Consider the following 49147-nt stretch of genomic DNA (forward strand, 5'->3'; position numbering starts at 1 on the left):
CTCGACGTCGCCGGCCCGCAGCACCGGCGGGGTGACCGGCGTGGCGCGCCTGGCGAGCGCCCGCACCCTGGCGACGAGCTCGTCGAACGCGAAGGGCTTGGCGAGGTAGTCGTCGGCGCCGAGGGACAGCCCCTCGACGCGGTCGGCGACCGAACCGCTGGCGGTCAGCATGATGACCCTGGTCAGCTGGCCGGAAGCGACGATCTCGCGGCACAGCTCGTCCCCGGACATGCCAGGCAGGTCCCGGTCGAGCACCACCACGTCGTAACGCGTGACACTCGCCTTCTCGTGGCCCTCGTCGCCGTCCAGGGCGACGTCCACGGCCATGCCCTCACGACGCAGCCCTCTTGCGATGGCGTCGGCCAGGGGTTCTTCGTCCTCGACGATCAGAATCCGCACCCTACAACGGTGCCACAACCCGGGACGGCCGTGCGGTCAACCCCATGTCACTCTGAGCGGGCCGCCGGCGTCTGGACTGACGAGCACGCAGGCACCCGCGCGACGAAGGAGCCCGGGGGCCTGCGCGCGCAGGAGGGAAGACGCCGGGTAAAGGCCCGCGAACGCCGAGCGGAGCGAGGCAGTCCTACTCCGTCAAGCCTGGGTCGCCCAGTGCGATCTTGCCCGCGTAGGTGAGCGTGCTCTCCGGGGTGAACGGGTGGAAGGTGCCGGCGCGAACGTCGCGGTAGGCGCGTTCCATGCCCGACTTCCGGAAGAACGACCGGCCGCCCATGAGGTCCATGGCCAGGTCGACCACCTCGATCGCGGACAGCACCGCCTGCCGCTTGGCCAGCATGACCGTCGAGACCGTGTGCGGGTCGGCGACGTAGTCCTCACCAAGATCGGTGACGGCGCCCGTCAGCGACCACCAGGAGGTGCGGAGCTTCGCGTCCATGAGCCCGACCTGACGGTGCACCCGGTCAAGCGCCGCCAACGGCCGCGGCCCCCGGCTGCCAGCCATCGCCGCGGCGACGGCCCGTTCCGCGGCACCGGCGGCGATGCCGTGATAGGTGGCGCCGACGACCGGCGCGAAGTGCAGCACCGCGGCCATGAGCGGCGCGCCGAACTCGCCGTAGGGCCGTCTTCCGGTGATCTTGTCGGCGGGCACGAACACGTCCTCCAGCACCACGTCGTGGCTGGCGGTGCCGCGCATGCCCAGGGTGTCCCAGGTTTCCTCCAGGCGGACGCCCGGGGCGGCGAGGGGCACGCTGAAGTGCAGGACCTCAGCGTCGCCAAGCACCGCACTCGTGGCGACGACGGTCGCGCCGGGCGACTGGCTGCAGAACACCTTGCGGCCGCTGACAAAGAAGCCGTTGTCCGTGGGCACGGCCGTCGTGGTGGGCCAGAGCCAGTCGGAGCCGCCGCTGGTCGCGATCACCATGCCCTCGGCGGCCACGCGGCGAAGCACGGCCTCGGCGTCGGGCGCGCCCTTGCGGTGCCGGTAGACCTGCATGAGCGTCAGGTACAGGTGCATGGCGACGGCGAGCGCGGTGGCGCCGTCGTGACGGGCGAGCGCGGCCTGCGCGTGGCAGACCTGCCGCATGGTCGCGCCGAGCCCACCCATCTCGATGGGCACGGCCAGTGCGAGGTAGCCGTGCTCACGCATGGCGGCGTAGGCCTCGGTGACGAACGTGGCGTCCCGGTCGTGCTCGGCGGCGTGCGCGGCGGCCACCGCGCCGATCCGCTCGGCAAGCTCGACGAAGCGGGTGTCTGTGGCATCAAGTGTGCTGGTCATGGAGCTGACGCTAGAAACGCGCGGCATGCCCGAGTAGTGCAGAAACTGAACTGCCCGTAACGGCTCTCGCATGGAGGCGAGTACAGGACATGAGGACGTATGGCCAGTACTGCCCCATCGTGCGGGCCGTCGAGGTACTCGGCGACCGGTGGACACTGCTGATCGTGCGGGACATGCTGGTCGGCGCCACCCGGTTCAACGAGCTGTCCCGCGGCCTGCCCGGCCTCTCCAGGGCACTGCTGTCGCGCCGCCTCCGGCAACTGGTCCACGCGGGCCTGATCGTCCGCACCGACGACGGCTACGCACTGACCCGCGCCGGCGAGGACCTGCGCCCACTGGTGTTCGGCCTGGCCGACTGGGGCGCCAGACACGCGTTCGGCGACCCGAAACCCGAGGAGCTGGACCCGGAAGTGCTGATGTGGTGGATGCACGGCCGGATCGACACCAGCGCACTGGACAAGCGCACGGTGATCCAGGTCGAGATCGCGGACCGCATCCGCAAGTACTGGCTGGTCCTGGAACCGGGCGACGCGTCCGTCTGCTACACCGACCCAGGCTTCGACATCGACGCCGTACTGGCCGCCGACCTGGCCACCCTGTACCGAATGTGGGTAGGCGAGATCGAACTACTGGACGCGGTACGCGCGGGCCTCATCGACCTCACCGGTGTGCGCTGGGTCGTCCGCGGCCTACCGAACTGGCTACGCCTGAGCCCGGTGGCCCCATCCGTCCGCGCGGCCCAAGAACCCGCGAGACACTGAGCCCCCGACCTGCGGAAGGTGCTCCTTGGGGCGATGCCCCGAAAGACGCTTTCCTGTCGTTGAACGTCATCAGCGCGGCTTTCGAGACATCGACGATGCTCCGAACGCGCCCTTCGAGACTCGCACCCAGCGGGTGCGATGGGCCGATGGGCCGCGGTGTCGGACGTCTCCTGGTTCTGAGCCGTCAGGGCAGTTCGGCCGGGGTCGGGGTCACGTCCGTGCGGGTGGCGATCCACTCCGTGATGCGGCGGGACACGTTCTGCGCGGTGATGCCCAGCTGGACGAGCACCTCCGGGCGTGTGCCCTGCACGTGGAACTCCTGTGGCAGACCGACGTCCCGCAGTGGCACGTCCACGTCCGCGTCTCGGAGTGCGGCGGCCAGTGCCCAGCCGAAGCCGCCGTGGCGGCCGTTGTCCTCGACCGTGACGACCAGGCGGTGCTCGGCCGCGAGTGTGACCAGTTCGGCGGGGACCGGGGTCACCCAGCGCGGGTCGACGACCGTCACGCCGATGCCCTGGTCGGACAGCCGGTCGGCGGCCGCCATGCCCAGTTCGGCCAGTGCGCCGACGGTCACCAGCAGCACGTCGCTCTGCTCGTGGGGGGCCGGGCGGCGGAGCACGTCCACGCCACCGAGCCGTTCCAGGGCCGCGACCTCGCCGCCGACCGAGGCCTTCGGGAAGCGCAGCACGGTCGGGCCGTCCTTCACGGCGACCGCCTCGTTCAGCTCCTCGCGCAACGTCACCGCGTCGCGGGGTGCCGCGACGCGGATGCCCGGCACGACACCGAGAAGTGAGAGGTCCCACATGCCGTGGTGGCTCGCGCCGTCGGGACCGGTGATGCCGGCGCGGTCCAGGACGACGGTGACCGGCAGGTTGTGCAGCGCGACGTCCATCAGCAGCTGGTCGAACGCCCGGTTGAGGAACGTCGAGTAGATCGCCACCACCGGGTGCAGGCCGGCCATCGCCATGCCGGCCGCCGACGTGACCGCGTGCTGTTCGGCGATGCCGACGTCGAACCAGCGGTCCGGGTGGGTCTCGGCGAACTTCGCGAGCCCGGTCGACCGCAGCATGGCCGCGGTGATCGCCACGATGTCCGGCCGCTCGTCGCCGATGCGGGCCAGCTCGTCGGCGAACACGGAGGTCCACGACGCGGCGCCCTTTGCCGTGGTGAGCTTGCCGGTGACCGGGTCGATCGGGTCGGTCTGGTGCATCTGGTCGACCTCGTCGTTCTCGGCGAGGGGGTAGCCACGACCCTTGCACGTGGCGACGTGCACGATCACCGGCCCGCCGAACTCCTTCGCCCGGCGCAGGGCGGCGTCCAGCGCGGCGTGGTCGTGCCCGTCGACCGGCCCGAAGTACTTGAGGCCCAGGTCCTCGAACATCATCTGCGGGGACAGCGCGTCCTTGATGCCGCGCTTGGCCGCGTGCAGGGCCGCGTACAGCGGCTTTCCGACGACCGGGGTGCCCTGCAGCATGCGCTTGCCGGCCTCGAGCGAACGTTCGTAGCCGGGCGAGAGCCGCAGCGACGCGAGATGGTCGGCCAGCCCACCGATGGTCGGCGAGTAGGACCGGCCGTTGTCGTTCACGACGACCACCATCGGCCGGTTCCGGCCAGCGGCGATGTTGTTGAGCGCCTCCCAGCACATACCGCCGGTCAACGCGCCGTCACCGACCACCACGACCACGTGCCGCCGCTCGCCACGCAGCTCGAACGCCTTCGCGAGCCCGTCGGCGTAGGAGAGGCCGGAGGAGGCGTGGCTGCTCTCGACGAAGTCGTGCTCGCTCTCGGCACGGCTCGGGTAGCCGGACAGCCCGCCGCGCTTCCGCAGCCGGTCGAAGCCCTCCTGCCGCCCGGTGAGGATCTTGTGCACGTAGGCCTGGTGGCCGACGTCGAAGATCACCGGGTCGTCCGGTGAGTCGAAGACCCGGTGGATCGCCATGGTCAACTCGACCACCCCGAGGTTCGGCCCCAGGTGACCGCCCGTGGTCGTGACCTTGTCGACGAGGAACTCACGGATCTCGGCCGCCAGCCGCGGTAGTTGTTCCACGGGAAGCCTTTTCAGGTCCGCCGGGCCGTGCACAGAGCCGAGCAGGGAGTCCTGGTCGGTCACCGCTGGTCACCTCAGTTCTCAGTCGCGGGACGTCGTGCCGGTTCCCGCCAGTCTACGACCGGCTCAGATCACTCCTCGCGGGCTCCGAGCGACCTTCACGCTGTCGCCTCGCTCCGCGGTTGCTCCGGTCAGACCAGGGCGGCCCTACACTCAGGCGGGTGCCAGTCGCATTCGACACCACCGGCATGGAACGACACGACGAGCGAACCTGGTTCGATCCGCGAACCGGGGACCAAGTCAGTCTGACCTACATCGGTCTGGTGCCCGACATCCCCGCGCCCTTGGACGACCTGCCGCTGCTGCGCAGAAGACTGGCGGAGGAGACGGCCGAGACGGGCTCGATCATCGAGGCACACGTGGTGTCCCTCGACGGCGAACCGACCCTCTTCCAGCTGATCAAGCTGCCGATCCCCGGCCAGGACACCGGCCTGGCGTTCATCGCCGCGTTCACCGTGCCGCGCGACCGGTGCAGCGCCGTGCTGCGCGTCCAGTGTGCCGAGGTGCACATGACCGGCCAGCGTGAGTCGACCGTCGCCGCCCAGGTCGGCTTCGAGAACTGCTTCCCACCGCACCCGTACGCCCCGGACGTGCACGGCCAGCTCCCGTACAACGTCGCGGACGAGGCCATGTGGGACCCGCAGTTCCCCGACCACCCGCTGACCAGAGCACGCGTGTGGGCCCAACGGACCCTCGCCACCGCCCGCCTGGACCCCCGGTTCAAGGCGCTGCCCGCGTTCCAGGTTCCCGCGATGCCAGAACCCGAGGCCAGGCACGCCTCTCCGGCCGAGCCACTCCCCACGCCTGCCCCGGAAGCGTCGCCGCACGAGCCAGCGGCGACCGACATCGAGCCACCGCTTCCCCACGCCGCGACCTTCGAGCCAGCCGCGCCCACGTACGAGCCACCATCCGACGTCGAGCTGGCCACACCCGCGCACGAGACGCGGCCGCCGGCCCACGCGGCACCACCCCGGCCCACCTCACACGAGACACCCGCCCACGACGCGCCAAACGACTTCGAGCTGGCCACACCCGCGCACCAGGCGCAGCCGCCAGCCCACACCGCGCCGCCAAGCGACCTCTCCGCATCGCGCGAGGCACCTGCCCACGCCGGGCCGTCCCAACCCTCGCCGTACTTCGAGCCAGCCGCGCCCGCATACGAGCCGCCAGCGGACTTCGAGCTGGCCACACCCGCATACGACATGCGGCCGCCGGTACCCGCCACCGACTTCGCCGCACCACACGAACCCCCGGACCCGATCGAACCAACCGCACCGGCGCCCCAACCCCTGCCGGCACGGCCCTCGCCCAGATCAAGAGCTGACTTCGCCGAACCGTACGAATCGCGATTCGCTCACCACGAACCAACAGCACCCCCGCTTCCCGAGCCAGCGCACAGCACACCGAGCGACTTCGAGCTAGCGGCCCCCGCACTCCCAGCGCCGCCGCCACGTCTCGCCGAGCCACCCCGGCCCACACCCAACCTCGCCGAGCCACCGCCGGGAGCACACGCCGCACCAAGCGACGTCGAACCGCCCGCCCCCCAAGCACCGCGGCCACACCTCGCTCAACCCTCGACCAACCTGGCCGAGCCACCACCAGGAACACACGCCGCACCAGCGACGCCCCCGGGCACCTACGAACCACCGCCACCGGCACCAACCGAACCAACGACCGCCCACACACCACCAACCGACTTCGAACTGCCCGCCCCCGCCTCCCAAGCACTGCCACCATTCGTCGTGCCCCCACCGGGAACACACGCCGCACCAGCAACACCCCCAGGCACCTACGAATCGTCGACATCGGCGCGAGCTGAGCCAACGACCACTCACACCACACCGAGTGACCTGGAACGTCCAGCACCGCAGCCACACCTCGCAGCACAACCCCAACCCACGCCCAACCTGACCGAGCCACCACCAGCAGCCCACGCCGCACCGGCGACACCTCCGAGCATCTTCGAACCACCGGCCACGGCACCAGCCGAACCAACGACCGCCCACACACCACCAACCGACTTCGAACTGCCCGCCCCCCAAGGACCGCAGCCACAACTCGCTCAACCCTCGACCAACCTCGCCGCGCCACCACCGGGAGCACACGCCGCACCAGCGTCGCCCCCGCACACCTTCGAACCATCGACATCAGCGCCAACCGAGCCAAACACCGTCGAGCCGGCGAACACCGCGCCAGCCGTTGCCGAGCCAGCGGCAGCCGAGCCAACGGCAGCCGAGCCAGCAGTCGCTCAGCCAACAACCGCCCAGCCAACAACCGCCCAGCCAGCAGTCGCCGAGTCCCCGGTCCCGTTCACCTCGTCAGCCGATCCAGCCTCCGCGCCCCCAGCCGAACCTGAGCCAGCCAGCCGTGCCGAGGAGCAGCCGCCGGTCGAGGTGGGGGACATGCTGCAAACCGTGCTGGTCGGGTTGCCGCTCGCCGGGTACCTGCCGCTGTGGCTGGAGAGCGGTGTCACCTTCTGGCGGATGAAGGACCCGGACGCGGTGCGAGCGCGGCTCGGCGCCGGTTTGGAGACGCGGTCGGAGATCGACACGCATCGTTACCGTGAAGCGGCGATGTTCAGCCCGTCGAGGGGGACGTTGTTCCTCATGGACCGGTTCCGTGACGAGTCCGGGCACCTCGGCGGCACCAGCACGCAGCTGGAACCGGCCACGGAAGACGAGGCGTACGCGGCCGTCGACGACAAGGCGATCTCGGAGCTGTACGTCTGGCTCGGCGAGGTGGTGCTGGAGTCGGTGCGGCGTGGCGAGTTCGTCGCGGTGGAGACGGGTGGCTGGGAGGTGCCGATGCGTCCCGTGGTGCTGATGATGCTGCGGACCGACGGACGGGAGTGGCACTCGGTGGTGGAGACGTCGCCGGTGCCGGTCGGCGCGCCCGTGTGGCGGGACCAGCAACCGGTCGACGGGACCACCCAGGTGCTCGCCTCGCCGGCCACGGACCAGACGGTCCGGGCGTCGGGGTTGCTGACCAGGTTCGCCGTGGCCACCTGGGGGATGCACCCGTTCCAGCTTGGACTGTCGTTCGGGCCAAACCCAACTCTGTGATTCGGTAGGGTCAAAGCTCACTATCGGCACATAGAGGGTGGGGACCAGCAGTGACCGAGCCGCAGCCGGTGATGGCGCAGGCGGAGCAGGACCAGCTGACGAGGCAGGTGGGCCGCGCGTTGCTGACCGTGGCGGGGGCTGATTGGCAGCAGGTCAGAGCCGAGTACCGGTCCGCGGGGCGGCACATCGAGGTGGACGTGTTCGTCAAGGGCGCCGACGGTGTCGAGCGCCAGGCACGGCCACCGCAGGAGGTCGTCGACGGGTTCGGCCGGCTGCGGCAGGGCATGTACCGGCCGGGGCGCGGCACGTGGCTGTCGGCGCTGTACGTGCTGGACCCGCCGAGCTCGTTCAGCGCGGAGTTCGAGCCGGACGTCGAGCCCCGCTGGCGCCGCGTCCCACCGCCGATCGGCTTCGCGGACGAGCTGCGGTTCTTCCCCCGGGAGGACGACCACATCCCGGACTGGCTGCGCCAGCGTGCCGGCCTGCCCCCGCTGCAGGAGGCGGAAGCACCGGCGCGACCGGGCATGCCGGGCGGACAGCGGCCGCCCCGACCGCAGGGTCCACCGACCCCGCCGCCGGGCATGCCGACACCGCACGGCGGCGTGCCCGCGAGCCCGCCGCGCGGCTTCACCGCCCCGGGCCGACAGGGCGAACCCACGCCGCAGTACGGCATCCCAGCCGGTCCCCACACCGACCGAGGCGCCCCACCGCCGCAGCACGGCATGCCGACGCCCCCGCCGGGCCCGTACACGAGCCAGGCCACGCCACCGCGAGGCGAACGCGTCCCTCACCAGGGGGCACCCAGCGACCACCGCCCACCACCGCCACGTGGTGAGCAGGCGCCGGGGCCGTTCAACCCGACGCCGCCTGGCATCAGCATCCCGGCAGGCCCCTTCACCGGTCCCGCTCAACCGCCCGCCGGCGGTACGGAACCGGCGCACACCCCACCCCGCGGCGCCGAGGAGCCGGCCAACCACGACAACAACTGGGGACCCCGTTAGCGCGCAGCCGCTCCCGCACTGCGCCGGCCGGAAGGGGCGTCAGCGGGTCAGCAGTGCCACGCACTCGATGTGGTGCGTCATCGGGAACGCGTCGAACGCCCGTAGCGCCGCCAGCGAGTACCCGTGGCCGGCGAACGTGGCGACGTCTCTCGCCAGGGCCGCCGGGTCGCAGGCGATGTACACCACGCGTCGCGGGTCGCGGGCGGCGATGATGTCCACCACCTCGCGGCCCGCGCCCTTGCGGGGCGGGTCCAGGACCACCACGTCCGGATCCGGGCCTTCGCCGGCGCGCAGCACCGACTCCGTCCGGCCCGCGAACACCCGCACCTGGGGCAGGTCGGCCAGGTTGTCGGCGGCCTCCACCGCCGCCGGGTGGAACGACTCCACCGCCATCACCTGGCCGGACGGGCCCACCTGCGCCGCCAGCACCGACGCGAACAGGCCAGCGCCCGCGTACAGGTCCCACGCCGACTCGCCCGGCCGCAGATCCGACCAGGTCGCCACCACCTCGGCGTACAGGTCCGCCGCGTCCGGGTGGGCCTGCCAGAAACCGTCGGCGGACACGCGCCACTCGCGTCGCGCCGCGCGTTCGACCGCGGTGGGAGCGTCGGCGCCGTCGACCGTCACGTGTGTGTCGGCGTTCGCGTCGACCGTCACCGCCAGCGTCGCGCCCGGCGGCCAGGACCGGCCCACCACCTCGTCGACCGTGCCGTAGGCGGAGATCGGGCAGTCCGCGATCGGCACGACCCGGTGGCTGCGGTGTGCGCGGAAGCCGGCGCGGCCGTCGTCGTCGACCGTGAGCCGCACCCTCGTCCGCCACCGCAGAGGGCCGCCCGGCAACTCCTCCACCTCCACCGGCATCGAGACGCCCGCGAGGCGGCGCAGCTGCTCGGAGACCACCTCGGCCTTCAGCGCGCGCTGCGACTCCCATGTCGCGTGCTGCCAGTCGCAGCCGCCGCAGCCGCCGGGCACCGCCACCGGGCAGGGCGGCGTCACGCGGTCCGGGGACGCCGACAGCACCTCCACGGCGTCGGCGCGGCAGAACGAGCCGCTGCGGTCCTCGGTCACCTCGGCGATCACCCGTTCGCCCGGCAGCGTGTGCCGGACGAACACCACGCGGCCCTCGTGGCGGGCGACGCAGTGGCCGCCGTGTGCGACCGGGCCGATGGTCACCTCGAAGCGGCGGCCGTACCAGGACGCGGTCACTTCTTGTCCGACAGACCGCGCCGGACCGCGCCAGGAGACGCCTCCGGACCGTCGCCGTACCGGTAGCGGCGCCTCTCCGAGGACGCCAGCTGCCACGGCACGCTCGTGACCATCACGCCCGGCTGGAACAGCAGCCGGCCCTTGAGCCGCAGCGCGCTCTGGTTGTGCAACAGCTGCTCCCACCACCGGCCGACCACGTACTCCGGGATGTACACCGTCACCACGTCACGCGGGTTGGCGGTCCTGACCCGCTTCACGTACTCCAGCACCGGCTTGGTGATCTCCCGGTACGGCGACTCGACGACCTTCAGCGGCACGGAGAAGTCCTCCTTCTCCCACTGCGCCACCAGTTCCCTGGTGTCGGTGTCGTCGACGTTCACGGTGACCGCCTCCAACACGTCCGGGCGGGTGGCCCGAGCGTAGGCCAGTGCCCGGCGAGTCGGCAGGTGCAGCTTCGACACGAGCACGATCGCGTGGTTGCGGGACGGCAGGGTGACCGTGTCCTGCGCCAGCTCCGCCTCCCGCAGCTCGGCGGCGACCCGGTCGTAGTGCCGGCGGATCGCGGTCATCATCAGGTAGAACACCGCCATCGCGGCGATCGCGATCCACGCGCCCCTGGTGAACTTCGTGATCAGCACGATCACCAGCACGGTGGCGGTCATGGTGAGGCCGAACGCGTTGACCGTGCGCGAACGTTTCATCCGCGCGGCCGCGGCCGGTTCCGGCCCGGCGCGCAGCAGCCGGTTCCAGTGTCGGATCATGCCGCTCTGGCTCAGCACGAACGACACGAACACACCCACGATGTACAGCTGGATGAGTCTGGTCACCTCGGCGTCGAACGCCACCACCAGCACGATCGCGAACGCGGCCAGTCCCACGATGCCGTTGGAGAACGCGAGCCGGTCACCCCGGGTGTGCAGCTGCCGTGGCAGGTAGCGGTCCTGCGCGAGGATCGAGCCGAGTACCGGGAAGCCGTTGAACGCGGTGTTCGCGGCCAGCACCAGGATCAGGCCGGTGAAGAACACGACGTACCAGATGGCCGGGTCGAAACCGCCGAACACGGCGTTCGCGAGCTGAGCGATCAGTGTCTTCTGCTCGTAGCCGGCCGGCGCGTCGACCAGCTGGTGGGCGGGGTCCTCGGCGATCTTCGCGCGGGTCACCGAGGCCAGCATGACAAGGCCGAGGAACATGATGATCGCGAACACGCCCATCAGCAGCAGCGTGGTCGCCGCGTTCTTCGACTTGGGCTTGCGGAACGCCGGCACACCGTTGCTGATCGCCTCGACACCGGTCAGCGCCGCGCTGCCGGAGGAGAACGCCCGCAGCACCAGGAACACCAGCGCGAAGCCGGTGAGGTGGTCGCCCTCCTCGACCAACCCGAAGTTCGCGCTCTCCGCCGGGATGTCCTGGCCGAGCACGTACGCCCTGGTGACACCCCAGATGACCATGGCGAGAATGCCGACCACGAACGCGTAGGTCGGGATCGCGAACACCGTGCCCGACTCGCGGATGCCGCGCAGGTTCAGCGCGGTGAGCACGATGATCGCGCCGACCGCGAACTCCACCTTGTGGGTGGCGACGTAGGGCACCACCGAGCCGATGTTGGCCGCCGCCGACGCGATCGACACCGACACCGTCAGCACGTAGTCGACGAGCAGCGCGCTCGCCACCACCAGTCCCCATCTCGGCCCGTGGTTGACGGTCGCGACCTCGTAGTCACCGCCGCCGGACGGGTAGGCGTGCACGTTCTGGCGGTAGGAGGCGACCACGGCGAGCATCAGCGCGACGACCGTGAGCGCGATCCACGGGCTGTAGGCGTAGCCCGCGACACCGGCGACGGACAGCGTGAGCAGGATCTCCTCCGGCGCGTACGCCACGCTGGACATCGCGTCGGAGGCGAACACCGGCAGCGCGATGCGTTTCGGCAGGAGAGTATGTGCGAGGCGGTCGGTGCGGAACGGACGTCCGACGACCAGCCGCTTCAGCACGGTGGCGAGCTTGGGCACGATTCGAGAGCCTAGGCGGTCCCGTCACCGGGATGGAGCAACCACCGGTAGGTTTGGCCCAACATCGGACTGACCAATCGTCGACCGTGAGTTCAACACCTAGGAGGGCCAGGTCGTGCACGTGGTGATCATGGGCTGCGGCCGTGTCGGCTCGTCACTCGCGGCCGCGGTGGAACGCCTCAGCCACACGGTAGCTGTGATCGACAAGGACGCCCACGCGTTCCGTCGGCTCGGCAGCGACTTCCACGGCCAGCAGGTCGTCGGCGGCGGTTTCGACCGCAAGGTGCTCATCGAGGCGGGTATCGAGCGGGCCGGTGCGTTCGCGGCGGTGTCCAGCGGCGACAACTCCAACATCATCTCCGCCCGGGTGGCGCGCGAGACGTTCGGCGTCGAGCACGTCGTCGCGCGGATCTACGACGCGAAGCGGGCCGAGGTGTACGAGCGGCTCGGCATCCCGACCGTGGCGACCGTGCCGTGGACCACCGACCGGTTGATGCGGACCCTGCTCCCGGACGGGGTCGCCTCGGCGTGGCGCGACCCGACCGGCAAGGTCGCGATCGTGCAGCTGCCCCTCCAGGACGGCTGGGTGGGGCACACGGTCGCCGAGCTCGAATCGGCGACCGGCGCACGGGTCGCGTTCGTCATGCGGTTCGGCTCCGGAGTGCTGCCGGGACCGAAATCCGTTGTGCAGCACGGCGACCAGGTCTACGTGGCGGCACTGTCAGGCACGGTCAGCGACGTCACCAACGCCGCCGCCCAGCCGCCCGAGGAGGGGTCGTAATGCGCGTGGCCATCGCGGGCGCGGGTGCGGTGGGCCGGTCCATCGCAGCCGAGCTGATCGCCGCCGAGCATCAGGTGATGCTCATCGAGCGGCAGGAGAGCCAGTACGAGCCGCAGACCGTCGAGCAGGCCGAGTGGGTGCTCGCGGACGCGTGTGAGCTGGCCTCGCTGGAGGACGCCGGCATGCAGCTGTGCGACGTGGTCATCGCGGCCACCGGCGACGACAAGGTCAACCTGGTCGTCGCCCTGCTCGCGAAGACCGTGTTCGCCGTGCGTCGCGTGGTGGCGCGGGTGAACGATCCCGCGAACGAGTGGCTGTTCAACGACGCGTGGGGCGTCGACGTCGCGGTGTCCACGCCACGCATGCTGGCCGCCATGGTCGAGGAGGCCGTGTCGGTCGGCGACCTCGTGCGGTTACTCACGCTGCGGCAGGGGCAGGCCAACCTGGTCGAACTGACCCTGCCGGAGGACACCCCGCTCGCGGGCCGCCCGGTGCGCGAGGTCCACCTGCCGAGGGACGCCGCACTGGTCGTGATCCTCCGCGGCGGCCGGGTGATCGTCCCGCAGCCGGACGACCCCCTGGAAGCGGGCGACGAGCTGCTGTTCGTGGCATCGGCCAACGTGGAGGACGAGATCAGGAAGGCGCTCGGGTACTGAGCCCGGCGTCGGTCAGCGTGCGCATCAGCTTGGTCGCTCCCCGCTCGGTGAGGAACAGGCTGGCGTCCGAGTCGCTACCGATCCGAAGCTCGACGTCGCCGTGCTCGCCGACCACACAGGTCATGGCGGTGTCGCCGTGGATGCTGATCGTGGCCGTGACCTGAACCGACCCAACGCCTATGTACATCTGTAGCCTCCTTTGCCTGGCCAGGAGGCTACAGATATATATCCCGCGTCGCCGACCTCGATCGGGTGAATCTAGATGCCCGAGGAGTGGTCGCGTGAGCACAATGTCGTCATGCCAACCTCTGCCGTGGTCGCCGCCTGGGAACTCGGACTGCGGCTGCGGGAGCGCCGCGAGCACCTCTCCCTGTCCGTGGGCGGCGCGGCCAAGGCCGTGAAGATGCAGCAGCCGAACCTGTCCGCCGTCGAGGCCGGCAAGAAGAAGCTCACCGCGGCCAACCTGACCAAGCTCGCCAAGCTGTACGAGATCGAGCCGGACGAGCGCGAGGCCCTGGAGGCCCTACGCATCGGCGCCGACCAACGCGACTGGTACCACCAGTACTCCTGGCTGTTCGGCGAGGACTTCCTGCGCTACCTCGGCCTGGAACACGGTGCCGACCACCTGCACACGTACCAGAGCGCAATCGTGCCGGGACCGCTCCAAACCGCTGACTACGCTGCCGAGATCATCAGGGGCGGCTCGCCGTATGTGCGGTTGACCGAATTCGAACCGCGGATGGAGGTTCGGCAGGTGCGGCAACATCGCCTCATCGGCCAAGAGCCGATGAGGATCACCGCGCTCCTCGCGGAAGCCGCCCTCCGGCAACGGGTCGGTGGCACCGAGGTCATGCGCATCCAACTCGATCATCTGGCAACCATCGCCACTGAGCACCAGCACATCGAGATCAGGGTGATCCCGTTCAGTGCTGGCGCGCATGCCGCACTCGGCGCGCCATTCGATGTCCTGTCCTTCGCATCGCCACGACTACCGGACTTGGTGTGGCAGGAGACGCTTGCCACCTTTGCGATCATCGACAAGCCGGTGCATGCGCGGGAGTATGCTGTGGTGCTGGCCGAGGCCACGCAGAAAGCATTGGACGCCAAGGCTTCCATCGCTTTAATCCGGCAGATCAGCAAGGACTTCTAATGATCAACCGGCTCCCCACCTGGCGTAAGAGCAGCTACAGCCACAACGCCGCAGGCTGCGTCGAGCTGGCGATTCTCGATCACGCGAGTTGGCGCAAGGCAAGCCACAGCGACAACGCCGCCGGGTGCGTCGAGCTGGCGGTTGTCGATGAGGCGGCGGCGGTGCGGGATTCGAAGCACCCGGGCGGTCCGGTGCTTGCCTTCAGTGCGCCATCACTCCGCGCGTTCCTCAGCGCCGCCGGCACCGAGCGGTTCCGGATGCCCTGAAGGGCACCGAACCGCTCAGGCAGGGAGTTCGAAGCCCGGCGGGAAGGTCATCGGGCGGCCGGTGCTCATGCCGCCGTCCACGAGGATCTCGGTGCCGGTGAGGTAGCCGAAGTCCGGGGTGGCCAGGGCGACGACGGCGGACGCGATCTCCGGCGCCTCGGCCATTCGGGACAGGCCGTGCACGTTCAGCGGTCCCCACGCCTTCTTGAACTGTGCCCAGGCGTCGTCGGGGATGCCCGGTGGGCGCACGAGTCTCGTGTCGGTGGTGCCGGGGTCGACGGCGAGCACACGGATGCCACGGGCGCCGTAGTCGAGGGCCGCGGCGCGGACGATGCCCTCCACGGCGCGCTTGCTGGCGGTGTAGGCGCTGTGGCCCGGGCGGGTGTGGCCGGCCTGCGAGGACGCCGTGCAGACGATGACGCCGCCTGCGGTCATGTGCGGCACCTCGTGCTTGATCGCGAGGAACACGCCGCGGGCGTTGGTGAGGTGCACGTCGTCCCACTCGGCGACGGTGATCTCGTGCAGCGGCTTGCCGAGGTGGATGCCGGCGTTGTTGAACGCGACGTCCAGCCGGCCGTACTTGCGGGCCACTCCGTCGACGAACGACTGGACCTGCGCGGGGTCGCGGACGTCGGCCCGGACGTAAATCGCCTCGCCGCCCGCGCGGCGGATCTCGCGTTCCACCTGCCGGCCTAGCTCCTCGCGGCGGCCGCAGAACCCGACCTTGGCGCCCTGGGCAGCGAACTGGACGGCCGCCTCCTTGCCGATGCCCGAGGTGGCACCGGTGACGATCACGACCTTGCCCGCGAACCTGCCCCTGCCCCGCTCGGCGTCGGGTGCCGCGCCGGCCGTTCCCGGCACGGCCAGTGCCGCCAGCCCCGCGGCCGCCACGCCGCCAAGAACCGCGCGCCTACTGGGTCGCTCGCTCATAATCAACTCCTCGAATGGATAGTCCCGCTTTCCACTTATGGATAGTGGCACTATCCACCTGAGAGGAGTCTCATGAAGATCGCCGAGCTCAGCCGGCGCACCGGGGTCCCCGTGCCGACCATCAAGTACTACCTGCGTGAAGGCCTGGTCCCCCACGGCGAACGCACCGGGCCCAACCAGGCGAGCTACGACGAGTCGCACGTCCACCGGGTCCGGCTCGTGCGCGCACTGGTCGAGGTCGGCGGCCTGCCGATCGCGTCCGCCCGCGAGGTGCTGACGCTCATGCACGAGCCAGGCCGCAGCCGCCTGGAGTCGGTCGGCAAGGTCCACTTCGCCGTGCACCGGGCCCGGCAGCCGCAGAGCGAGACACCGAGCACGGCGTCGACGACCCGCGTCGCGGAACTGATCGCCCGGCGAGGCTGGCAGGCACGCGAGACGAACCCCGCCCGCGCGACGCTGGCCGGCGTCCTCGACCACTTCACGCGACTCGGCGAGCCGGACGCGCTCGGCCTGCTCGACGTCTACGCCGACGCGGCGGAAGGACTCGCCACAGCCGAGATCGCCGCCCTCTCCGGTCCGGAGGTGGACCACATGGCCGAGCGGGTCGTGCTCATGACCGTGCTGGGCGGCGCACTGCTCGACGCGTTGCGCGGCCTCGCACAGGAGTCCTCGGCTACGTCATCGTTTTGATGACTTCATACTTGTCATCTAAACGATGACATGCTACAAAAGTGATGCGCGTTGACGTCCCCGAGGCGGAGACAGGAGGTAAGACGATGTTGATGCGCACCGATCCGTTCCGTGAGTTCGACCGCCTGACCAGGCGGCTGTTCGAACCGGGCACCTGGTCGCGGCCCGCGCCGATGCCGATGGACGCCTACCGCACCGGCGACGAGTTCGTCGTCGCGTTCGACCTGCCGGGCGTCTCGCCGGACACCATCGACCTGGACGTGGACCGCAACGTGCTGACCGTCAAGGCGGAGCGCAGGCCGGCCGTCACCGGCGAGAACGTGGAGACGGAGGTCAGCGAGCGGCCGCTCGGCGTGTTCTCCCGCCAGCTGTTCCTCGCGGACTCCCTGGACACCGAGCACATCAAGGCCGACTACGAGTCCGGCGTGCTGACCCTGCACATCCCGGTCCGGGAGCAGGCGAAGCCCCGCAAGATCGAGATCAACGCGGGCGAGAACTCCCGCAAGGAGATCAACGCCTGAGGCCGGGGCCGGCGCGATGACGGGAACGCTGACCGAACAGGACGAGTTCCTCGAGCTACTGCTCGCGGACAATGAGTTTGTGCTGGCCGAGTTCGCGGCGATTGTGGATGGCTTCGATGACGAGTTCCATGACGAGCCATCGCGACCCGCACGTCCCGATCGGCCCAGCCCGCCGTCTCGCCGTCCTGGCAGGCCCCCGCGGGTCTGTCGGCCGGCGGCGCACCGGCCCCTCCTGCCCGAGCGGGCGCGACAGCGTTCTCCTCCCCTGGCGCACCGCACCCGTTCAGCGACGGACAACCAAAGCCGGGCGCTCGCCGCAGAGTCATGGCCAGCGAGCCATCTGCCCACCGGGGCGAGGGAAAGGCAAGGCGCCCGGCATTCCGAAACGGGGTGGCCCTGGAGCTTGCGAACCGGGGCCGCCTCGTTGTCCTTCCCCGGAGCCATCATGACGGACCCGCACCGCGTGCTGGGCGTGGCGGAGGACGCCACCCAGGAGGAGATCACCAGCGCCTACCACCGGCTGGTCCGGCGGTACCACCCCGACACGGCGACCAGCACGGAGCCGGACCGGTTCCATGAGGTGGTCGCCGCCTACGACGTCCTGCGCGGGCAGGTCCCGAGGGCGCGCGACCAATCGACGCCACCGAAACCGCCACCGGAACCGGCGATCCGGGTCGGCCCGGTCCGCTACCACGGTCCGCCCCACGTGCTCTAGCTCGTCGGTTGGTGAGGTCGTGGCGACGTGGTGCTGGCACCCGCGAGGCGAGTGCCAGCACCAGACCATGGTGATCATCCAGCTCGGTCTAACGAACCGGCGCTGGTTCCGGCCGTGTCACCGGCGCCGCGGCCTCGCGGGTCAGCGCCTCGCCCTCCACGTCGACGCGGGGCAGCGCCCGGTCCAGCCAGCGCGGTAGCCACCACGCGCGGTGGCCGAGCAGGGCGAGCACGGCTGGCACGATCGCCATGCGGACCACGAACGCGTCGAACAGGACCGCGATGGCCAGGCCGAAGCCGATCATCTTGATCATCGACTCGCCGGCGCCGACGAAACCGGAGAAGACCGCCATCATGATCAGTGCGGCGGCGACCACGACCCGGGCGCTGTGCCGGAACCCGGTGACGATCGCTTGCCGGGCGGGCTCGCCGTGCACGTGGGCCTCTCGCACGCGGCTCACCAGGAACACCTCGTAGTCCATGGCCAGGCCGAAGACGATGCCCACCAGGAAGATCGGCATCATGCTCATGATCGGACCGGTCTGTTCCACGCCGAGGAGGCCGGCGCCGTGGCCGAGCTGGAACACCAGGACGACCGCGCCCAGTGCGGCCAGCACCGACAGCAGGAAGCCGAACGCGGCCTTGATCGGCACGAGCAGGGACCGGAACACCACCAGCAGGAGCAGGAACGCGAGGCCCACGACCACGACGAGATACGGGATCAACGCGTCCTGGACCTTCTGCGCGACGTCGATGTTCACCGCGGTCATGCCCGTGACCTCGAAGGTCGCGCCCGTGGTCCGCTCAAGCGCCCCTCGTTCGGCGCGGATGAGGTTCACCAGGCTCTTGGTCTGTTCGTCCGTGGGGCTCGTCGTTGGGACCGCGGAGAAGACCGCCGTGTCCCCCGCCCGGTTGAACTGGGCCGGCGAGACGGAGACGACACCGTGGGTGGCGCCGATCTGCTCGGTGATCGTGCGCACGGCGGCCTGCGCGTCCCCGGCGCCGCGGGCGTCCACGACGATCGTCAGGGGTCCGTTGAAGCCCGGCCCGAAGCCCTCGGCGAGCGCGTCGTAGGCGCGGCGCTCGGTCGTGGACGTGGGCTTGGCCTCGTCACCTGGCATGCCCAGCTGCAGGTTCATGGCCGGCACGGCGATGGCGCCCAACCCGGCGACACCAATGAGGAGCACGGGCAGCGGATACCGCAGGACGAACCGGGCCCAGCGACCGGTGCTCTCCTTGGCGTGCTTGCCTTTGCGCGCCTTGCGGGACAGCACGGCGTTCGGCCAGAAACCCAGCAGAGCCGGGACGAGGGTCAGCGAGACGAGGACGGCGATGGCGACCGCGCCGGCCGCGGACAGTCCCATCTTGGTGAGCAGCGGGATGCCGACCACCGACAGTCCGCCCAGCGCGATGATCACCGTGAGCCCCGCGAAGACGACCGCGGATCCTGCGGTGCCGGCCGCGAGTCCGGCCGCTTCCCTCGGCGCGTGCCCCTTCGCCCGCTCCTCGCGGTAGCGGGACACGACAAACAGGGCGTAGTCGATGCCGCACGCGAGGCCGAGCATCGTGGCCAGCGTGCCGGTCGTCTCGGACAGCCCGAACGTGGCACCCAGCGCGAGGATCGAGGCCATGCTGATGCCGACGCCGAGGATCGCGATCAGCAGCGGCAACCCGGCCGCGGCCAGTGACCCGAAGGTGATCAGCAGCACGACCGCGGCGATGGCGATGCCGATCCCCTCGGCCGCCCCACCCGCGGCGGGTTGGGTCGCGAGCGCGTCCCCGCCGACCTCGACGGTCAGCCCTGCCTGTCTGGCCTGGTCGACGGCGTCCTCGAGGGCTTTCTTGCTGGCGTCGCTGAGGGCGTCGGCCTTCACCCGGTAGGAGACGGTCGCGTACGCGGTCCGTCCGTCCGTGCTCACCGCCCGCGCCTGGAACGGGTCGACGGCCCGGGCGACCTCGTTGCCGCCGGCAACGTCGGCCACGCCCTGCTCGATCGCCGACCGCAGCCGGACCGCGGTGACCGTCTGCCCGTCCGGTGCCACGAAGACCAGCCGGGCCGTCGCCCCGTCGGCTCCGGCGCCGGGAAAGCGCTGGTCCAGGAGGTCGAAGGCGCCTTGGGACTCGATGCCCGGCATCGTGAACCCGTCGTCGGGTGCCGAAGGTGCCTTGGCGGCGCCGAAGCCGACGGCGGCCATGACGGCCACCCACATGAACGCGACGTACCAGCGGCGCCGGAAGGCCAGCCGGCCCAGTCGGTAGAGGAAGTTCGCCATGGTCTTTTCGGCCTCCTGATCAGCGGTTTCGTGCCATGAGCAACGATTCCGCCGGCAGGCCGCGGTCACGAGGGAGCGCCCTCCCGAACCAGGGGTGTACCCAGCTACACCGCGGCTGGGGAGACAGCTCCCCCGCGTGGCCGATCTGGCACGTTTAGCCTGGTCACCATGCGTAAGGCGGCACGGGCCACAGTCCACCTGGGACTGGCCGCTGGGCTGACGTTCGGCTCCTACCTGTTCATCACGATGATCCTGTTGGCCGTCGCCGGTGCGGTCGTGGTGGTCGGGTTGGGTGTGCTGCCCGAGACCGTGCTGCTGATGCGACGGATGGCCAGCGCCAAACGACGTCAGGTGGCCGCCTGGACCGGCCACGAGATCCCCGAGGCGTACCTGCCGATCAGGGGCCGGCTGCGCGAGAGCCTGCGCGTCGCGACCCACGACCCGTGCACGTACGCGGACCTGCGCTGGATGGTCGCCCACTACGTGTACGGCTGGATGGTCCTGCTGGCGCTGCCGCTGTGGCCGGCGGCCCTGCTGGTCGACGGCGTGCGGCACCTGCTGGGCCGTGCACCGGCCGTCCTCCCGCTGATCACCCGCCTCGCGGACACGGAGGCGCGCTGGTCGACGGCACTGCTGAAGCCACCCCCGAAAGCGCGTCTGGCCGAACGCGTCCAGCGGCTGACGACGACGAGGGCGGACGCGATCGCCGCACACGGCGCCGAACTACGCCGGATCGAACGGGACCTGCACGACGGCACGCAGGCACGGCTGGTGGCGCTGTCCATCCGGCTGGGGCTGGCGAAACGCGCCTACGACCGGGACCCGGAAACCACGCGCAGGCTCCTCGACGACGCGCAGGACCAGGTCGACCAGGCACTGACCGAGCTGCGGCACGTGGTGCGCGGCATCCACCCGCCGATCCTCACCGACCGGGGCCTGGCCGGCGCGGTGCGGGCCCTCGCCGCCAGCAGCGGCCTGGACGTGACCGTGGACGTCGCGGCGCTGGAGGACGGCACTCGTCCTCCGGCCGCCGTGGAGTCGGCCGCCTACTTCATCGTGGCCGAGGCGCTGACGAACGCGGCCAAGCACAGCGACGCCGACCGGGCCGAGGTCCGCCTCGTCAAGGAGGCCAAAGCTTTGCGCGTGGTCGTGCGTGACGACGGCCGGGGCGGCGCGGAGTCGCCGACCACCGGGTCCGGCCTGGTCGGCATGCGCCGCCGGGCCGCGGCCCTCGACGGCGAGTTCACCATGACCAGCCCCGAGGGGGGCCCGACCCTGATCGAGGTGGTTCTACCGTGCGGCTGGTGATCGCCGAGGACAACGCCCTGCTGCGAGAGGGGCTGGTCATGCTGCTCACGTCGGCAGGGCACGAGGTCGTGGCCGTGGCCGGCAGCGGCCCGGAGATCCTGCCGGCGCTGCTCACCCACCGCCCCGACGCCGCCGTGCTGGACGTCCGGCTCCCCCCGGGCTTCCGCGACGAGGGACTGCGGGCGGCGCTCGCGGCCCGTGAGCAGCTACCCGGGCTGCCGGTGCTCGTGCTGTCGCAGTACGTGGAGCAGTCGTACGCCGGCGAGCTGCTGGGCGGCGGGGCGAGCGGGGTGGGATACCTGCTCAAGGACCGCGTAGGCCGGGTCGACGAGTTCCTCGACGCACTGGACCGCGTCGCGACGGGCGGCACGGCCCTCGACCCCGAGGTGGTGACCGAACTACTCACCAACCGCCGCGACTCGCCACTGGACTCACTGACACCACGCGAACGCGAGGTCCTCAAGCTGATGGCCGAGGGCCACGACAACACCACCATCGCCAGCACGCTCGTCGTCACCGAACGCTCGGTCAGCAAGCACATCGGCAACGTCTTCCTGAAACTGGGCCTACCCCCCAGCGACAGCGGCCACCGCCGCGTACTGGCGGTACTGGCCTACCTCAACAACGCCTAGTTTCTCGTCGGCAGGTCGTCGATGAACTGGTCCAGCAGGGCGGCCAGTTCTTCCGGGGTCTCCTCGTGTGGTGCGTGTCCGGCGGGGGCGATGACCTGGACGGCGCCGCGCCACAGGGTGGGGGCGTGGAGCTTGGTGAGGTAGTCGAGGTTGACGAACTGTTCATGCTCGCCGTGCAGGATTGCCAGTGGTCGGTCGAGGGTGGCGACGACCTCGACCTCGTCGGCGTAGGGGCCGGTGGCGAGGCTGGCGGCTAGTTCGCTGCGAGCCGCTCCGTCCGTGGCGAGGATGTCGGCGACCAGGTCGGCGGTCGACAGTGGCGAGTCGGGCGCGAGGAACGCGGTGGCGTAGGCGAGCGCGGCGTCGGGGTCGACGTCGGCCGTGAAGCTGGTCTGCATCGTGGGCGCGGGCAGGAACGCCTCTGGCATGTCGGCGAGACTGCTGACGGGCGGGGCGCCGTAGATGACGAAGCCGGCCGCGTCCGGCAGCGCGGAGACCGCCTCCAGTGCGATGTGACCGCCCAGGCTCCAGCCGACGATCACCGCGTCCCGGGAGTCCAGCTCCTTGACGAAGCCGGCCAGGACGGCGGCGTAGCCGGGCAGCGAGTACACGCCCGACCCGGCCGCGGGTGGCGGGGACGCGCCGTGGCCCGGCAGGTCGAGGGCCAGGCACTGGTGGCGCTGCCCGAAGGGGCCCTCCAGGAGGCTCCGCCAGGTCCTGGACGAGGACGAGTTCCCGTGGACCAGCACGACCGGCCGCCCCTGCCCAGGGCTGCGCCGGTATGCGATCTCCTGCCCCGACACGCTGACGAACATGCTGCCTCCCGGCGGACTACGGTCAGGCGCTTTCGGGTTCCGGCTTGCCGGAGTACTTGGCGCGCAGCCTTTCCTCGATCTCGCGGTCCTCGGCGTCCGTGTCCGCCGCCAGCTTCTTGACCCGGTGGCCTGCGCGGGTGACCGCCCACACCGTGACCGCCAGCGCGATGATGGTCAGCGGGTAGCCCATCGCGAGGCGGGCGAACGCCAGCCAGCCCGTCTGGTCCTCGTCGTACAGCCAGCGCTGCACGATGAACCGGGCGGCGAACACCGCGACCCAGGTGAGCGTCGCGATCTGGTAGGCGAACATGGCCTTGCGGTCGCTCCGCCAGCTCATGCCGTGGCCGTTGAGGAACGACCAGATCACGCCGACCAGCGGGTACCGCACCAGCATCGACGCGAGGAACACGCTGCCGTAGACCAGGCTCGCCCAGATGCCGAACAGGAAGAAGCCCTTGGCCGACCCGGTCCGGTAGGCGATGAACGCCGCGATCCCGACCCCGAAGAAGCCGGAGATCGCGGGCTGCAGCGGCTCCTTGCGCACCACGCGGACGAGAGTGATGAGCGCCGCGCTCCCCAGTGCGCCCCAGATGGCGGGCGACAGGCCGAACAGCGTGTTGAGCAGCACGAACACGAGAACGGGAACGGTCGAGTAGACCAGCCCGCTGATACCACCCATCTGCTCGAGGAGGGTCGGCTCCTCGGCCTTGTCGTCGGCGTCGTCGGGGGCGGATGTCTTGGGGGGTTCAGTCATGTAGCCGTCTGCAGCTCGTAGTAGGGGTTGTAGAGCACCTTCCGGCCGTCCCGCATCGCGATCCGGCCCTGGGCCTTGATCGTCCGGCCCGGTTCGATCCCCGGGATCCTGCGACGACCGAGCCAGACTAGTGTCACACCCTCTGTCCCGTCGAACAGCTCGGCCTCCAGAGTGGCGACTGCGTCCCTGGGACTGAGTTCGACACTGCGGAGGCGGCCGAGCACAGTGACCTGCTCACCCGACTGGCAGTCGCACGCCTTGCGTGCCCCGACCGCCTCGACGTGTTCCGACAGATCGTCGGCGTCGAGCTGGTCCACGTCGCTGGTCAGTCGTTTGACCAGCCGACGGAAGGGGCCCTTCCCGGTGCCCATCTATGTTGCTCCTGTTGGTGAGGGGCCAGCCCCGACTCCGGCCCGGACGAATCCAGCGTAACCACCCGAACAGTGGCCTGGTGGAGGATCTCCTACGTGAATGTTGTCGAACCGGGACCTGCGCGTTCAGCCGTCCTCCTGCCCGGGACCGGGTCGGACGACGTGTTCGTCCGGTCCGTGTTCGAGGTGCCGTTTGGCGCGCTCTGTGTCCGCGCGGTCACGCCGAGGCCCGTACCAGGGCCGATGCTGGCGCAGGCGTACCTCGCGGCGCTCGACGAGGCCGCTGGCGACGGTCCGGTGGTGGCCGGCGGGGTGTCGTTCGGCGCACACGTCGCAGCCGAGTGGGCACTGGCGAACCCCGACCGCTGCACGGGGCTCGTGCTGGCCCTGCCGGGCTGGCACGGCACGCCTGGAGACGCGCCGGGAGCGGTCTCGGCCCGCGCGGCGGCCGAGCTGGTGCGCTCCCGAGGGGTCGACGAAGCGCTCGCGATCGCCACCGATGGTGTGCCTGCCTGGCTCGCCACCGAACTGACCCGCGCGTGGCGCGGCTACGGCGACGGGCTCGCCGACTCACTGGCCGCCGCCGCGGAGCGACCCGCACCCACCCTGGACGAACTGTCGACGCTTGACATCCCGGTTGGCGTGGCGACGTGCGTCGACGACCCCGTACACCCCACGACCGTGGCCGAGGAGTGGCTCAAGGCCCTTCCCCGGGCCACGATGTGCTCGACCCGCCTCGACGTCGTGGGCGTCGACCCGGAGGCACTCGGCCGCGCAGCCGTGCTCGCCTGGCTGCGCGCGGGCGGGCCGGGCTGATCAGGCCGTGGCCTGCTGGCCTCGGACTCGGCGGAAGGTGTGGCGCAGCACGGCGAGCAGTGCGTCGCGGACGGAGAGCCTGTCGCGGGCGTCGAAGGTGACCACCGGGACCTCGTCGCCGACGGCGAGGGCCCAGCGGATGTCGTCGAGGTCGTGGGCGAGCACGCCGTCGAAGAGGTTGACGCCGACGACGAACGGCAGCCCGGCCTTCTCGAAGTAGTCGACGGCCGGGTAGCAGTCGTCCATTCTCCTGGTGTCCACGAGGACCAGCGCACCGAGCGCGCCGTGCACGATGTCGTGCCACATGAAGCCGAACCGGTCCTGTCCCGGCGTGCCGAACAGGTACAGCTTGACGTCGTCGTCGATGGTGATGCAGCCGAAGTCGAGTGCGACGGTGGTCGTCGTCTTCGACGGCACGTGGCCGGTGCGGTCGATCTCCGCCCCGGCCGACGTCATCAGTGCTTCGGTGCGTAGCGGCTGGATCTCCGAGATGGCACCGACGGTAGTAGTCTTGCCGACCCCGAACCCGCCGGCGACGACGATCTTGACCGGGGTGGGTGGCCGCTGGCGCGCCTGCTGCTCAGCGAATGGCTTCGAGTCCACGAATGACCCTTTCGATCATGCCGAGGTCCTGGTTGAGCGCGGCCCCAGGCCTGCGCAGTACGACATGCCCGGACGCCGCGAGGTCGGCAACCAGCACCCTTGCCACCCCGATGTGCAGGCCCAACTTCGCGGCTATCTCGGCTACCGACATCGTGGCGCGGCAGAGCTCCACGATGTCGCGGTGTTCGAACGTCAGGCGCTGCCGGGCGACAGCACCCTGATCACTGGTCACGACCTGCGTCTCGATCTCCAGCGTGTGGTCCACCGGCTGCGCACGCCCCGACGTGAGCAGGTATGGCCGCAGGAGGGAGACGTCCGGATCTTGTTCGGACACTCGCCCTCCCCTATAGACCCACGGTGTTCTTGAGTTCCTCGATGAGCTGCGGGTTGAGCACCGTGCTGGCGCGGTTCGCGAACATCGCCATCTCGTAGGCGATCGTGCCGAGGCTCGCGTCCTTGGTGGCGAGCACGCCGAGCGAGCAGCCGATGCTGATCGTGCAGACGAGCAGGTAGCCGTGCTGCAGCTCGATGATGATCTTGTCGGGATCACCGAGCGGGTGGCTGTCCGAGATGCCGTTGGCGAGCCCGAGCATCGCCGAGGTGATGGCCGCGAGACGGTCGGCGTTCTGCCGCTCCATCTCGGACGACATGGCGATCAGCAGGCCGTCCGCGGACACCGCGATCGCGGCGGTGGCCCCCGCCGTGTTCTGTGCGAACCGGGTGACGAGCCAGTTGAAGTTCTGCGCTTCGGCGCTGACTGCGGGTGCGGGCTTGGTCATCATTGGGTCCCTTTTGGTTTCTCGGTGGGGGGCTCTGCCGGCCAGATGCTGGCGGGGGGCGGCGCCGCGGCGTGCGCAAGGCCGGAGGTGAAGCTGTCGAACTTGGCCCGGTCCGCGTCCGGGTCGCGCTGTCGCCAGTTCTTCGCCACGTTCGCCGGCACCTGTCCGGTGACCGGCTTGCGCAGCCCGGGCGCCATGTTCGAGCCGGGCACGCGCCTGGTCAGCCCGCCCCGGCGGGCGTCCTGGGACGTCTCAGCGGCCGGTGGTGGGGACGCCTGGGTCTCCTCGGCCGCCTTGGCGAAGGCGGCCTGGAAGCCGTCGAGGGCACCCCGCAGAGCGGCGGGGTCCTGCCGTGGCTCGGGAACCGATGGTGTGGCGGGTTCCGCGGGCTTGGCGGCCGGCACCTTGGTGCTCCCCGGCAACTGCGCCCCGGCAACGCGGCGCCGAAGCCCACCGCGGTTCGGTGTGCCGGTCGTGCCGGGTGTCGCGCTGGCCGGTGCGCGTCCGGCGTCACCCGCCGGCGCACGACCGGCGTCGCCCGCTGACGGGGCCTGCACGGCCTTCACCCGTACCGTGTCCGGATCGAGCTGTTGTTTCTCGCCGTCGACCTCGCCCGAGTCCGGGAACCACGAGAAGCCGGGCGATGGCTGCGCCGGCGGGATCTCGATCGACCCGCCGGACGCGAACCGCCGTGCCGGTGGCTCTACCGGCACGGCCGGCAACGGCGCGGTGGGCCGCCCGAACCGGTCGGGTGGGATGACCACGTACACGGTGACCCCGCCGCCGTCGGTGGGGACCATGCGCACGTTGAGGCGGTGGCGGCGGGCGAGCCGGCCGACCACGAACAGACCCAGCATGCTCGTCGGCGCGATGTCCAGCCGCTCACGGGCGACCAGGCGCTGGTTCTCCTCGGCGAACTGTTCCGCGCTCATGCCCATGCCGCGGTCGACCACGCTCACCGTGCACGAGCCGTCGGTCAGGAACGCGGTGCGCACCTCGACCATCGACTCCGGCGGCGAGAACGACGTCGCGTTCTCGAGCAGTTCGGCGAACACCAGCACGAGGTCAGAACCGAACGTGGCCGGCACGATGATGTCGACGATCTCGCCGAGCTGAACCCGCTGGTAGTCCTCGATCTCGGCGAGCGCGGACCGCAGCGCGGTGGACAGCTCGGTCGGACCGCCCAGCTTCTCGTCACGGCTGCCGGCGACCACGAGCAGGTTGTCCGCCGTGCGGCGAAGCCTCGTGGACAGGTGGTCGAGGCGGTAGAGCCGTTCCAGGAGCCGGGTGTCCTGCTCGTTGCGTTCCAGCTCGTCGACGAGGGCGAGCTGGCGGCCCACCAGGTTCTGCGTGCGCTGCGCGACGTTGGCGAACATGAGGCCGACGTTGCGGCGCATGAGTGCCTGCCGTTCCACCAGCTGCCCGGCGGTCGACTGCACCCGGTTGAACGCCGCGGCCAGCGCACCCAGCTCGTCCTGCGAGGCCACCTCGATCGCGGCGAGGCGCGGCACCTGTTGCTCGGGCACCTCGGTGTCGCCGACGCGGACCAGTTCCTTCTCGGCCAGCTCGGCGACCTGCGCGGCACCGACGGTCAGCCGCCGCAGCGGATGGGAGATCGACCGGCTGACCACGGTCGCGAGGGCCGCGACGAGGACGAACAGCAGGACCGCGCCGAGACCGACCGTCCAGGCCAGCGTGCGCGCGGAGGCGGCACGGTCGGCGGCGGCCTCGGCGATCTCGTTCGTCACCCGGTCCTGGACGATGCCGCGCAGCTTCGACTGCGCGTCCACGCTCGTGTAGGCGTCGACGACGTAGGCCGCGTGGTCGCCAGGGTCGGCGGCCTGGCTGGCGAGCTCCTCGACCTTGCGGCCCTCGTCGCCACGTTCCACCGCGACGACGAGCCCCGCCTGTTCGGCGCCGGCCTGCTGCACGAACCGCGTGATCTGGCTCTGTGCCTGCGCGGTCGCGTCGTCGAGCAGCACCGCGCCGGTCTCCGGGCTCATCGACGTGACGATCAACGACATGCCGCGCAGCGTGTTCTCCTCGTTCGCGCGCAGCAGCGCCTCGAGCGCGGTGAGCTGCCGGGTGCCCTCCGCGTCACTGCCCTGCCTGGGCACGAGTCGCAGCGCGTCGATCAACGCGTCGATGACCGCGTGGTAGGTGCGGGCGACGCTGTCCGGCGACACGCCGAGATCGAACGCGTTCCGGCGGATGTCGGTGAGCGAGCCGAGTCGCACCAGCGCGGCGGAGAGCTCGTCCGACGCCTCCTCGAGCGTGCCACGCACCGCGTCGGCGGCCTGGTCGACGGTGCCCTGCGCGCGCTCCAGCTCCGAGCGGTCGGCGGCGTCGGCCAGGAAGGCCACGGTGACCAGGCGTTCGCGTTGCAGTTCGGTGACGAGCCCACCGAGCTCCCGCGCGTACTGCGCGGTGTCGGCGGTGTCGCCCGCTGATCCGGCGTCGTCGACCTGCTGGATCACGAACGGCACCGACACGAGCAGCACCGCCACCAGTGGCAGCAGGAGCAGCAGGTTCAGCTTGCCGCCGATGCTCAGCCGGCTGAGCGTGAACCGGCTGCCGAGGCGGATGGCACGCATCTTGTGGCGGCCGCTCACGACTTGCCCCCTGTGTTCGATGGGACGGAACGCTCGTCCGCCGCCAGTCCGCCGTAGTGCTGGGCTCGCACCTGATCCTCCAACTCAGCCCTCAGCCGCAGGAACGCCGGCGTGCGCTTGATCGCGAGGTCACGCTCGGCCGGCAGCGGCACCGCCAGCTCACTGGCGACACGGCCCGGGTCGCAGGCGAGCACCACGACCCGCTGCGCCAGGAACACGGCCTCGTCCACGTCGTGGGTGACCATGAGGACCGTGGTGCCGGTGTCCTGCCAGATCTGGCGGATCAGCAGCTGCATGTCTTCCTTGGTCTGCACGTCCAGCGCGCCGAACGGCTCGTCGAGCAGCAGCACCTCCGGCTCGCAGACGAGCGCCCTGGCGATGGCGGCCCGCTGACGCTGGCCACCGGAGAGCTGGCCTGGCAGCGAGCGGCGCAGCCCGGAGAGCCCGGTCTCCGCCAGGTACCAGTCGACCCGGCGGGTCCGCTCGGCCTTGCTGAGCTTCAACAACTCCAGCCCGAACGCGACGTTGCGCTCAACCGTCCGCCACGGGTACAGCGACGCGCTCTGGAACACCAGGCCCCGGTCGGGACTGGGGCCGGTGACCGGCGTGCCGTCGAGGACGATCTCCCCTCGGCTCGGCTTGTCCAGACCGGCGACGAGCGAGAGCAGGGTCGACTTGCCCGACCCGCTCGCCCCGACGACGCAGACGAACTCGCCGCGGGACACCTTCATGTCGACGCCGTCCAGCGCGGTGGCCGTCCGCCCGCGGACCTGGAAGTCCTTGCCGACGCCACGCAGCTCCAGCACCCGCTCCTCGAGCTCGGCCCGCTCGGCGGCGGCCCACTTCTCGTTTACCGGGTTCACTGTGCCCACCGCCCGACTCTGGCTCTGAGCAGCCGCAACGTGACGTCCATGACCACGCCGATGACGCCGATCACGAGGAGCAGCGCGAACATCTCGTCGATCCGCTGGAACCGTTGCGCCTGCATGATGCTGCGGCCGAGCCCGGTGGTCGACGAGACCACCTCGGCGATCACCAGCAGCGCCCAGGCCACCGCGATGTTGACCCGGATCGTGTCGATGATGCCCGGCAGCGAGTGCGGCACGATCACCTTGCGCAGCACCTCGCCGCGCCGTGCGCCGAGCGTGTACGACACGTTGATCAGCTCCCTCGGCACGGCACGGACGACATCCGCGGTCATCAGCGTGTTGAAGAAGACCGTGCCGACGAACACCAGCGCGATCTTCGGCGCCTCGTCGATGCCGAACCAGACCAGGAACACCGGGATGAACGCGGGCGCCGGCAGGTACCGGAGCATCGCGAACACCGGCTCGAACAGCGCCTCACCGGCGCGGAAGGCACCCATCAGGATGCCGAGCGGCACCGCGACGACCAGGCCGAGCCCGAAGCCGTACAGCACCCGCTCGGTGGAGGCCCACAGGTCGGTGAACAGCTCGCCGGAGACAGCCATGTCCCAGCCGGCGGCCAACGTGGCGGGAAGCGGCGGCAGCACCCTCGGTGTCACCACCTCGGCCGCGGTGAGCACACCCCAGACGACGAACGGCAGCAGCAGCGACAGGACCATCAGCGCCCAGCGGGTCCCGCGCGACAGCGGCGTGCGGATGCTCGTGAGCGCCGAGTGCGGGCGAGCCACGCCCCTTCTCGGCAGCTCCGGCCAGCTCTGGCGTTCGGACCGCGCCGCCGAGGCCGAGCCCGGGTCGGCCGCCAGCCGACCCGGGTGGCTCTTCGAACCGGCCACGCCGCTCACGACGTCCCCTCACAGGCTTCGTGACGTCGCTCGTCGGCGTGGTGCTCGTGGTTCGCTCCGCAAGCTCCGCTCACGGCACTCACTCCGTGGCCGCTTTGACGAACTTGTCGACGAAGAGGCCGTCAATCTCGGGCCGCTCCTTCGCCAAGCCCGTGCCGAGGATGAAGTCGGCGATCTTGTCCGCCTGGAAGTTGAGCTGCTTCGGCGTCGTGCCAGGGGTGAACGCGTCGAGGTTCTGCTGCCTCGTGAAGATCGTCGTGCCAGCGTCGTAGGACTCGTAGTCCTCGACGCTCACGCCGCCGCGCTCGGCCATGATCTTGTTGGCCGCGTCCCGGTTGTCCTTGATCCAGGCGATCGTGTCGAACCAGGTGTTCACGAGCTTCTGCACGTCGTCGGGCCGGTCGTTGACGAGCTTGTCGGACGTCACGAGGTGGTCCGGGATCGCACCGGGGAACTCGGCCGAGGTCGCGATCGCCTGGCTGCCCGGCCGCTCCAGCGCTGTCGTGGTGAACGGGGCGAAGACGCCGACCGCGTCAACGTCACCGCCGACGAACGCGGCCGCGGCGGCGTCGGTGAGCATCGGCACGAGCTGGATGTCGTCCTCGGTGAGGTTGGCCTCCTCCAGGGCGAGCAGCAGCAGGTAGTGGTCGACGGTGCCCTGTTCGACCGCGACCTTCTTGCCCTTCAGGTCCGCGACGCTGGTGATGCCCTCACGCGCGATGATCTGGTCGTTGCCGGTGGAGTTGTCGTTGGTCAGCACGACCCGCAGCTGCGCCCCGCCGCTCACCGCGGAAAGCGTGTCGTTCAACGTCTGGCTGTTGGCGTCGATCGCGCCGCTGGACAGCGCCGCGATGCTGTCGGTGTAGCTGTCGAACCACTTCAGCTCGACGTCGACGCCGTTCTGCGCGAACAGGCCCTGCTGCTCCGCGACCGCCCAGGGGAACCAACCGGGCCACGCGCTGTACCCGAGCGTGATCTTGGTGCCGGACTCGGCGTCCGAACTGGTGCACCCCGACAGGGCGGTGACGCCGAACAACGCGGCAACGGAGAGCAACCCGACGATGGCACGTCGGGATCTGCGGAAATACACAACAACTCCATGGGAAGGGGGAACGGGGAAAGGAGTTAATCGTGAAAATTATTTGTGTCTGATGTGGACTATCGCCGCTTGGGTAAGTGGCCGGCGCGCACGAGGCAGCCGAGGGTGTCGCAGATGACCCGTGTCGCGATCAGCGAGGTGATCTCCGCGTTGTCGTACGGCGGTGAGCACTCGACGACCTCGATGCCGGCGAGTGGCCGCTCCGCGATGAGCTGGATGAACTTCAGCACCTCGCGGGGAAGGAAACCACCGGGCTCCGGCCAACCGGTGCCCGGCACGAACGCCGCGTCGAGACAGTCCACGTCGAAGCTCAACCAGACGGCGTCGGCGCCGTCCCACGCGACCTCGAGTGCACGCTCGGCCGCGGCCTCGATGCCCATCTCGACGCAGTCGGTGACCGTCATGATCGTCGTACCGCGTTCCCGCCCTACCGCAACGCCCGGCCGAGGAGCCTGCCAGCCCCCGATTCCGATCTGAACCAGATTCTTCGGCGGAACGTTAGGTATGTCAGTGGCGTGGAACCAAGGAGTGGTGTGCATGCGTTCGTCCAGGTCGGTCTCCTGGGTGTCCACATGACGATCGAAGTGGATGATGCCCAGGTTCCCACCGTTCAGGTGCTCGGCCACCGCGCGGGTGGTCGGGAACCCGATGGAGTGGTCGCCACCGAGGACGACCGGGAACGCACCCGAGGCGAACACGTGTCCGACACCCTTGGAAATCTGGTCGAACGTCTTCTCGATGTTGCCCGGAATTGTGAATATGTCACCGACGTCGGCGATCGTGATCGACTCACGCAGGTCGACGCCGAGCTCGAAGTTGTACGGCCCGTAGAGCGCGGAGATCTTCCGAATGCCCTGCGGCCCGAACCGAGTACCGGAACGGTAGGTGGTACCACCGTCGAACGGAGCACCGAGCACCACCACGTCGTACTCACCACAGGTGCGTACGTCCTCGACGTAGGGCGCCTTGAGGAACGTGTTGATACCGGCGAAGTGTGGCAGTTCCCCACGAGAGAACGTGGGGATCCGTTTGTCCACGATGGACTCCGCGCCCGGTAACCCGAGCTCGAGTCCTCTTGCGACTTCACGCTCCCACGCGGTCGTGGGCAGCTCGGCCTCACGCTCGACCGCGTATTTGGCCTCCGGCCCGTAGTTGTCGTGCCGAGCCCGGCCGGATTCCGTCATGGGTGCGCCTCCAACAGACACAGAAGTGCGACAGGACCGTGTGCACCGCCCCGCCGCGCGCGTCAGAGTAGCGAACACCACAAGTGGTGGGATAGTGACTGTCCGCCGGGTCACGCTCGATGCGCTCAGCGAATTCCTGCGTTAACCCTGCTGTTGTGCCTGGATGTGCTGCGCGATGGCCGGCGGGAGCTCCAACGGCAGGGGTGTCCGCACCGGCATGGGCTGCGTGCCACGAGCCACCACAGTGCCCCGGACCAGGTCATACAGCGCGTGCGCGCTCTTGTCCGCGATCTCCGGCGGACCGGCGACCACACCCCGCAACATCCATCTAGGACCATCGACTCCGACGAACCGAAGGTGCGCGTCCCCAAGCGCCACAAGCAACTCCAGGCCCCACTCGCCCTTCGTCGTGCGGACCGTCGCGCCGTCGTTGCGCAACTGCTCCGCCAACTCGGTGGACACCTCCCGCCACAACCCGCCGGACTTCGGCGCCGCGTAGGCGTTGACCGTCAACTGCCCGACCGGGGTGACCACGTGCACGGCGACCACGGACTTGCTCTGGTCCATCTCGACCTGGAGCTGCGCGCCATCCGGCACCGGGAGCCGGATCGAACCGAGATCGAGGCGGTTGAGGCCGTCGTCGGGCGCGTCCGCCACGTCGTGGGGACCCGCGTACTCGAACAGGTCGCCCTCGAACTCGGGCACGACGTCGTCGACGCCCTCCCGCTCGTCGTACTCGGGCTCGGCCTCGTACGCCTCTTGCTCGGCACGCTTGCGCCGTCCGAACAGTCCCACTCTCAGTCTTCCTCCGTGCTCACTGAAGTTCAGAGGCCGGCGGCCCGCTCAGGTTATGAGTGTGGCGTGCCCGCCGGTCGATCCATAGCCACCCGCGCCACGCGGTGTCCGGTCCAGCTCGTCCACCTCACGGAACACCGCGTGCTCGACGCGCTGTACCACCAGCTGGGCGATCCGGTCGCCGCGGCGCAGCTCGATCGGCTCCGTCAGGTCGTGGTTGATCAGGCAGATCCTGATCTCGCCCCGGTAGCCGGAGTCAATCGTGCCCGGTGTGTTCACCACGCTCAGCCCGACACGCGCGGCGAGCCCGGAACGCGGGTGCACGAACGCCGCGAACCCATCGGGCAGCGCGATCGCCACACCCGTGCCGACGGTCACCCGCTCACCAGGAGCGATCACCTCGTCAGTGGTGGTGACCAGGTCAGCGCCAGCGTCACCGGGCGTCGCGTACGACGGCACGGGGACTCCGGGGTCGAGTCTGGTGAGCAGGACCTCCACGCTGGACACGAGCGGCGAGACTACCCTGGAACCGTGACAGACGGTGCGGCAGGGAAAGCCCCGACGACGAAGCACGACGAGCGGCTCTACGTCACCTGGTACCTGTGGCTGCTGCCGATGCTGGCGGCCGGCCTGCTCGCGGCCGAGGTGCATCTCGGCTACCCGGGGGTGCGCGCGTGGCTACCGTACGTGGTGCTGCTGCCGCTGACGGCCGTGCTGATCTGGCGCGCCGGCCGGGCGCCGGTACGCGTCGAGAACGGCCAGCTGTACGTCGGCAACGCACACCTGCCACTCGCACACGTCGGCACGGTCGAGGTGTTCGGCCCCAAGGACAAGCGCGCCGTGCTCGGGCGAGGACTGGACCCGACCGCGTTCGTACTGCACCGCGGCTGGGTACGCCCGCTGGTCCGGATCGAGGTCACCGACCCGGACGACCCGACGCCCTACTGGGTGTTCTCGACCCGCCACCCGGACAAGCTCGCCGCCTTGCTGAAGAACCACGAAACAAGCTCACCAACAAACAACTGAGCGACGCCGGGAACAGGCCCGCGAACGCCCAGCGGAGCGAGGCCATGTCCCTGAGCGGGCCGCCGGCGTCTGGACTGACGAGCACGGAGACCCCCTGCGCGACGAAGGAGCCCAGGGGATCTCCGCGCGCAGGAGGGAAGACGCCGGGTCAAGGCCCGCGAACGCCGAGCGGCAGCGAGGCCATGTCACAGCACGGCGGAGGGCCCGTCCCCCGCCTAGGTGACAGGCCCCACAGTCCGTGTTGACTCCGCTCAGTGTGTGAGCGGCTTGGTTACGCGCAGTCGCGGCAGATCGGCTGGCCGTTCTGTTCCTCGGCAAGCCTGCTGCGGTGATGCACCAGGAAGCACTTGGAACAGGTGAACTCGTCGGCCTGCTTCGGCACGACGCGGACGGTCAGGTCCTCGCCGGAGAGGCTGGACAGGTCGGCACCGGGCAGTTCGAAGCTCTCCGCGGTGTCCGACTCGTCGACATCGACGACTCCGGACTGGTTCTCGTTTCGACGGGCCTTGAGCTCCTCGAGCGAGTCCTCAGCGAGGTCGTCCGCCTCACTGCGACGTGGCGCATCGTAATCGGTGGCCATGGTGTGCACCCCCACTTCAGGATGTGTTCGCGCGCTGGTCAACGTTCGGGCGCCCCGGTTTGTGCCCGCCATCTCAAGTGACGGACATCTCGCACGTCACGCCGCATGTCCCCGCCGGATTCGGCGCCCGTCGGAATCGATTCGCGTCTCATGTTCGACGACCGGAGCGGGCAGAGCGTAGACCATGCCACCGGACCAATCCAGCTGGTCACCCGTTCGGGTGTGTCTGCCCACATGATCAACCACCGCGGACCGCTCCGCGCGCGCAGCGCCGAGTAGTCAAACCGCACCCTGACGCAACCCGGCGCGACACGATACGTCTACAGTTGCGGTCCTCAAGCCGCCGAACGGAGCTGAAACGCCTAGGCTGATCAGCAGCGAACAAAGGGGTGGGGACTCACGTTCGGCGAGGCGTAGGAGGGCGGGGACTGTGGCGGTGGGGAACGTCATGCAACAGGGTGGTCAGCGCTATCGAAAGCGCCGGCCGCTGCCCGCGGTCCTGCTGATCGTGGTGCTCGGCATCGCGGCGACGATCGTGTGGTTCCGGGTGATGAACCAGGACAGCGAGGTGACGGGCGCCGCGCACTGCGAGGCTCCCACGTCCACCCCGCCGCCGGTCGAGGGCCAGCCCGCACCCACCCTGGGCAAGGCGCTGGAACACGACGCGCTGAACGGCACCGAACCGTCGCCGCCGGCGACCGCGCTGGTGCGGGTGGTCAACGCCAGCGGCCAACGCGGTGCCGCCAGGCTGGTCACCGAGAACCTGCGCGCACTCGGCTTCACCCAGATCGGCGACCCTGGCAACGACACGCTGTACGGCGAGTCGATGGCCTGCCGCGCCCAGATCCGCTTCGGCGCACAGGGCGAGGCCGCGGCCAGGACGGTCAGCCTGGTGGAACCGTGCGCCGAGCTCATCCGCGACGAGCGCCAGGACGCCACCGTCGACATCGCCATCGGCGAGAAGTTCGACGACCTCCATCCCAACCGCGCGGCCCGCACCCTGATGGAACAGCTGAACGACTTCGCGAAGCAGAACCCGCCCGCTCAAGGGGGCCTGCAGGCGGACGTGCCGCAACCGAACCTTGACACGGGGTTGTTGGCCGCTGCCCGCAACGTGCAGTGCTGAGCCCGCGTCAGGGCATTTCTTCTGTCAGTCCCGCTTCTTTGATGGCCACGCTCAGTTGGTCGGCGATGCCTGGGGTGGCGCAGAAGGTCAGGTCCGGGCCCAGTGCGTCGGGGCCGGTGGACAGGTGAACCTCCGCGCCCGCCTCCTCCGCTATCAGTGCGCCGCCCGCCCAGTCCCAGCGGGAGAGGCCGTGTTCCACGTAGCCGTCCACCCAGCCCGCGGCTACCGAGCACAGGTCCAGTGACGCTGAGCCCGGGCGGCGGATGTCCCGGACCTTCGGCAGCAGCCTGGCCACCGCAGCGGCCTGCCGCTCTCTCCGCTCGGCTCGGTAGCCGAAGCCCGTCGAGATCAACGCCATGTCCAGCCGGGTCGCGTCCGAGACGCGCAGCGAGACCCCGTCGCGCCAGGAGCCCTCGCCTCGGATGGCGGTCCACTCTCGGCCTGTCTCCGGCTCCAGCACTGCCGCTGCCACGGAGATGCCGTCGATCTGCGCTGCTAGTGACACCGCGTACCAGGGTAGGCCGTACAGGTAGTTGACTGTGCCGTCTATCGGGTCGATCACCCAACAGACCTGGCCCGGTTCGGCCATGGCGCCGCCTGTTTCCTCGCCGAACACCGGCTCACCTGGTCGGAGTTCTTCCAGGCGGGAGCGGACCAGCTGTTCCACCGCCACGTCGGCGGCGGTTACCACGTCGGTCTTCGACGTCTTGGTGTCCACGTCGCGGATCGCGGACGGGCGGGAGCTCAACGCGAGGGCGGCGGCCTCGCGAGCTACCGATACGGCAACGTCCAACAGTACTTCTGTAGCTCCCACGAGACCTATCCGACCACATACGGATAACCTCCGGGGAAAGCGTCACTGAATCGAGTACGAAGGGAACCGTGGGGATGGCTGCAACCCTCGGCTTCGGTGTGGACATCGGTGGGTCGGGCATCAAGGGAGGCGTGGTCGATCTCGATGTCGGCAAGCTGGTGGGGGACCGCGTCCGGATCCCGACGCCGGACCCGTCGAAACCGGATGCGGTGGCCGACGTCGTGAAGAAGATCGTCGACGAGTTCGGCTGGACCGGACCACTGGGCGTGACCCTGCCCGCGGTCATCAAGCACGGGGTGGCGCACACCGCCGCGAACATCGACAAGTCCTGGGTCGGCACCGACGCGGCCGCGTTGTTCGCTGAGCGGCTGGGGCGGGCGCAGGGCGAGGTCGTCGTGCTCAACGACGCGGACGCGGCCGGCGTGGCCGAGATCTCCTACGGCTGGCCCGACGACCAGAAGGGCGTCGTCGTGCTGCTGACGTTCGGCACGGGCATCGGCAGCGCGCTGTTCCTCGACGGCAAGCTCATCCCCAACACCGAGTTCGGCCACCTCGAGGTCGACGGGCACGACGCGGAGACCCGCGCCGCGGCCTCGGTCAAGGAGGACAAGGACCTGACCTGGGAGGAGTGGTCCCACCGGGTCACGCGCTACATCCGCAGCCTCGAGGACCTCATCTGGCCGGACCTGATCATCGCGGGCGGCGGGGTCAGCAAGAAGGCCGACAAGTGGCTGCCGCTACTGAACGTGCGCACCCGGGTCGTCGCGGCCGAACTGCGCAACGACGCGGGCATCGTGGGTGCCGCGCGGGCGGCCAAGCTCGGGCACCATGGCTGACCACGTCAAATTGAAAGTTGAACCATTCTGACGTCGTATTCGGTACACGGGTCTCCCGCCCGCGATGCTGTCTTCGTAGTTACAATGGAACAGTGCCCCGCGGCCCCGGTCGCCGGGCTTCATCCCGAACTCCGGCAGGCCAGACTTCTCCGAGATGTCCGGTGCTGCCCGTGATCAGCAGCGAAAGGGCGTACGTGGCAGCCGCACGAACCGCAACCCGACGCTCCACCGCTTCGGCGGGCGCGGCCAAGACGGCCACTCCGCCGGACACCGACGAGTCGACCGAGAAGCCGAGCTTGAGTACCGCGACGAAGAAGACGACGGCGGGCGCGACCAAGCCCCGTGCCCCCCGCAAGACGGCGACCAAGTCCGCTGGCCCGAAGAAGACCAAGGCCGACGCCACGAAGAAGCCTGGTTCCGCGTCCGGCGAGGAGCCGGGCGACGACGAGCCAGACCTCGACTCGCCGGACCTCGAGGACCTCGAGGACGTCGACCTGGAGGCCGAGGTCGTCGAGGAGCCCGTCGAGGAGCCGGACGAGAAGGAAACCAAGGACACCAAGGACGGCGACTTCGTCTGGGACGAGGAGGAGTCCGAGGCCCTGCGGCAGGCCCGCAAGGACGCCGAGCTCACCGCCTCCGCCGACTCGGTGCGTGCCTATCTCAAGCAGATCGGCAAGGTGGCGCTGCTCAACGCCGAGGAGGAGGTCGAGCTCGCCAAGCGGATCGAGGCCGGCCTGTACGCGGCGGAGCGGGTACGCAAGGCCGAGGAGGAGTCCTCGGAGAAGCTGAACCCGCAGCTGCGCCGTGACCTGCGGTGGATCGTGCGGGACGGCGAGAAGGCCAAGAACCACCTGCTGGAGGCCAACCTCCGCCTCGTGGTGTCGCTGGCCAAGCGCTACACCGGCCGTGGCATGGCGTTCCTCGACCTGATCCAGGAAGGCAACCTCGGCCTGATCCGTGCGGTCGAGAAGTTCGACTACACCAAGGGCTACAAGTTCTCCACGTACGCCACCTGGTGGATCCGGCAGGCGATCACCCGCGCGATGGCCGACCAGGCCCGCACCATCCGTATCCCGGTGCACATGGTCGAGGTCATCAACAAGCTCGGTCGCATCCAGCGCGAGCTGCTCCAGGACCTCGGCCGCGAGCCGACGCCGGAGGAGCTGGCCAAGGAGATGGACATCACCCCGGAGAAGGTGCTGGAGATCCAGCAGTACGCCCGGGAGCCCATCTCGCTGGACCAGACGATCGGCGACGAGGGCGACAGCCAGCTCGGCGACTTCATCGAGGACTCAGAGGCGGTCGTCGCGGTCGACGCGGTGTCGTTCACGCTCCTGCAGGACCAGCTGCAGTCGGTGCTGGCGACGCTGTCCGAGCGCGAGGCCGGCGTCGTCCGGCTGCGTTTCGGCCTCACCGACGGCCAGCCGCGCACCCTCGACGAGATCGGCCAGGTCTACGGCGTCACGCGTGAGCGCATCCGCCAGATCGAGTCGAAGACCATGTCGAAGCTGCGTCACCCGTCCCGCTCGCAGGTTCTGCGGGACTACCTCGAATGAGCTGACAGTGCTTGAATGCACCCCGCCGGTCGATCCTGACCGGCGGGGTTTTTCTTTACCCGAGGGGGTTTTCACATGGACGCCAACGTCCCACCCGTCCCCGACGAACGGACCGGGCTGCTCGCTTACCTCGCCCAGCAGCGACGGGTGCTCAAGCACGCCGCGTACGGCCTGACCGAGGAACAACTGCGAGCGACACCAAGCGCCAGCGCACTGTCGGTCGGCGGTCTGCTCAAGCACGTCACGTTCACCGAACGCGGCTGGATCGCCCGCGTCACCGGCGGCCCGGACCCGACCTCGTCGACGGACTACGGCCAGGAGTTCCAGCTCACCGACGACGACACCCTCGAAAGCCTGATCGCGGACCTGGACGCCGCCGGCGCGGAAACCGAAGCCGCGATCGCCGCGATCGCCGACCTCGGCCAAGCCGTCCCGGTGCCCAAGGACCAGCCGTGGTTCCCGAAGGACATCGAGGCCTGGTCGGTGCGCTGGGTCCTGCTCCACCTCATCGAGGAACAAGCGCGGCACGCAGGCCACGCGGACATCATCCGAGAGTCCATCGACGGCGCCACCTGGTACGGCCTACTGGCGGCAGCAGAGAACTGGCCCGAGACGCCTTGGCTGAAGCCGTGGCGCCCCAAGGAAAAGGTCTAGGGAACGGCCCCGCGGACCGCCTTTCACCAACCGCCGGTACGCCCCGGCCACCTCCGCGAGCGGGAGCGTGTCCGCCACACGCAGGCTCAACGCGCCCTGCTCCACGAGCGCGGACAGCTCCCGCCTCGGCGAGACCCTGCTTCCCGTCATGGGAGCGGTCAAGAATTGGGCGGAAACCGACATCGAACCGGTCGAGAAGGCACGGGCTGATGACGATCGCTCGACGCCGGCCAGGGCGTGACTAGAGCGGATCTTGCCTTGGCCCGGCCTCCCGTGTCCGAATCGTGAGACCAGCGACCACCGCGAGAATCCCGGTCGCCTCCAGCAGGGTCGGCACCTGGCGCAGGACGACCAAACCGATCACGGTCGCCGTCACGGGGAGTAGTGCCAGCAGCAGCGCGAAACGTGCCGGTCCCATCCGCCGCAGGACGACCTGGTCGAGCGCGTACGGGATCACCGTGCCCAGGATGCCGACCCCGATGCCGAGCACGAGCAATCGAGGCGAGTTCCACGCCGGACCGGTGCCCAGCGCCAGTGGCGACAGCACCACGGTCGCGACACCGAACCCGACCGCGAGCCCGTCGACGCCGAGCCCGGCCGTCGCCACGCGCTTCCCCAGAACGATGTATCCGGCCCACAGTGCCGCTGCGCTGAGAGCGAACAAGACGCCGAGCGTGCTGCCGGCCCAGCGGACGTCGGCGATCAGCACGACGCCGCTGACCACCATCACCAGTGCCCCGATGTCGCGCACGGAGCGTGATCCGAACGCGGCGACGAGCACCGGCCCGACGAACTCCAACGCGACCGCGGTGCCGAGCGGAAGCCGGTGGATCGACTCGTAGAAGGCGAGGTTCATGGCGGCCGTCATCATCCCGAAGATCGCCGCCAGCCAGAAGATCCGCCCACGCCAAGCGGCACGTCCAGGCCGTCGCCAGGCGAGCAGTACGGCCGCGGCGCCGAGTTGACGCAGCCACACGACGGCGGACGGGGGCAGCTCGGCGAACAGCCAGACAGCGACCGCGGCGCCGAGATACATCGACACGCCGCCGAACACGAAGAGTAACGGCGCTGGGAAACGCGTGGCGCGGATCACTGAACCGAACGAGCCCACGTCACGATCCTGCAATGTGAGAGGCCGAATACGACAACCGGGTTAAATCGTGAGTCCAGTGATCTCACATTCGGGTCGGGAACACTGACGGGGACGCAAACGTCTGGAAGAGTAGAACCTGCGACACCGCACCTGCAGTGGCCGCAGCCGAACGGCACCGGGTCTACCGGATGCCGGGACGGAGGGAGATTAGCCATGAACACGACGCTCACCCGCCCCGAACTGACAGCTGCAGACCGCTGCGACCGCTGCGGAGCCGCCGCACAGGTACGGGCCATCCTTCCCTCCGGCGGCGAGCTCCTTTTCTGCGGGCACCACGCGCGCAAGCACCAGGAGCGCCTGCGCGAGCTGGAAGCCGACCTGCAGGCACAGCGGCAGGCCTGAGCAGCGAGCCAAACAACCGAAGAGTGACTTTGAGGGAGGCGGGATCCGGCGACGGGTCCCGCCTCCGCTATACGCGGAAGCGACGCAAACCGGGCGTAACGACCGCGACCAGCACGACAGCGAGCACACACGCGATCCCACCACTCGCCAGCGCGACGGTCCCGGTGGTGGCCGCGGCGACGAGACCACCACGTAGGTTGCCCACCTCGGGCCCGCCCTGTCCGACGATCTGCTCGGCCGCGGCGACTCGGCCCATCAGCTCGTCAGGCGTGTTGAGCTGGACGACCGTACTCCGGGCGATCACCGACACGGTGTCGGCGGCACCGGCCAACACGAGGAACCCGAGCCCGAGCCACGGGTTCGGCGCGAACGCGAACAGCGTGAGCGCACCACCCCACGACACCGCGCCGACGATCATCACCACGCCCTGACGGGCCCGCCGCGTGAAGGTGCCGGACAGCACGGACGCGACGACCCCACCGACCGCGATGGCGGACAGGAACAACCCGAGCGTGCGGGGGTCGTTGCCGAAGCGCTCCGCGTTGACCAGCGGGAAAAGGCTGACCGGCATGGACAGCACCATCGCGGCGAGATCGGTGACCAGCGCCGCCCGGACTACCGGCTCCCGCACCAGAAACGCGAGCCCGTCGACCACACCACGCACGCCCGGACGCGACGCCCCGGCGTCGGGCCGCATGGCGGGGAGCCCGAAGGCGCCGTACAGGGCGGCGCAGAACGAGACCGCGTCCACGGCGTAGCAGGTGCCGGCACCCCACAAGGCCAGCACGAGCCCACCGACCGCCGGCCCCGCGAGCGTGGCCGCCTGGAACCCGACGCGGGTCAGCGCGAGCCCGGCGGCCAGTTGTTCCGGCGGCAGCAGCCGGGGCAGGAAAGTCCGCGAAGCCGGACCGGACACGGCGCCGAAACACCCTTGCAGCGCCACGATCGCGAGCAGCCCCACCACGGGCAGGTGGAGGAAGAAGGCCTGTACCGCAAGCATGACCGCGCAGAAGGCCTGCCCGGTCATGGCGAAGAGGTAGACGCGACGCCGGTCCCGCCGATCGATCATGGTTCCGGCGAACAGCCCGAACAGCATCAGCGGCAGCGCCTGCGCCATGCCGACCGCGCCGGTCCACAGCGGATTCCGGGTGGCGTCCCACACCTGGAACAACACGGCGACAACCGTCATCTGGCTGCCGAACCCGGACAGCACCCGCCCAACGAAGAGCCGCCGGTAGACCGGCACCGTACGCAGCGGCGTGAGGTCGAGAAACGCATGCTTGACCGCCACCCGACGCACCCCCCTCGCGGCGGTCAGGATAACGAGCGGCCTGGCCTCCGGCCCCCGGTTTTCACGCTACGGCAAGGCACCGACAGTTCCAGCAGCGTCGCGACGACCTGTCCACAACCGATGCGGTTGTCCACAACCAAGATCGAGATCACCGCTTCTGTCACCCCCCACCAGTAAACTGGCGTGGCGGGGTGCCCCCGGGATAGGGCGGGGGCAGCCCGGGCTACGTCTACCGGGGGTGCCGCGAGCGTTTCCGCTGGGAGACTCAGCTCTGCCAGGTAATTCGCGCTCGTCGTGACACTCGTTCAGACCTCAAGCACGTCAAAGGACGGGCTAAGCCCGGCTTCGCCGGCGGTTCGAGCCGGTGGCCGTGCGAAGAAGGCGGCCCTTCATCACGCCAAGCGTGAGGAAGGCTCCCTTCACCGCCCTCGCGCAAGGCCGGTTCCCGGATGTCCTGAAGGGCACCCTCGGCACATCAGGCACCAGCGGGCGGCGCGACCCAGGTCGCCGGGCCGGCGGGGGGCCGCTTTCTACGGGGTGCAGCGGGTGCCTTCCGATGGGAGTTTCAGGTCTGTCAGGTAGTTCGCGCCCGCGGTATCGACGCACTTGTTGCCCTGTAGGAAGACCGTGTGTTGGGTTGCCTCGTACGTGAGGAGCGTGCCGCTCAGGCCCTTGGCCAGGGCCACGCCTGCTTCGTACGGGGTGGCCGGGTCGCCGGTGGTGGAGATGACCAGGACCTTCGGCAGGCCGGCTACGTCGGGCACGTGGGGCTCGCTCGTGTTGGGGACCGGCCAGTAGGCGCAGGCGTCGAGCACGCCGACCGGGGGGTTGCCGTCGTCGAGGAACGGGGCCGCTGCCTTGTACTGGCGGGAGACCTCCAGTGCCACGTTCGGGTCGGTGACGCGGGGGTCGTCAACGCAGCGGACGGCCGTGAACACGTCCTGTGTGGTCGAGTACCTGCCGTCCTGGCTGCGTTCCAGGTACAGGTCCGCCATCTGCATGAGGGTGTCGCCCTCTTTCTGCTTCAGCTCGTTCAGTCCCGAGTTCAGGGGCTCCCAGTACTGCTCCGAGTACAGGGCCAGCACCACGCCCGTGGTGGCGTCCTCGTACGACAGGCGCCGGCCGTCGCTCACCTCTATCGGGTTCTGGCCCAGCGGGCGGACCAGGTTGTGGAACTGCTGCAGCGCCGCGTTCGGGTCCTTGCCCAGTGCGCAGTCGTCCTCCTTCACGCACCACGCGACGAAGTCGTTGAACGCCTTCTGGAAGCCCGCGCCCTGCGCGACGACCTCGTCGACCGCGGACTTGGACGGGTCGAGGGCGCCGTCCAGGACCAGTGCGCGCACGTTCTTCGGGAACGTCTCCGCGTACGTGTAGCCGATTCGGGTGCCGTACGAGTAACCCAGGTAGGTGAGTTTCTCGTCGCCGAGTGCCGAGCGCAGGACGTCCATGTCCTTCGCGACGTCCCTGGTGCCGAGGTTCGCGAGCATCTCGTCACCGTGGTCGGTGTTGGCCACGCACTCCTGCGCGTACTCCTTCGACTCGGCCTCCTGCTTCGCGACGCCGTCCGCGGAGATGTCCAGCTCGGCGTCGTCGGCGCGTTCCTCGTCCATCTCCTGGTCGGACAGGCATTCGACGGTCGGTTCGCTGGAGCCGACGCCGCGCGGGTCGAAGCCGACGAAGTCGAACCGGTCCGCGAGGGTGTCGTTGGCGTCGGCGAGTGACGCGGCGGTGGACAGGCCGGACGCGCCAGGGCCGCCGGGGTTGATGACCAGCGAGCCGATCCGCTGGGCCCGGTCCTTGGCCGGACGGCGCAGAATCCCCAGCTTGATCGTGTCGCCGTCAGGCTTGGCGTAGTCGAGCGGCACGGTCAGGTGCGTGCACTGGAGGTCGTCCTTGTCCAGCGTCTGCTGGTCGAGGTCGGTCTTGGCGTAGTCCGCGCACCCTTCCCAGGTCAGCTGCTGGGAGTAGAACTTCTCCAGACCGGCCGGCACGGGCCCTCTCGGGGCGTTGCTCTCGGTCAGCGGCAACCGCACCGAAGGGGCACCCTCGACAGATACGGTGCATGACCCCGCGGTGAAAGCGAGCAGGATGGAAGCTGTCACGATGGCGTGCCGGCGAGCTGTCACGTTCGTGATCCTGCCAGTCGGAACTCAGCGGGTGGGGTACACCGTTACCGTGCAGGGCAGAATTTTCTGAGAAACGAGCGAGGAGGTGAGCGTCGGTGGCGGCGTTCATGCGGCGCGTGAAGGCCGGGTTCTCCCGGTTCCTGGACCGGCCGGCCACCGTCGACATCTCCCGCTACGAGGAGCTGCTGACCTCGATCGAATGGCGGGAGAAGAAGGTCGGCGACCTCTCCGACGAGGAGCTCACCGAGGCCGCGGCGAAGCTGCGAAGAGGCGCTGACGAGCCCGGCTTCGACGACAAGGACCTCATCGAGCTGTGCTCGCTCGGCCGGGAGGCGGCGAAGCGGGCGCTCGACGAGCGGCCCTACGACGTGCAGCTGCTCGGCACCATGCAGCTGTTGCACGGCCACGTCGTGCAGATGGCCACCGGTGAGGGCAAGACGCTCGCCGGTGCGCTCGCTGCCGCCGGCTACGCGCTGCAGGGCCACGCCGTGCACGTCATGTCGGTCAACGACTACCTCGCCCAGCGCGACGCGGCGTGGATGGGGCCGGTGTACGAGCTGCTCGGCGTGACGGTCGGCTGGGTCTCCCAGACCTCGTCGCAGGAGGAGCGGCGCGCGGCGTACGCGGCGGACGTGACCTACGGGTCGGTCAGCGAGATCGGCTTCGACGTGCTCCGGGACCGGCTGTGCACCTCGGTGGACGACATGGTCGGCCGGGAGCCGGACGTGGTGATCGTCGACGAGGCCGACTCGGTGCTGATCGACGAGGCCAAGGTGCCGCTCGTGCTGGCCGGCTCGTCCGACGAGGGCAAGGCCGACCCCGAGGTCGCCCAGATCGTGCGGGCGCTCAAGCCCGGCCAGCACTACGAGAAGGACGAGGACGGCCGCAACGCGTGGCTCACCACCCGCGGCGCCAAGGCGGTCGAGAAGGCGCTCGGTGGCGTCGACCTGTACTCGGGCGAGCACAGCGACCGCCTGGCCGCGGTCAACGCGGCGCTGCACGCGCACGCGCTGCTGGAGCGGGATGTCGACTACATCGTCCGCGACGGCAAGGTGCACCTGATCAACAGCTCCCGTGGCCGGATCGCGTTGCGGCAGCGCTGGCCCGACGGGCTGCAGGCGGCGGTCGAGGCCAAGGAGCGGCTGCGGCCGACCGAGAGCGGCGAGGTGCTCGACTCGATCAGCGTGCAGGGCCTGATCGGCCGGTACCGGACGGTGTGCGGCATGACCGGCACCGCGGTGGCGGTCGCCGAGCAGCTGCGGGAGTTCTACGAGCTGCGGGTCGCGGTCATCCCACCGAACACGCCGTGTGTCCGGGAGGACGAGTCGGACCGCCTGTACGACACGGTCGAGCACAAGGAGGCCGCGATCGTCCGGGAGATCGCGGAGGTCCACAAGACCGGGCGGCCGATCCTGATCGGCACGCGTGACGTGGCCGAGTCAGAGCGGCTCGCGAAGCTGCTCGCCGACGCCGACGTGGAATGCGTGGTGCTGAACGCGAAGAACGACGCGCAGGAGGCGGCGATCGTGGCCGAGGCCGGCGCGTACGACGCGGTCACCGTGTCCACGCAGATGGCCGGCCGCGGCACCGACATCCGGCTGGGGGGCAAGAAGAAGAGCGACGACGCCAGCGAGCACGACAAGGTCGCCGACCTGGGCGGACTGCTCGTGATCGGCACCGGGCACTACCAGTCGAGCCGGCTGGACGACCAGCTGCGGGGCCGGGCCGGGCGGCAGGGCGACCCCGGCGGGTCGATCATGTTCGCGAGCCTCGGCGACGACCAGGTGATCCAGTACGCGCCGGACGCGACCGCGGGCGCCGAACCGGACGACGACGAGGACATGGGCCGGCTCGCCGACCCCACAACCAAGCGGTACGTCGACCACGCGCAGAAGGTGTCCGAGGGCGTCCAGCTGGAGATCCACCGCAACACCTGGCGGTACACGCGGTTGATCGAACACCAGCGCAAGGTGCTCCTGGAGTACCGCGACGAGCTGCTGACCACCGATCTCGCGGCCACGTCGCTGGCGTCGCAGTCGGAGAAGCGGTGGAAGAAGCTGTCCGACGAGCTCGACGAGAAGGTCATGGAGGAGTCGGCGCGGCAGATCATGCTCTACCACCTCGACCAGCGGTGGACCGAGCACCTGGCGTTCCTCGCGGACGTGCGGGAGACGATCCACCTGCGTGCGCTGGCCAAGGAGACGCCGATCGACGAGTTCCACCGGACCGCGATCCCCGAGTTCCGCAAGATCCAGGACGAGATCTCCGAGCGCTCGGTCGAGACGTTCGACTCGATGGAGATCGGGCCGGACGGCGTCGACCTCACGTCGGGCAAGCTGCGCAGGCCGTCGGCGACCTGGACGTACATGATCCACGACAACCCCTTCGACACCGACGCGGAGCAGGCGTTGCAGCAGGTCCGCGCGATGATCAAGAAGGTGCGAGGCGGGTCACGCCGGTGATTTTCGCCTGTTGGGCGAAAACTGTGTGAGGATGGGTGCATGCCACAGCTACGCATCGCACTCGCGCAGGTCAACGCGACGGTCGGCGATCTGGACGGCAACTCGGACCTGGTCGCGTCGTGGACTGCTCGTGCGGCTGAGGCCGGCGCGCACCTGGTCGTGTTCCCCGAGATGGTGCTGACCGGGTATCCGGTGGAGGACCTGGCGCTGCGGGAGTCGTTCGCGACGGCGTCGCGGGAGGCACTGTCCGCGCTCGCCGCGCGGCTCGACGCCGAGGGCAACGGTGCCGTGGCGGCGGTCGTGAGCTACCTGGACCGCGACGAGGTCGGGCCCAGGGACGCGGTGGCGGTGCTGTACGGCGGGCGGATCGTCGCCACGCAGTTCAAGCACCACCTGCCGAACTACGGCGTGTTCGACGAGCGGCGGCTGTTCAAGCCGGGGCAGACCCTCGACGTCGTGCGGTTGCACGGCCTCGAGGTCGGCATGGTCATCTGCGAGGACATCTGGCAGGACGGCGGGCCGATCTCGGCGCTGGGGGCGGCCGGGGTGGACCTGGTGGTGGCGCCGAACGCCTCGCCGTACGAGCGGAACAAGGACGACGTACGCGAGCCGCTCGTGGCGCGGCGGGCCCAGGAGGCCGGGGCGCCGCTGGTGTACGTGAACCTGGTCGGCGGGCAGGACGACCTGGTGTTCGACGGTGGCTCGTTCGCGATGTCCGCGTCCGGTGAGCTGCTGACGCGGCTGCCGCAGTTCGTCGAGCACCTCACCGTCATGGACCTGGACTTACCCGGGGGCGCGGCCACCGAGCCGGGTGCGTTCGAGGGCTTCGCGGTGCGGCGGGTGACATTGAACGACACTCCCCTGTCCTATCCGGCGATGGACACACCGGCCGCGGTCGAGCCGCTGACCGAGATGCCGGAGATCTGGGCCGCGCTGGAGCTGGGTCTGCGGGACTACGTGCTCAAGAACGGCTTCACGTCCGTGGTGCTCGGGCTGTCCGGCGGGATCGACTCCGCGGTGTGCGCCGCGCTGGCGGTGGACGCGCTGGGACCCGAGAACGTGCACGGCGTGTCGATGCCGTCGGCGTACTCGTCCGGGCACTCGAAGTCCGACGCCGCCGACCTCGCGGAGCGGACCGGGCTGCACTACCAGACCCAGCCGATCGAGGACATGGTCGCGGTCTTCGTCTCGCAGCTGGGGCTGACCGGCCTCGCCGAGGAGAACGTGCAGGCCAGGTGCCGTGGCATGACGCTGATGGGCCTGTCCAACCAGCACGGGCACCTGGTGCTGGCGACCGGCAACAAGACCGAGCTCGCGGTGGGTTACTCGACCATCTACGGCGACGCCGTCGGCGGGTTCGCACCGATCAAGGACGTCCCGAAGACCTGGGTGTGGCGGCTGGCTCGGTGGCGCAACGAGGTCGCTGCGGCGCGCGGTGAGTCCCCGCCGATCCCGGAGAGCTCGATCACCAAGGAGCCGAGCGCCGAGCTCCGGCCCGGCCAGCTGGACACCGACTCGCTGCCGCCGTACGAGCTGCTCGACGACATCCTCGACGACTACGTCGAGGGCGACAAGGGGCACGCCGAGATCGTCGAGATGGGGTTCGACGCCGCCCTGGTCGACCGGGTGGTCCGGATGGTCGACCGGGCGGAGTACAAGCGCCGGCAGTACCCGCCGGGCACCAAGATCTCGCTGAAGGCCTTCGGCCGTGACCGCCGGCTGCCGATCACGAACGGCTGGCGCGAGGGTCGCTCGCCGGTGCCGGCCCGGACGGTGGGTCGCAACGTCC

At 69.8% G+C, this 49147-nt stretch carries 47 protein-coding genes (1 of these 47 running past the window's edge); 21 read left to right on the plus strand and 26 right to left on the minus strand.

What is annotated here, in order from left to right:
* Positions 1 to 399, minus strand: the 5' portion of a protein-coding gene (locus VF106_RS16830) for a response regulator transcription factor (protein WP_330840662.1). Its footprint begins 276 nt before the window's first position; only the first 399 of its 675 coding nucleotides appear in the window; the start codon lies at positions 397 to 399; its stop codon lies beyond the left edge, outside the window.
* 184 nt (positions 400 to 583) lie between these two features.
* Positions 584 to 1732, minus strand: a complete 1149-nt coding sequence (locus VF106_RS16835) for an acyl-CoA dehydrogenase family protein (RefSeq protein ID WP_330840663.1) — start codon at positions 1730 to 1732, stop codon at positions 584 to 586.
* Positions 1733 to 1821: 89 nt separating this feature from the next.
* Here VF106_RS16835 and VF106_RS16840 point away from each other — a divergent pair, with 89 nt between their 5' ends.
* Entirely contained in the window at positions 1822 to 2493 is a 672-nt protein-coding gene (locus VF106_RS16840; RefSeq protein ID WP_330840664.1) for a winged helix-turn-helix transcriptional regulator, read from the plus strand.
* A 184-nt stretch (positions 2494 to 2677) separates the two neighbouring features.
* On the opposite strand, the gene dxs is transcribed toward VF106_RS16840, so the two are convergent.
* Positions 2678 to 4603 carry a 1-deoxy-D-xylulose-5-phosphate synthase gene (gene dxs, locus VF106_RS16845; protein WP_330840665.1) on the minus strand — a complete coding sequence of 642 codons (1926 nt, stop codon included), beginning with the start codon at positions 4601 to 4603 and terminating at the stop codon, positions 2678 to 2680.
* 158 nt (positions 4604 to 4761) lie between these two features.
* Between dxs and VF106_RS16850 the strand changes: the two genes are divergently transcribed.
* Entirely contained in the window at positions 4762 to 7662 is a 2901-nt protein-coding gene (locus tag VF106_RS16850; protein WP_330840666.1) for a hypothetical protein, read from the plus strand.
* A gap of 50 nt (positions 7663 to 7712) precedes the next feature.
* Positions 7713 to 8663, plus strand: a complete 951-nt coding sequence (locus VF106_RS16855) for a hypothetical protein (RefSeq protein ID WP_330840667.1) — start codon at positions 7713 to 7715, stop codon at positions 8661 to 8663.
* A 39-nt stretch (positions 8664 to 8702) separates the two neighbouring features.
* Here the strand turns inward: VF106_RS16855 and VF106_RS16860 are convergent, their stop codons facing one another.
* Both VF106_RS16860 and VF106_RS16865 read right to left on the minus strand, forming a co-directional pair.
* Positions 8703 to 9869: a class I SAM-dependent RNA methyltransferase gene (locus VF106_RS16860; RefSeq protein ID WP_330840668.1), complete on the minus strand. Its 1167-nt coding sequence runs from the start codon at positions 9867 to 9869 to the stop codon at positions 8703 to 8705.
* A complete protein-coding gene (locus tag VF106_RS16865; RefSeq protein WP_330840669.1) occupies positions 9866 to 11875 on the minus strand; it encodes an APC family permease in 2010 nt (669 codons plus the stop codon). The genes VF106_RS16860 and VF106_RS16865 overlap by 4 nt, the downstream gene beginning before the upstream one ends.
* 115 nt (positions 11876 to 11990) lie before the next feature.
* Here VF106_RS16865 and VF106_RS16870 point away from each other — a divergent pair, with 115 nt between their 5' ends.
* Together VF106_RS16870 and VF106_RS16875 are read left to right on the plus strand one after the other, a co-directional pair.
* Positions 11991 to 12656 carry a potassium channel family protein gene (locus VF106_RS16870; RefSeq protein WP_330840670.1) on the plus strand — a complete coding sequence of 222 codons (666 nt, stop codon included), beginning with the start codon at positions 11991 to 11993 and terminating at the stop codon, positions 12654 to 12656.
* Entirely contained in the window at positions 12656 to 13312 is a 657-nt protein-coding gene (locus VF106_RS16875; protein ID WP_330840671.1) for a potassium channel family protein, read from the plus strand. The genes VF106_RS16870 and VF106_RS16875 overlap by 1 nt, the downstream gene beginning before the upstream one ends.
* Here the strand turns inward: VF106_RS16875 and VF106_RS16880 are convergent.
* The gene (locus VF106_RS16880) at positions 13290 to 13499 is read right to left on the minus strand and encodes a hypothetical protein (protein WP_330840672.1); all 210 of its coding nucleotides are present in this window, start codon (positions 13497 to 13499) and stop codon (positions 13290 to 13292) included. The two genes, VF106_RS16875 and VF106_RS16880, sit on opposite strands and share 23 nt — an antisense overlap.
* Positions 13500 to 13574: 75 nt before the next feature.
* Here VF106_RS16880 and VF106_RS16885 point away from each other — a divergent pair, with 75 nt between their 5' ends.
* Positions 13575 to 14462 (plus strand): helix-turn-helix domain-containing protein, encoded by an 888-nt coding sequence (locus VF106_RS16885; protein WP_330840673.1) that lies wholly within the window; start codon positions 13575 to 13577, stop codon positions 14460 to 14462.
* Positions 14462 to 14728, plus strand: a complete 267-nt coding sequence (locus VF106_RS16890; protein WP_330840674.1) for a DUF397 domain-containing protein — start codon at positions 14462 to 14464, stop codon at positions 14726 to 14728. The genes VF106_RS16885 and VF106_RS16890 overlap by 1 nt, the downstream gene beginning before the upstream one ends.
* A 15-nt stretch (positions 14729 to 14743) precedes the next feature.
* Here VF106_RS16890 and VF106_RS16895 read toward each other — a convergent pair whose 3' ends face one another.
* Entirely contained in the window at positions 14744 to 15658 is a 915-nt protein-coding gene (locus tag VF106_RS16895; RefSeq protein ID WP_330840675.1) for an SDR family NAD(P)-dependent oxidoreductase, read from the minus strand.
* A 72-nt stretch (positions 15659 to 15730) separates the two neighbouring features.
* Between VF106_RS16895 and VF106_RS16900 the strand changes: the two genes are divergently transcribed.
* The 3 genes from VF106_RS16900 (at position 15731) to VF106_RS16910 (ending at position 17584) form a co-directional block, all read left to right on the plus strand.
* Positions 15731 to 16348: a MerR family transcriptional regulator gene (locus VF106_RS16900; RefSeq protein WP_330840676.1), complete on the plus strand. Its 618-nt coding sequence runs from the start codon at positions 15731 to 15733 to the stop codon at positions 16346 to 16348.
* Positions 16349 to 16434: 86 nt separating this feature from the next.
* Positions 16435 to 16869 (plus strand): Hsp20/alpha crystallin family protein, encoded by a 435-nt coding sequence (locus tag VF106_RS16905; RefSeq protein ID WP_330840706.1) that lies wholly within the window; start codon positions 16435 to 16437, stop codon positions 16867 to 16869.
* A gap of 445 nt (positions 16870 to 17314) precedes the next feature.
* The gene (locus tag VF106_RS16910; protein ID WP_330840677.1) at positions 17315 to 17584 is read left to right on the plus strand and encodes a J domain-containing protein; all 270 of its coding nucleotides are present in this window, start codon (positions 17315 to 17317) and stop codon (positions 17582 to 17584) included.
* A gap of 88 nt (positions 17585 to 17672) precedes the next feature.
* Here VF106_RS16910 and VF106_RS16915 read toward each other — a convergent pair whose 3' ends face one another.
* Positions 17673 to 19856 carry an MMPL family transporter gene (locus VF106_RS16915; RefSeq protein ID WP_330840678.1) on the minus strand — a complete coding sequence of 728 codons (2184 nt, stop codon included), beginning with the start codon at positions 19854 to 19856 and terminating at the stop codon, positions 17673 to 17675.
* A 168-nt stretch (positions 19857 to 20024) separates the two neighbouring features.
* Here VF106_RS16915 and VF106_RS16920 point away from each other — a divergent pair, with 168 nt between their 5' ends.
* Together VF106_RS16920 and VF106_RS16925 are read left to right on the plus strand one after the other, a co-directional pair.
* Positions 20025 to 21164 (plus strand): sensor histidine kinase, encoded by a 1140-nt coding sequence (locus VF106_RS16920; protein WP_330840679.1) that lies wholly within the window; start codon positions 20025 to 20027, stop codon positions 21162 to 21164.
* Positions 21152 to 21796 (plus strand): response regulator transcription factor, encoded by a 645-nt coding sequence (locus VF106_RS16925; RefSeq protein WP_330840680.1) that lies wholly within the window; start codon positions 21152 to 21154, stop codon positions 21794 to 21796. Before VF106_RS16920 ends, VF106_RS16925 begins: the two co-directional genes overlap by 13 nt.
* Here VF106_RS16925 and VF106_RS16930 read toward each other — a convergent pair.
* The 3 genes from VF106_RS16930 to VF106_RS16940 are packed head-to-tail and all read right to left on the minus strand — an operon-like array spanning position 21793 to position 23736.
* The gene (locus VF106_RS16930; protein ID WP_330840681.1) at positions 21793 to 22611 is read right to left on the minus strand and encodes an alpha/beta fold hydrolase; all 819 of its coding nucleotides are present in this window, start codon (positions 22609 to 22611) and stop codon (positions 21793 to 21795) included. The genes VF106_RS16925 and VF106_RS16930 overlap by 4 nt on opposite strands.
* Positions 22612 to 22633: 22 nt before the next feature.
* A complete protein-coding gene (locus VF106_RS16935) occupies positions 22634 to 23365 on the minus strand; it encodes a DUF3159 domain-containing protein (RefSeq protein ID WP_330840682.1) in 732 nt (243 codons plus the stop codon).
* Complete coding sequence (locus VF106_RS16940) at positions 23362 to 23736, minus strand: OB-fold nucleic acid binding domain-containing protein (protein WP_330840683.1); 375 nt, start codon at positions 23734 to 23736, stop codon at positions 23362 to 23364. Before VF106_RS16940 ends, VF106_RS16935 begins: the two co-directional genes overlap by 4 nt.
* Positions 23737 to 23832: 96 nt before the next feature.
* Here VF106_RS16940 and VF106_RS16945 point away from each other — a divergent pair, with 96 nt between their 5' ends.
* Positions 23833 to 24552, plus strand: a complete 720-nt coding sequence (locus VF106_RS16945; RefSeq protein ID WP_330840684.1) for an alpha/beta fold hydrolase — start codon at positions 23833 to 23835, stop codon at positions 24550 to 24552.
* Here the strand turns inward: VF106_RS16945 and VF106_RS16950 are convergent, their stop codons facing one another.
* The 10 genes from VF106_RS16950 to dut all read right to left on the minus strand — a co-directional run bounded on the left by VF106_RS16950 (position 24553) and on the right by dut (position 33899).
* Positions 24553 to 25155, minus strand: a complete 603-nt coding sequence (locus tag VF106_RS16950; RefSeq protein ID WP_330840685.1) for a GTP-binding protein — start codon at positions 25153 to 25155, stop codon at positions 24553 to 24555. It lies immediately after the preceding gene.
* Positions 25133 to 25489 (minus strand): DUF742 domain-containing protein, encoded by a 357-nt coding sequence (locus VF106_RS16955; RefSeq protein WP_330840686.1) that lies wholly within the window; start codon positions 25487 to 25489, stop codon positions 25133 to 25135. Before VF106_RS16955 ends, VF106_RS16950 begins: the two co-directional genes overlap by 23 nt.
* A 10-nt stretch (positions 25490 to 25499) precedes the next feature.
* A complete protein-coding gene (locus VF106_RS16960) occupies positions 25500 to 25934 on the minus strand; it encodes a roadblock/LC7 domain-containing protein (RefSeq protein WP_330840687.1) in 435 nt (144 codons plus the stop codon).
* Entirely contained in the window at positions 25934 to 28546 is a 2613-nt protein-coding gene (locus VF106_RS16965) for a sensor histidine kinase (RefSeq protein ID WP_330840688.1), read from the minus strand. Before VF106_RS16965 ends, VF106_RS16960 begins: the two co-directional genes overlap by 1 nt.
* Positions 28543 to 29409, minus strand: a complete 867-nt coding sequence (locus VF106_RS16970) for an ABC transporter ATP-binding protein (RefSeq protein ID WP_330840689.1) — start codon at positions 29407 to 29409, stop codon at positions 28543 to 28545. Before VF106_RS16970 ends, VF106_RS16965 begins: the two co-directional genes overlap by 4 nt.
* Positions 29406 to 30314, minus strand: coding sequence for an ABC transporter permease (locus VF106_RS16975; protein ID WP_330840690.1), 909 nt, complete (start codon positions 30312 to 30314; stop codon positions 29406 to 29408). The genes VF106_RS16970 and VF106_RS16975 overlap by 4 nt, the downstream gene beginning before the upstream one ends.
* 79 nt (positions 30315 to 30393) lie before the next feature.
* On the minus strand, positions 30394 to 31404 hold the full coding sequence (locus VF106_RS16980) for an ABC transporter substrate-binding protein (RefSeq protein WP_330840691.1): 1011 nt from the start codon (positions 31402 to 31404) through the stop codon (positions 30394 to 30396).
* A 68-nt stretch (positions 31405 to 31472) separates the two neighbouring features.
* Positions 31473 to 32597 (minus strand): agmatinase family protein, encoded by a 1125-nt coding sequence (locus tag VF106_RS16985; protein ID WP_330840692.1) that lies wholly within the window; start codon positions 32595 to 32597, stop codon positions 31473 to 31475.
* Between the two features lie 141 nt (positions 32598 to 32738).
* The gene (locus VF106_RS16990; protein WP_330840693.1) at positions 32739 to 33392 is read right to left on the minus strand and encodes a DUF3710 domain-containing protein; all 654 of its coding nucleotides are present in this window, start codon (positions 33390 to 33392) and stop codon (positions 32739 to 32741) included.
* 48 nt (positions 33393 to 33440) lie between these two features.
* Positions 33441 to 33899: a dUTP diphosphatase gene (gene dut, locus VF106_RS16995; RefSeq protein WP_330840694.1), complete on the minus strand. Its 459-nt coding sequence runs from the start codon at positions 33897 to 33899 to the stop codon at positions 33441 to 33443.
* A gap of 24 nt (positions 33900 to 33923) precedes the next feature.
* On the opposite strand from dut, the gene VF106_RS17000 reads away from it, so the two are divergent.
* Positions 33924 to 34418 carry a DUF3093 domain-containing protein gene (locus tag VF106_RS17000; RefSeq protein ID WP_330840695.1) on the plus strand — a complete coding sequence of 165 codons (495 nt, stop codon included), beginning with the start codon at positions 33924 to 33926 and terminating at the stop codon, positions 34416 to 34418.
* Between the two features lie 271 nt (positions 34419 to 34689).
* Here VF106_RS17000 and VF106_RS17005 read toward each other — a convergent pair whose 3' ends face one another.
* The gene (locus VF106_RS17005) at positions 34690 to 34998 is read right to left on the minus strand and encodes a DUF4193 domain-containing protein (RefSeq protein WP_330840696.1); all 309 of its coding nucleotides are present in this window, start codon (positions 34996 to 34998) and stop codon (positions 34690 to 34692) included.
* Between the two features lie 448 nt (positions 34999 to 35446).
* Here VF106_RS17005 and cei point away from each other — a divergent pair, with 448 nt between their 5' ends.
* The gene (cei, locus tag VF106_RS17010; protein WP_330840697.1) at positions 35447 to 36124 is read left to right on the plus strand and encodes an envelope integrity protein Cei; all 678 of its coding nucleotides are present in this window, start codon (positions 35447 to 35449) and stop codon (positions 36122 to 36124) included.
* 7 nt (positions 36125 to 36131) lie between these two features.
* Here the strand turns inward: cei and VF106_RS17015 are convergent, their stop codons facing one another.
* On the minus strand, positions 36132 to 36917 hold the full coding sequence (locus tag VF106_RS17015) for an inositol monophosphatase family protein (RefSeq protein ID WP_414638991.1): 786 nt from the start codon (positions 36915 to 36917) through the stop codon (positions 36132 to 36134).
* 95 nt (positions 36918 to 37012) lie between these two features.
* On the opposite strand from VF106_RS17015, the gene ppgK reads away from it, so the two are divergent.
* The 3 genes from ppgK to VF106_RS17030 all read left to right on the plus strand — a co-directional run bounded on the left by ppgK (position 37013) and on the right by VF106_RS17030 (position 39984).
* Positions 37013 to 37774: a polyphosphate--glucose phosphotransferase gene (gene ppgK, locus VF106_RS17020; RefSeq protein ID WP_330840698.1), complete on the plus strand. Its 762-nt coding sequence runs from the start codon at positions 37013 to 37015 to the stop codon at positions 37772 to 37774.
* Positions 37775 to 37944: 170 nt separating this feature from the next.
* On the plus strand, positions 37945 to 39330 hold the full coding sequence (locus tag VF106_RS17025) for an RNA polymerase sigma factor (protein ID WP_414638992.1): 1386 nt from the start codon (positions 37945 to 37947) through the stop codon (positions 39328 to 39330).
* Positions 39331 to 39405: 75 nt separating this feature from the next.
* The gene (locus VF106_RS17030) at positions 39406 to 39984 is read left to right on the plus strand and encodes a DinB family protein (RefSeq protein ID WP_330840699.1); all 579 of its coding nucleotides are present in this window, start codon (positions 39406 to 39408) and stop codon (positions 39982 to 39984) included.
* 241 nt (positions 39985 to 40225) lie between these two features.
* On the opposite strand, the gene VF106_RS17035 is transcribed toward VF106_RS17030, so the two are convergent.
* Positions 40226 to 41020, minus strand: a complete 795-nt coding sequence (locus VF106_RS17035) for an EamA family transporter (protein ID WP_330840709.1) — start codon at positions 41018 to 41020, stop codon at positions 40226 to 40228.
* 270 nt (positions 41021 to 41290) lie between these two features.
* Here VF106_RS17035 and VF106_RS17040 point away from each other — a divergent pair, with 270 nt between their 5' ends.
* Positions 41291 to 41479 carry a DUF7455 domain-containing protein gene (locus tag VF106_RS17040; protein WP_330840700.1) on the plus strand — a complete coding sequence of 63 codons (189 nt, stop codon included), beginning with the start codon at positions 41291 to 41293 and terminating at the stop codon, positions 41477 to 41479.
* A 67-nt stretch (positions 41480 to 41546) separates the two neighbouring features.
* Here VF106_RS17040 and VF106_RS17045 read toward each other — a convergent pair whose 3' ends face one another.
* Entirely contained in the window at positions 41547 to 42770 is a 1224-nt protein-coding gene (locus VF106_RS17045; protein ID WP_330840701.1) for an MFS transporter, read from the minus strand.
* Between the two features lie 530 nt (positions 42771 to 43300).
* Positions 43301 to 44860: an alpha/beta hydrolase gene (locus tag VF106_RS17050; protein ID WP_414638996.1), complete on the minus strand. Its 1560-nt coding sequence runs from the start codon at positions 44858 to 44860 to the stop codon at positions 43301 to 43303.
* A gap of 143 nt (positions 44861 to 45003) precedes the next feature.
* Here VF106_RS17050 and secA2 point away from each other — a divergent pair, with 143 nt between their 5' ends.
* Entirely contained in the window at positions 45004 to 47358 is a 2355-nt protein-coding gene (secA2, locus tag VF106_RS17055) for an accessory Sec system translocase SecA2 (protein WP_330840710.1), read from the plus strand.
* A gap of 39 nt (positions 47359 to 47397) precedes the next feature.
* Positions 47398 to 49147: NAD+ synthase (locus tag VF106_RS17060; RefSeq protein ID WP_330840703.1), on the plus strand; the 1750-nt coding region annotated here is incomplete at its 3' end.

It is taken from the genome of Actinophytocola sp., from assembly GCF_036378875.1.
GTDB lineage: Bacteria > Actinomycetota > Actinomycetes > Mycobacteriales > Pseudonocardiaceae > Actinophytocola.

Coding starts and splice junctions, on each gene's coding strand:
- VF106_RS16835 (WP_330840663.1), bottom strand. CDS start 1,732: ATGACCAGCACACTTGATGCCACAGACACCCGCTTCGTCGAGCTTGCC.
- VF106_RS16840 (WP_330840664.1), top strand. CDS start 1,822: ATGAGGACGTATGGCCAGTACTGCCCCATCGTGCGGGCCGTCGAGGTA.
- VF106_RS16875 (WP_330840671.1), top strand. CDS start 12,656: ATGCGCGTGGCCATCGCGGGCGCGGGTGCGGTGGGCCGGTCCATCGCA.
- VF106_RS16880 (WP_330840672.1), bottom strand. CDS start 13,499: ATGTACATAGGCGTTGGGTCGGTTCAGGTCACGGCCACGATCAGCATC.
- VF106_RS16885 (WP_330840673.1), top strand. CDS start 13,575: ATGCCCGAGGAGTGGTCGCGTGAGCACAATGTCGTCATGCCAACCTCT.
- VF106_RS16890 (WP_330840674.1), top strand. CDS start 14,462: ATGATCAACCGGCTCCCCACCTGGCGTAAGAGCAGCTACAGCCACAAC.
- VF106_RS16895 (WP_330840675.1), bottom strand. CDS start 15,658: ATGAGCGAGCGACCCAGTAGGCGCGCGGTTCTTGGCGGCGTGGCGGCC.
- VF106_RS16900 (WP_330840676.1), top strand. CDS start 15,731: ATGAAGATCGCCGAGCTCAGCCGGCGCACCGGGGTCCCCGTGCCGACC.
- VF106_RS16905 (WP_330840706.1), top strand. CDS start 16,435: ATGTTGATGCGCACCGATCCGTTCCGTGAGTTCGACCGCCTGACCAGG.
- VF106_RS16910 (WP_330840677.1), top strand. CDS start 17,315: ATGACGGACCCGCACCGCGTGCTGGGCGTGGCGGAGGACGCCACCCAG.
- VF106_RS16915 (WP_330840678.1), bottom strand. CDS start 19,856: ATGGCGAACTTCCTCTACCGACTGGGCCGGCTGGCCTTCCGGCGCCGC.
- VF106_RS16920 (WP_330840679.1), top strand. CDS start 20,025: ATGCGTAAGGCGGCACGGGCCACAGTCCACCTGGGACTGGCCGCTGGG.
- VF106_RS16930 (WP_330840681.1), bottom strand. CDS start 22,611: ATGTTCGTCAGCGTGTCGGGGCAGGAGATCGCATACCGGCGCAGCCCT.
- VF106_RS16935 (WP_330840682.1), bottom strand. CDS start 23,365: ATGACTGAACCCCCCAAGACATCCGCCCCCGACGACGCCGACGACAAG.
- VF106_RS16940 (WP_330840683.1), bottom strand. CDS start 23,736: ATGGGCACCGGGAAGGGCCCCTTCCGTCGGCTGGTCAAACGACTGACC.
- VF106_RS16960 (WP_330840687.1), bottom strand. CDS start 25,934: ATGACCAAGCCCGCACCCGCAGTCAGCGCCGAAGCGCAGAACTTCAAC.
- VF106_RS16985 (WP_330840692.1), bottom strand. CDS start 32,597: ATGACGGAATCCGGCCGGGCTCGGCACGACAACTACGGGCCGGAGGCC.
- VF106_RS17005 (WP_330840696.1), bottom strand. CDS start 34,998: ATGGCCACCGATTACGATGCGCCACGTCGCAGTGAGGCGGACGACCTC.
- cei (WP_330840697.1), top strand. CDS start 35,447: ATGCAACAGGGTGGTCAGCGCTATCGAAAGCGCCGGCCGCTGCCCGCG.
- ppgK (WP_330840698.1), top strand. CDS start 37,013: ATGGCTGCAACCCTCGGCTTCGGTGTGGACATCGGTGGGTCGGGCATC.
- VF106_RS17030 (WP_330840699.1), top strand. CDS start 39,406: ATGGACGCCAACGTCCCACCCGTCCCCGACGAACGGACCGGGCTGCTC.
- VF106_RS17035 (WP_330840709.1), bottom strand. CDS start 41,020: ATGTATCTCGGCGCCGCGGTCGCTGTCTGGCTGTTCGCCGAGCTGCCC.
- VF106_RS17040 (WP_330840700.1), top strand. CDS start 41,291: ATGAACACGACGCTCACCCGCCCCGAACTGACAGCTGCAGACCGCTGC.
- secA2 (WP_330840710.1), top strand. CDS start 45,004: ATGCGGCGCGTGAAGGCCGGGTTCTCCCGGTTCCTGGACCGGCCGGCC.